This window comes from Irregularibacter muris, assembly GCF_024622505.1.
GTDB classification, from domain to species: Bacteria; Bacillota; Clostridia; order Eubacteriales; family Garciellaceae; genus Irregularibacter; species Irregularibacter muris.
The window spans coordinates 1-57,671 of record NZ_JANKAS010000014.1; the positions used below are offsets into that span (position 1 = coordinate 1).

Sequence of the window (57,671 nt, forward strand, 5' to 3'; positions counted from 1 at the left end):
GAATTAAAGAGAAACTTGGATGGCTAAGTCCAGTGCAATACAGACTTAGTCTTCAGGCTGCATAAAAATAGCGAGGCAGCCGAAACTGTCTCGCTAATAAAGTCTAACTTTAAGGGGTCACCTCATTATTTGTTGGTGCTCTTATAGCTATTGGTTATATAATGGTCCAATACCCCTAGAGGTGTTGGACCATCTTTTTATGGGATAGGAAAGCTTGTCTTGCTAGCCCAGGAATGAATTTTAATAGGGATAAAGCCACTTCACTTCCGAATAAAAAAGACTAAGGAATGGCCTTTGCAATAGATGGTTAATCTTTCTCACTTATCTATATAGAGAGTTCCATAATTTTATAGGTTAAAAATAATTTAAATCTATTGTTTCCATTGTTTAGGTCCATACCAGATATTTCAGATATCTTAGTTATTCGATGGACCATGGTATTTCTATGGATAAAAAGTTTCTTGGCCGTTAAGGTCACATTTCCACTATTTAAAAGATATTCATATAAAGTATGATAATAATCAGTACCATTTAATTTATCGTGCTCTACTATTTTATTTATGCTTGGATGGCAGAAATCCTTTAGGTTTAAATCCTTGGCCATAAGTGTTAAAAGATCATAAATATAAAGGTCGTCATACTCAAATAGATAATTTTTTCTTTTAAGAAATTTCCCGAGTCTCAATGCATTTTCAGACTGGATATAGTATTTTTTTATCTCCATTATATTATGAAATATAAGGCTTAAACCCGCAATAAGATTATTTTCCTTTAAAATATTTATAAGTTTTATCTTTATATTCTGCAATTGTTGATGGTTCTCAGTATTTAATAGGATGATTATCTGCTCATTATGATAAACAGATTTGCATGAAGGAAGAAGACTCTCAAAGGACCATCGCAAGTGTTCTACAAGATGAGCGTTGATATTATTTTCAGGCATGCTCACTACAGCGACTAAAAAATTCCTATAAGGTTCACTGAAGAGGGACTCTGACCTTTCCTCTGCCATCTTGTAATTTCCGATCCTTTCATCAAGCAGATCTACGATTAAGTATTCATGCATTACCCCTGTACGATTCTCATATAATTTGTTCTTTTTCATTTCTGAAGATATAACATCACAAAGCAGGCCTGCAATGTTAATATCCTCCTCTTTAAATTTCTGATTATTTTCTAGAATACAAATATATCCAATAATTTTATCTTTGATTAATATTTTACCCACTATCCTTCGAAGATTTTTAATAAAAACAGAATCGATAATAATAGGCAGCGGATTTGCCGTAATCTTTTCCACAAAACCCTCACTAATATAGGGGGAAAAATATTTATGTGAACCATATCCAAGGCTGATCAGCTCATCCCAAATAGAGTCATGTACATTTGTATTGGTTGAAGAAGCAAGAAGTTTAGAGGAAGCATCTATTAAAAATACTGGGTTCCCTAATATTTCTGAACCAACCTGTACGATGTACTTTAGTCCTTTCCCTTTTATTAGGGAGTTTAACAGTACAGCAGAGCTATCTATAAGCTTTCGATTTAAACTAAATATATTTTGGACATCATCAAAAAGTTTGAATACATTAGTTTCAGCAGGAAGCACTGCTATATTCACATGAAATAGTGAAGCATCAAAAGTATCATCTTTTATAAGGATCAGTCCAATATCTTTATAGGTATACATTTTATCCGGTAGCATAGATACCTTTCCGATATATATAATATTTTTATCTAGATTCATTTCATGACTGTATATGAATTTTACTTCTTTATAGGATATATCTGAATGCTGGTTGAGAAATATGTCTATTTTATACGCAGACAGTTTTGATAGGATATTATCAAATCTAAGCTCCATGATGATCACCTCAACAATAGTATAGTACAAAAAGCACAATATTGCATAGTCAGAATCGTTATTTTTAACAATGATTCCTGTTCTATATTCGTGATACAATATTGCTAGTTTATTAATTAACATATAATATAAAGTATACTTTATCTATTTAAAAACAACTTGGCCCCTGGCAAAAGGAAAAATAATAATGAAGGAGTGGTATTTATGAAAATTCTGCAACCTGGAAAGATTTCCAATTTAGAACTTAGAAACAGGGTAATATTTGCACCTATGGGTTATAATGAGGGGTTTAGTATAGAAGGTCATGATTATTTTGTTGAACGTGCAAAGGGTGGGGCTGGATTAATTATCATCCCTATTTTTGCTTCAGAGGCAGTGGAGTTAAGTGGAGAAAGTGCCTTTTTAAATGAAGAATCCTTTGACGATTTTGTAAAGATTGTAGAGGATATTCATTCCAATGGGGCAAAAGTATGTACACAGATAGTGCCTGGCTATGGGGCAATATCCACAGATTCAAAAAACTATGATGTTCCTGTATCTGCTTCAGCTGTACCTTCTATCTATAATCCCAGTATTATATGTCATGAACTTACAGTAGAGGAGATAAGGGCAATACAGGATGGTTTCCGTGAAACAGTAAAACTTACTAAAAAATCTGGCGTTGATGCTATTGAAATACACGCCTATGGCGGATATCTTACTGACCAGTTCTTAAGCGCTGTTTGGAACAAGCGTACAGATGGATATGGCGGAGATGTAAAGGCTAGAGCTCGCTTCCTATTGGAGCTTATAGAGATTGTTAAAGATGAATGTGGAGAGGACTATCCACTAATTGTAAAATACTGCCCAGATCACTACATGGACAGTGAAGGTTACCGTACGATAGAAGAGGGGATTGAATTATCCAAGCTTCTTGAAGATGCAGGGGTACATCTTTTGCATGTGGATGCAGGAAGTCATGGCATGCGTTGGTATATAGCTATGCCTCCAATATATCAGCAAGAACAGATATATCAACTAAAGGCTTCTGAAGCCATTAAAAGAGCTGTTTCTATCCCAGTTGCAGCCAACGGAAAACTCGGTGATGTAGAAAAAGCTGAAACAGCTCTCGAACAGGATAAGCTGGACTTTCTGGTAATTGGTCGTGGATTGCTTGCAGACCCCTATCTTCCAATGAAGTTAGCTGAAGGTCGTCCTGAAGATATCGCTCCCTGTATTGGCTGTAATGAAAATTGTATAGGGCGGGTATCTGCTGGTGATCATATTTCCTGTACTGTAAACCCAACTGTAGGACGGGAAGCAGAATTGGAGCTGAAAGCTTCAAAGTCACCAAAGAAAATATTGGTCATAGGTGGAGGTCCTGGCGGTATGTCAGCTGCCATCGATGCGGTAAAGATGGGTCATCATGTTGAGCTATGGGAGAAATCTACTCGACTAGGAGGCATGCTTACATCGGCAGGTCGTCCAAGTTTTAAGCTGGAGATAAACTACCTTATTGATTATTATCGCACACAGCTTTTGAAGCTAGGCGTAAAAGTGAAATACAGTACCACAGCAACCGCTGAATCAGTAATGAAATCAGGTGCAGATGCAGTGATTGTTGCTACGGGAAGCAAACCCCTGGTACCCAAGAACATTCCAGGTATAGAGGGAAGCAATGTGGTAACGGGTATAGATGCGATGTTGGATAGGTGTACTTTAGGTACTAACCTTGCAGTAATAGGAGGTGGCCTTGTGGGCTGCGAGACATCCTTACACCTAACTCCAAGGGGCAAGAAGATTAATCTTATTGAAATGCAGCCAAAGCTTCTCCCAGAGCCTATTTTTGCCATGAATGAAATGATGCTTGCAGGTATGATATACAGTGACAACAATATAACAGTCCATACTGGTACAAAGCTTCTGGCCATCAATGAAGAAAGCATAGAAGTAGAAAAGGATGGACAAAACCTCACTATACCTTGTGATACTGTGGTATTGACCATGGGACTTAAATCTGAAAACCATCTTGTAAAAGAGTTAAAAGGCAAAATCTCTGTATATGCTATAGGAGACTGCCAAGAACCAAGGAAAATAGCTGATGCAGTACTGGAAGCTCGTCGGACAGTCCTCTCTCTTTAATAGAGAAAAGGATAGTAATGCATAGCCGGCAGAGAAGATTATGATTATATGTGGTAGCTGTGGATTTTAGGTCTATGCATTAGGATAAAGTAAAGCAATATCATGAAGAAAAGAGTATTTCTTATTATGGTATTGGAGATACTCCAAAAATGAGAAAAGCCATTAAGGCTATTGCAGAAGCTATAGAAATATCTAGAGAAATCTAATACAAGTAAGGGGAGGGGGAAGCAATAACCCCCTCCCCTTACTTTTTATAAAATATCTAGATGGGGAAGGCCTGAATTATTTACTGTAAGGAAGGGATTATCCCATCCATTGCTTTTGTAAGTTCATCTACGGTGACAAATTTTTTCTTAGATATAATAATCCTCCTTTATTGGAGGAATCCACTAACCAATTTCAGAATACCACTTTTTGTGCAAGAGTAAAATCATCAAACACGAATTTACCCTTGCAATCATGAATTTAACTTTACATTTTACATTAAAATAGAAAGAAAGAGTTGAACCTCACGTTACGTCATGATATACGATGTTTTCAAGGAGGGAATTCATATGAAGAATAATTTATTAAAACTGCTAACGAAGGATAAGGAAGTTAGATTATATATTGTTGATACAACAGATATATTAGAGCATAGCAGTCTAAAAGAAATGGAAACAGATTTTGCAAAGGAGCTTTATACCAAAATATTTACCTGTTGTTGCTTATTGCGTGGTTTTTTAACAGAAAGAGATCAACGACTAGATGTAAGTATACGATTTAAACCAGAAGGACATTCTGTTTATTGTAATATAGATGGAGAGGGCAATATTCATTGTACATTTTCTTCTAAACTCAGAATATTTAATGGAGAATTTAAGGACTTGGTAGGAAAAGGGACCACCTTTTCCATTAGTAGGGGAAGCTGGATGGGAGGAATGTTTACTGGAACTATAGAGCTAGATTCTGATTCAGTAGAACTTTGCTTTTCAGATTTTTACTCTAGGAGTGAGCAGGTAGAAACAATATTTAGAATTTGGGTATCCAATAAAAGAGTAAGAGGTTGCATGATACAGCCTCTACCTTTTGCTCAAAGCAATAACTTAAAATATGTAATAGATAGCATTGATAGCAATCAGGTCTTTTTAAGTGCTGAAGAGCTCAAAGAGTTACCCAATAAGGTCTTTTCCTATGCCCGGGTAATAGAAGAATATAAAATAAAAATAGAATGTAATTGCTCAAAGGAAATGTTTTTTGGTCTTCTAATGTCCGTTGAGATGGAAGAATTAAAACAAGCTATTCAAAGGAATAAAAAGGAAGAAGTAGAATGTGGAATATGTGGCAGTAAGTATTTGTTTAATAAAGACGATTTAAAAGCAATCGTTAAAATGAAAGAGGGGGTGTAAATTGAGTAAGTATATAAAGATTGGTGATTTAGCCAGTATGACAGGAATAACAGTCAGAACCCTACATTATTATGATGAAATAGGTTTGCTAAAGCCCGCCCAAATTACTGAAAAAGGTCATAGACTATATAATATGCAAAGTATTACAGAAATATATCGGATCATGGCAATGAAGGATATGGGTTTTAATCTTGATGAAATAAAGGATTTGATGAAATCAAAGGACATTAACGTGCTTAATCTAGTTGAAATACAAATTTCCAATGTACAGGAGGAAATTGCACAAAAACAGTTACTTTTTAGCAAGTTACTCACATTAAAGCAAAAACTTAAAGATAGTCACAACCTATCCTTGGAGGATTTTCAAGCAATGCTTCCATTTATTAATTCATCAGCGGATAAATATTTCACCAAGGAACAATTTGATAAACTAAAGGATTGCTTAGAGGACTATAATTCGGGAAAAGACACTTCTTCAGAATGGTTTAATTTCATTTCTAAATTGACCTATTGTTATAAAAATAAATTGTCTAAGTCAGATAAAAGGACAAAAGAGTGTGTGGATTATTGGAATGATTTCACAAACAATCTAATAGGAAAAGATGAACAAATAAAAAATTCAGTTTTTGCTTTTCATGCTTCCCAAAGCAATAGACAGTTAAGGTATGGACTAACTGATGAATTGTATATGTATTTAATGGGTTTGATGGAAGAATGAATAGCAAAACTAAATCAAGTCTATAATGCCCTTGATAGAGGGTTAGAAAATTAATTCCGTCCCAAGATAAATTTATAATGTATTGAAATTAGGAGCCCTGGAATGCATTATTTTTTGACCTTAGTAATAATTATAGTTTAACGGTCAATAAAAATTTAACTTGGTGAGGGGATTAAGTATGAAAAAAAAGTTATATGCTATTTTAGCAGTAGCCATTGTGCTCATATCACTTCTTATACTCATACCAAATGATGTGGAGGTAAATAAAAACATAGAAATCGATATACCTGACGTTTCGGGTACTGTTAACAATTTGCCCTGGGCGGATAATGATAAATTCTTAAAAGCACAAAAAGAAAATGGTACGCACGTTTTAATGGCAGCCTATTGTACTGTTTTTAACGATGCATCACCTAGTGAAGAATTTAATGTTCATTTGGCTGCAAACTCCATTGCAGGAATTGTAATTGAACCAAATGAAGTATTTTCACAAAACAGTGCAATTGGACCATACGATGAAGAAAAAGGATATAAGGCTGGCCAATCCTATATTGGTTCTGAGACAACAGACACTGTTGGAGGTGGTGTTTGTAAGGTTGCAACCACATTATATAATGCTTCAGTATATAGCAATTTAGAAATAGTAGAAAGATATAATCACTTCATGCCTGTATCCTATGTTCCCTATGGACAGGATGCAACGGTATCCTATGGTTCAAAAGATTTTAAATTCAAGAACAACACTGAATTTCCGATATTTATTTGGGCAGAGGGTATAGGAAATAGACTTTATATATCGTTATATGGGAAAGAAAAACCTCCGAGTGTGGAATGGAATCATAAAATTTTAAACAGAATTCAGGCTTCTAAAGTTTATAAAACAAACCCCAATTTGGCAAAAGGGGAAGAACGAGTTCGGGTTGAAGGTATGGAAGGCGCCTCTGTGGAATCATGGGTTACAATAACCAATTCTGATGGAAAAACAAAAGCTAAACATATGGGGATTAGTCAATACTGGCCAATGTCCCATGTAGTAGAAAGAAATAAATAAATCTCCCAATAAAGCCCCTAGATTCTATTATATGATATGGGGGATTTTTTTTGAGAAATATCCCCTTACCATTTATCCACCATAAATTTTTAAAACCCCATTTTAAAATGTTATACTACAGCCCACCCACTAATAGTAATAGATATCAGGGGGGATATGATGAACAGGGATTGGTTAAAGATTTCATTCATATATGTGGGTACGGTAATAGGGGCAGGTTTTGCTTCAGGGAGGGAAATAGTTGAATTCTTTGGAGTATATGGATTAAAAGGAGTTATAGGAATAACAGTATCGGGGATATTATTTTCTTTATTAGGGAGTTTACTTCTTTTAAAAATATATAACAATAAAATAGAAGGATTTGACGGTTTGGTCTACGGAATATTTGGTGAAAAGTTGGGAAAAGTTTTGGATGCTATAATGATAGTTTCTCTATATACTGGATTTAGTATAATGATTTCTGGAAGTGGTGCTATATTTAAGGAAGAATTAGGAATGTCCTTTGATTTTGGAATAGTTTTAACGGTAATCCTATCTTTTTTGGTATTTTTATTTCAGCTAGAGGGCTTTTCTCTCGTTAATTCTGTATTAGTACCGCTACTTGTCCTAGGTATTGTGTTTACGTCTTTTTATTTAACCATGAGGGGAGGATATAATTTCCATAGCATTAATGGAATTAATCTAACTCATAAGGGGAATTTTTTTACCTCCTCGCTCTTATACGTGGGTTCAAATTCCCTGATTATTATCACAGTATTCTCATCACTATTTCCCTTAATGAATAGTAAGAAGACCGCTATACTTGGAGGTATGGTAGGAGGAGTGATATTATATATCTTGAGTTTATCTATATTATCACCTATGCTAATATATTATCGTGAAGTTGCATCAATGGACATTCCAATGCTTAAAATATCTAATTATATTGGTAACAGTTATAGAAAGTTTTATGCCATCATTCTTTGGATTGCCGTATTTACTACGGCAATAGCCAATGGTTCTAGTTTTATAAATAGGTTCTCCAATAGTAGATACAAAATGATTATGGCGATAACCTTCTGTATATCTTCCATCCCACTAGCCAAATTAGGTTTTTCTAAACTGATAGGCGTGATATACCCTATATTTGGATTAATAGGGTTTTTTATATTAATCTTTATATTGGTGGTATTATAGTAGGAAATGTTTAGAAGTTAATGAAATTGGACATAAAAGTGGGAAAATATGTATAATAAAAGAAATACATCTAAGGAGTGTGGATATTAGCTCTAAGATTAGAATGTATCAAAATTAGAAACTACCTATCAAAAATATATTTAAAGGGGGAGAACTTACAAGAGATTCAGTTGGTGCAAATTTTGCAACAATTGCTACCGACAGTAATACAAATTATTTCTATATGAGGAGGAAAAAATATGGAATTTTCGCCTGTGGGTGGCTTCGATGACATTATGTTCACCATCGTACCTATAATAATTGCTATAGGATTTGTCCTTGTATTTGGCACTATCATTGTACGATCTATACAAGGAGCCAAGCAATGGAAAAGAAATAATGAATCACCTGTTCTTACGGTTGATGCGACAGTGGTAACAAAACGAACAGATGTGCATCACCATCCTCACAATACAGGAACGGACAATATGCACCACATGTCATCTTCCACTACATATTATGCTACCTTTGAAGTGAACAGTGGAGATCGTTTAGAATTTCAAATCCGTGATACTGAATATGGAATGTTGGTGGAAAATGATAGAGGGAAACTAGCCTTTCAAGGTACACGCTATTTGGGATTTGAACGTACTAGAAGGTAGATGGTCAGGAGTACCACAGACTATGTACAAGCCCAGAAGTTAATGTGAACTACTCATTATGTTTATAATATACAGATGGTATACTATAAGAGAAGAATAAAATGTATTCATAAAAGCAAAAGGATGATAGGATGAAAAATCAAGTGAGTTTTAAAGTAAAATCAAAATTTATCAATAAATACAAAAATGGATACCCTCTTATAGATAAATCTGCAATTTTAAATATAGACACAAAGATGCGGGAAGGTTCCATAATAAATCTTGTGGACGAGAAGGGTCAATTCATTGCCAGAGGATATTACGGCAAGCAAAACAAGGGCATTGGTTGGGTGCTCACCAGGAAGAAACAAGAGGATATCAATTTAGAATTCTTTAAAAAGAAACTCATCATAGCCCTTAACAAAAGAACAAAATTTTTTCAAGACCCCTCTACCACTGCATTTAGAGTCTTTAATGGAGAAGGAGATGGAATAGGGGGCCTTATTATTGAATACTTTGATGGATACTATGTGATTCACTGGTATAGCAAAGGAGTATATAAGTTTAGAGATGAGGTTATAAACTCTCTAAAAAAGATTGTAGAATTTAAAGGAATTTACCAAAAGAAAAGATTTAGTGAAGATGGAAAATACATAGAGCAAGATGACTTTATCATGGGAGAAAGGGCAGCGACACCCCTTATCGTAAAGGAAAACGGTGTAAATCTGGCCATTTATTTAAATGAAGGTGCCATGGTAGGTGTATTTTTAGATCAAAGGGAAGTAAGAAAAAGAGTAAGAGATCAATATTCAAAAAATAAAAGCGTATTAAACACATTTTCCTATACAGGTGTGTTTTCAATATTTGCAGCTCTAGGGGGTGCAAAAACTACCACTAGCGTAGATCTTGCCAATAGAAGTCTCCCAAAGACCATAGAACAATTTAATATCAATTATATCGATGCTAAAACACAAGAAATTATTGTGGAAGATGTATTTAAATATTTTAAATATGCCCTAAGAAAAGAGTTGAAATTTGATTTTGTAATCCTGGATCCTCCTAGCTTTGCTACATCTAAAAATTTTAAATTTAGTGCAGAGAAAGACTATAAAAATCTTTTGAAACAGGCCATTTTAATTACAGAAGACAATGGAACTATATTAGCATCTACAAATTGTAGCAGTTTTAATATGGACAAATTTAAAGAGTTTATCCATGAAGCTTTTAAGGAGTCCTGTGTAGAATATAAAATTCTTGAAGAGCATACTCTCCCCCCAGATTTTAAAACCATGGAGGAGTTTAAAGAAGGGAATTATTTAAAGGTAGTATTTGTTAGAAAAATGCCCTGAAATATTTATCTCTGGAATGCTATTAATTCATATGCGTAGTGGACATGTTCCTGTCTACCGGACAAGTTGAGTGCGTGGTATTGATGTCTAAAACTAAGAAGTAATGTGTCTGGAAATCCTTATTTCAAGGGATTTGTTGTGCTTTTGAATTTTGAGAGACAAGTGAAAATGTCAAAATAATCCCTCCGTAGAAATATACCGGAAATATGGAACTTCGGATGGTTTAGGCTATGATTTAGTTGTCAAGGCAAGCGAGAGCCAAGTGAGTGTTTGGTTTGAATGTTAGGGGTATAGTTTAGGCTGTGGATTTGATAACGGGGAAATTGAGTGTAGGATTAGATATTAAGAAATTGGAGGGAGGAATCAATGGCACTTGAAAATTTGAAATCTTTAAAAGATGATATGGTCAGCAAGAATTGGACAATATGTAGCTTTATATTTAGTTACAAAGCAACCGAATATATTGTACTCGTAAAAAGGTTTGTTGGCGCAGAAAAAAGGGTAGATACATATGCTTTAGTAAAATTGCATTTTATGAAAGCGGATGACTTAGAGGACGATTTGCAAGTAGAGGCAAATTGTCGTGGTCTACTAATTGATTCAAAAGGTTTGCGCAAATATTTTGGAATAGAATATAAGGAAAATTTAGGAGACATTCTTCGTCAATTTACAGAGCGTTTGGGAAAAGTAATTCCGCTATCTGTTCCTGATAATATTTCACCATCCGAAAAAACCGCAATGGCTCGGTCGCTTAGTAAAAGTGATTCGAAAGACCCAAATATGATTTACTGTACAAAGGTAAAAAGAAACTCAAACGGTGGAAAACGAAGCGAATTTAATGCAGATAAAACAAAATTGTTACGCGCATCGTTATTTGAATATTTCCGTAATGATATAGGAATTAGCTTCTGTTATTCTAATGATAGGAGTAAAGAAAATGATGATGCTACAGTTCTAAAGAATTTTGGGAATAATAATTCCAAATAGAGACTCAGTAGGAATTTTAAATCGTGGTTAGATTGAATTTAATAGGAGGTTTAGATATGCAAAAAGTGATTGTGATTGGTAGCCCTGGCGCGGGAAAGAGCGAATTTGCACGCAAACTTAGAGACGCTATGAAGATTCCACTTTACTATTTGGATATGCTGTGGCATAAAACGGATAAAACAAATATCAGTAGAGATGAATTTGACCTAGAGTTAAATAAGATATTAAATCTGGACAAGTGGATTATTGATGGGAACTATCTTCGCACACTGGAAATTAGGTTAAAGGAATGTGACACTGTATTTCTCTTAGATTATCCACTCAATGTCTGCCTTGCAGGTGCTAAATCTCGTATTGGAAAAAAACGAGAGGATATGCCATGGATAGAAACAGAATTTGATGAAGAGTTCAAGCAATGGATTGAAGATTTTCCAGAAGATCAATTACCGCAAATATATGATTTGCTAAAAGAAAACAAGCAAAAGAATATTGTTATTTTCAAGTCAAGAGAAGAAGCGGATAAGTACTTGGAGTCTATATGAAGCTGCTAAGGGAATAAAACTATGATACCCATGCGTAGAGTTCTTTCAAATCCAACCATGTTGAGAGTACAATTCTGATGACGTATTGTAGTTGTGAGAGCAAAAGTTAGGGTTTGACTATAAGAGGTTGTGGTTTGAGGGCGAAAAAGGGGGCTAAAATCTGAGTGGAAATGCACAATTTTAGTCTCTTTTTCAGTGAAAAATACTGACGTAGAATCTGATTTTTTAGATACAGCCCCCAGAATGTCGTCGAAATCACTTTTTAGCAAAAACATCATGAAATAAAAGCATAACATAAAAACAGATAAAGTCCATGAAGTATCAGGATTATGGTGCCCCCAATTAGTAAATTCAGCTAAAGAAGGAACTCAAGTTCAAACCAAAATAATTTTTAATACCTTGGTGAAATTAAATATTCCAACACTTATATTTCTGAATAAAATAGACAGAAAGGGAGTATGTTTAGATGAGATTAATAACTGCAATCTCTATCCTATTTTTCATGGTTCTGCTCTAAAAAATATTGGAATTGATGAGCTGTTATTTGCCATTACAAACTATCTTCCCATAAATAATGATAATACTGCAGATAATTTGTCTGCATATGTTTATAAGATTGATAGGAATGAAGAATCTCGTAAGATTACCTTCTTAAGAGTATTTAGTGGAAATATAAAGACACGTCAAGAGGTGCATATAAATAGTACGGATGAAATACTTAAAATAAAAAGTCTGGAATCAATTATGAATGGAGAAATTGTTAAGGTGGATCAGGTTAATAGTGGGGATATTGCTCTTATTTCTAATGTTAATTCTCTTAAGATAGGTGACTTTATTGGTGAAAAATATGATGGTGCCTTAGATATAAAGATATCCCAACCAGCATTGAGGGCATCAATTCAACCTTATGATTTAAGCAAAAGAAGTAAACTGATAGAAGCATTACTTGAATTAACTGAAGAAGATCCATTCAGACTTTAGGAATTTAACACCCTATGTATTTTGGGAAGCCCTTCGAAAATCAGGAATTGAAATATTAGAACCTTATTTAAAATATACAGTTCAAGTTCCAAATGATTTTTGTGGAAGAATTATGAGTGATCTTAGGAAGATGAGGGCTTCTATTGTAGAGATAATAGCAAAAGGCGAAGATACAACTTTAACTGGAAAGATACCTGTTGATACATCAAAATCTTACCAAGCAGAATTACTTTCCTACTCAAATGGAAAGGGTATTTTTATTACTGAGCCTTGCGGTTATGATCTATATAATAATGAGCTGATAATTAATGATATTAGAAATAATGATAGTAACAAGGAAGGCTTAAGATATTTATTTCAGAAACAAGATGAAAGTTGAAACCTAGTCATTAAAATAAAAATGAGATGATTATCAGATCAAATTTTGTGATAAAAGTGTAAAGAAATAAGAGATATCAATTATACCCTGCCACCAAGAGAGGAATATCAACCGATGACATCTTTAGTATCACCTTAAGTCTGTTCGAATGATAATCACAATAATTACGTACAATTCATTTTTTAAAGGACATAGACCTCCATCGGCTATAATAAATTTTACTTTGGAGTATAAAGAGCATAATATAAAGATTGTGCAGGCGGATGATAATGTTGAAATGTATATTGAGAATAGCTTGAAAATGTGATAGATAACTATAGGGAAAGAAAAGCAAGTCCTTCGAAGACATTCTTGCCTCAGAGGGATTTGCTTTTCTTTTCTAAATTTTTAAAACACTAAACTATTTCTGGATTGGAAATGTAAATCATTAATCTGTATATTCTTAATTTAAACTTCAACACCAGCTAAAAAACCTTCTCTTGTTGCTTCAAGTGCATTTCTTGATTCTATTGCATCACCTATAATCTTGAGAGGTGCTTTACCTTCTAATTCTTGAGCAAGGGAATTGTTCGATTTCATACCTAAAGCTAAGACAATAGTATCCGCAGGAATATTTATTGTTTCTTGGCTTTTTTCAATCTGTACAGCATTGGAGTTGATGCTAGTAATTTTCGCATCTGTGATGACTTCTATATGATTTTCTTCTATATTTTTTAGGAGTAATACACGTCTAGTAAATTCTTCATCATTAGCAATGGTAGGCAACATTTCAACAATAGTCACTTCTTTACCTAATGAAGCAAGATAAAGAGCGGTTTCACATCCGATCATCCCTCCGCCTGCAATGACTACCTTTTGATTAGTCGATACTTTACTTAACAGTACATCTTCAGCATTAAGAACATTTTCACCATCTATACCAGAAATAGGTGGCTTATTAGGAGTAGCTCCTGTGGCAATAATGACTACATCTGGTTTTTCCTCATCGCATATGGCGGGTGTATACTTTGTATTTAATTGAATATCGACACCCAGTTTTTTTATTTGATTGCCCAGCCAAGATACAAAAGATGACATATCCCCTTTGGATGGAGGGATAGCCCCTGTAGCAAATTGCCCACCAAAATGGTCTGTTTGTTCATAAAGGGTCACTTTGTGACCAGCTAATGCAGCTGTCCTTGCTGCCTCTAGTCCAGCTGGTCCTGCGCCAACCACTGTTATATTTTTGGGTTGCTCTGTTTTCTTAAGTTCCTCTAAGTATTCATAACCTAAAGTTGGATTCACTAAACATCGTATGGGCTCATTTCTAAATAGAGTTTCTAGACAACCCTGTTGACATCCAATACAATGCCGAATATCATCATGCTGGCCTTTAGCAAATTTATTTGGTAGATCAGGATCAGCAAGAGAGGGCCTGCCCATGGCAATAAGATCAGCTTTTCCTGACAAAAGTATACTTTCGGCTAAGAAGGGGTCGTTGATTCGTCCCACAGTCATAACGGGAATGTTTACAACCTTTTTGACTTCTTCAGCGTAGTTCACAATCCACCCGGGTGTTATATTCATAGGAGGGATAATTGCCCATGTTGACTCATAGGTTCCTGCAGAAACATGTAGGGCATCAATACCTTGTTTTTCTAACTTTATGGCAATGGTTTTGGTTTCTTCAATAGTACGTCCACCAGGAACTTTCTCGTCTGCTGAAATTCGAAAACCGATCATGAAATCTGGACCACATTTTTCTCTGATATCTTTTATTATTTCTAGAGGAAAGCGTAAACGGTTTTCTAAGGAACCACCATATTCGTCGCAACGTTTATTTGAGTACTTTGACATAAATTGTGCAATTAAATAGCCGTGGGCACCATGGACTTCAACACCGTCAAAACCCGCTTTTTTTGCCCGTAGAGCTGTGTCGCCAAATTGTGAAACAATCTTTTTAATTTCTGGAATAGTTAATTCCCGTGGAATAGCTCCTAAAACAGGACAGGGTAAGGGGGAAGCTGAAACAGGTTGTTCTCCAATCACTGCTGGAGTAGTTTGCCTTCCACAATGATATATTTGGGCGATAATCTTAGATCCCTCCCTATGTACTCTCTCGGTCAACTCTGCATGGGATTGGATTTGCTCATCTTTCCATAATCCTGGAGTCCAAAATCCTCTTCCTAATGGATCTACCGCATAGTCTTCTACAATTATCGCGCCCCATCCGCCTTTAGCCTTTGTTTCATGATAAACAATAAAGCGCTCAGTGGCCATTCCATCAGGATCACAGTATACAGTTACCATAGGGGAGACAACTAACCTATTTTTGAGTTTAACATTTCCAATGGAAATAGGAGTAAAAATAGGACTTGCATTTAATGTTTTCATCATCATAACCTCCTTTGTTGATTTATATTGTAAAAACACTCAATATCCAAGGTTTTTGGAGAGGGCATTTTTACAAAAGGATGAAATTTTAATAATCAATATTACAACTATGGGTAACCGGCCGGTTACTTTAAGGGTATTATATCAAAGGGTGACTGGTGGGTCAATGATAAATTTTAAACAAATTTTCTGGCTAAAAGCCCTAGGGAAATCACTTAGTAAACAGAAAAATAATTTGAACTTATCCAAATTACTGTAGTGTAGTATAGAATCTTTTTGCAAAAGGATAGGGTGAAAGTTCTTCATGGAAATATAAATATTTGATATAATCGTACTGCATTGCCTTAATTATTTAGGTTGTAGCATGCATTGAAAATCGCTTATGATATCATAGAGGAATCAATAGTATTGGTTTTGCTAGTTGAATAAAAAATTTGCTTTGTATATAAGCTCTTTGCCTTGGAAAAATTGTGATTCAATGAGTACAATAGGTTAATATGACGTTTTAAAATAATAGAAATTAGGTGAATATATTATGGGGATATCAAAGGAAAGAAATAAAATGATAAGGGAGGAGCGTCGCAAACAGATACTTGATGCAGCTTTAATTTTATTTGATGAAAAAGGATATCGTAAGACCCGTGTTAGTGATATTGCAGATAGAATTGGTGTAAGTAAGGCTCTTGTGTTTAAATATTTTCCTAAAAAAATAGATATTTTTATAGCAATTACTGAATATATTGAGTCCTGTTTAGTAGAAGTCTTAAATGGTGCTACTCCCACAGATTCATTAAAAAATTTTGGTCTTAAACTTACTTCTACCACAAAAGATTATATACCACCCATGAGAATTTATATAGCTACTTTTATTAGAGGGGAACTTCCTGCTGAAATGAAAGAAAATTTTCTCCGAAATAATTTTTCTAGAAAATGGATAACTCCAATTGTTAAAAAAGGGCAAGAAATGGGAGAGTTTCGCCAAGGTGACCCACAAGAACTGGCAGATGCATTTTGGCTATATATGTTTGGTGTAGTTGCTAATTATATTCATAATAGAAATAGCGAAGACCATATGCCAGACATTGAAATCTCTCTTAGGATGTTAAAAGAGTAAATATATTTCTGAAAAGTATATGAGGATTTTTAGATGGTTTAGGATAGTTATCATATTACCCTTAAGATGATAACAGATGGGCAATGATGATCATTGATATTGGCGTTGTAGTAAACCACTATGACGAAGTGGTAAGGCTTGTTTTGGGTTTGAACAATTTGCATGTATACATTGACAACTCAGTATGGACGGGGATATGCTTTTTATATATAAGGATGAGAAGAATAGAAAGCCAAGTATGGGGAAGTAGGAGGAAAAAAGTATGAAAGAAAACAAATATGATAGCATTCAATTTTTTAATCAATACAAACAGATGCCACGTTCCATGGTTGGCCTTCAGGCTGCAGGTGAATGGCATGAACTTAAGAAAATGTTGCCGGATTTTAAAGGTAAGCGTGTTTTGGATCTGGGCTGTGGTTTTGGCTGGCACAGTCGCTATGCCCTTGAACAGGGGGCAAAATCCATAGTCGGTATAGATATTTCAGAAAGGATGCTGCAGGAGGCGAGAGAAAAAACCACCTCTCCATTGATTGAATATATTCATATGCCTGTTGAAGATATGGATTATCCCGAGAACTCTTTTGATGTTGTTGTCAGTTCACTGGTATTTCACTATATTGAGTCCTTTGAAAATATTTGCAAGAAGATAAGTCAATGTCTGGTGCAGGGTGGAGATTTTGTATTTTCAGTTGAACATCCGGTTTTTACCGCCCAAGGCAATCAGCAGTGGTATTGTGATGCAAAGGGGAATCTGTTGCATTGGCCTGTAGACCATTATTTTGAGGAAGGAGTACGACAGGCAGTCTTTCTAGGGGAGAAGGTTACTAAATATCATAGGACTCTCACTACTTATATAAATGCACTTATCCAGTGCGGTTTTGAGATCATCAAGCTGGTAGAACCTCAGCCAGCAGATCACCTTATGAATGAGCCTGGAATGAAAGAGGAATTGCGTCGCCCAATGATGCTATTGATATCAGCACGAAAAAAATAGAAGAATATATATTGACATTTAGGCTATGTAAAAGTTTATGAATATGTATTTGTAGGATTCTGGGTTAAGGGAGTTGGTAGAAAAGAAATTATGAACAAATCAGGTTATTTTAAATAAATAATAATAAAGATTTCAGACCAGTAAGTGTAATAGGGTTTTTCCAACTGGTTTTCATTAAAATATAGAATGGAAGGAGTGGTGCTTTATGTTGAATAATAGAATTGTGGATATTGTGGTAAATCGGGAGGTGTATACAGAATAATTGAGTATAAACCTCCCAAAGGGCATAATATAATATGAAACTTTAGGAGGAAGAAAATTGAGTAAAATAAATATGGAAAATATCGGACTTAGCCAAAGATTTATAAATGAGTCTACTTTATATGAGGGACTTTATATTGGGAGAGTAATTTCTCAATACAAAAGCTTATACAAGGTTATAACAGAAAATGGGGAATTAAATGCAGAGATTTCAGGGAAGTTTCGCTTTGATGTCAAAACAGTATCGGATTATCCTGGAGTAGGTGATTTCGTCATGATTGACCGAAATGACGATAGAGGGGGAAATGCGATTATTCATCATGTTCTTACAAGAAAAAGTGTTTTTGTCAGAAAAGCGGCGGGGACATCTAATGATGAACAAGTTGTCGCCTCCAATATTGATACGGTTTTTATCTGTATGTCCCTTAACCATGATTTTAATATCCGTAGAATGGAGCGTTACCTAGGGATTGCGTGGAACAGCGGGGCAAATCCTGTTATAGTACTTACTAAATCTGATTTATGTAATAATCTCTCTGAGAAATTGATAGAGTTGGATACCATTGCTATGGGAGTAGAGGTTATTGTCACCTCAAGTATGAATGAGGAGGATTATTCTCCTATTAAAAGCTATATTGGCAGAGGGAAAACCATTGCATTTATAGGTTCCTCAGGTGTTGGAAAATCTACCTTGATCAATAGGCTCATGGGAGAACATATTATTGAAACAAATGAAATAAGAAAGGATGACAAGGGCAAGCATACTACCACTAGACGGGAGATGTTTATTCTTCCAGATAACGGCGTCGTTATTGATACGCCTGGAATGAGAGAGGTTGCAATTGAAAATGCGGATTTATCAAAAGCCTTTGCTGATATTGATGAATTATCAAGGAAATGCAAATTTAGCGATTGTAGCCATACTAATGAGCCAAACTGTGCAGTACAAGAGGCTATGAGTTCTGGTTTGTTGTCAAAGGACAGATTTGAAAGCTATTTAAAACTAAAAAAAGAAATGAAGTATGAGGGCCTGAATTCCAGACAAATTGAAAATCAAAAACTAAATGAAATGTTCAAAGATGTAGGCGGGATGAAGAGTGGGCGTAAGGTCATAAAAGAAAAAGCCAAATTGAAGCATAAAACCTTTGACCGGAAGAGGACTTTTTAGTAAAAGTAAAAGAATTTGTTCAATCCAGGAAAATAAGGGTTAAAATGCATCCTGAGTTTAAATTCAATATAGTAGAAATAGAGGAGGTAATTCATGTTCAAAGAGAAAATTATTGAGGAAATGAAAGAGGTTTTTAAAGAAATTCCCTTTGGCATAGAGCATACTCTCAAGGTTTTGCAAAATGCAGAAGATATAATGAAAGAGGAAAATATCCCAGAGGAAGAAAAAGAATTAATTCGTATTGTTGCTATACTCCATGATATTGGTGCGGTTGAAGCACAAAAAAAGTATGGCTCAATTGATGGTGTTTATCAGGAGAAAGCAGGCCCTAAAGTGGCACGGGAGATACTTCATAAGGTGGGGTATCATAAAAACATAGATCGAATATGTTATATTATTGGCAACCATCATACTCCTTCTAAAATTGATGGTCTTGATTTTCAAATACAATGGGAAGCAGATTTGCTTGAAAACTTGACGGCTATGGATAAACAAAAGGATCAGCAGAAAATAAAAAAATGTATAGAAGATAATTTTAAAACAGTTGCAGGAAAAAGGATTGCTTACGATGGTTTTATTTTGGATTAGAAAGGATGATATATCAGGAGAAAAATATGTCGTGGACTGCCCTTCTTTTTATGATAGGAACAGCTGGATTAGTTAAATTCCGACTTGCTACGTTTGGGGTAAGAGTTTGTAAAATTTGCTTTCAGCAGCGTCAAAAACTCGCTTTGCTCAAACACTTGACTTAAAACGCTTCCAGCTACATTAACAAACTCTAAACCCTTACACTACGTCAAGTCTCCATTTAACTAATCCAGCTGACCTGCAAACAGTGCGTTATAAAAAGGCTTGTCATCCTGAACGTTAACGAAGGATCTTAGACCCAAAAGACAAACATAAGATGCTTTGTTTCCTTCAGCATGACAGTCACTTTTTACGACGCACTATTTATGTGTCAGCTGGGGGAGTTAAATGGAGATTTTGCTTTGTGAAGAGACTTAGAGTTTGTTAATGAAGCTATATAGGGGCTTTAAGTCAAGTGTCTGAGCGTAGCGAGTTTTTGACGCTACCTATATAGCGAATTTACAAACTCTTGGGCTCAAACATGAGCAAATCGGAATTTAACTCCCCCAGCGGCTGAGATTAATGGATAGGGGCATGCTTACGACGTATTTTTCTTATTATATGCAGGAAAGATTGATAACACAAAGTAGAGGATGATCATGAAAGTACGTATCAAAAAAGAAAAGGATAAAAGAATTGTCAGTTGGAGAATAGGAACTAATTTTATAGGGAAAGGAGTCATTATTGATTAATGGCTCCTTTCCCTATGTGTACCATAGAGAAGAACTTGGTGGTAAAGAATCATAATGAATTAGTGGCTATGTTTTAATGATTTTATTTTGGCTATGGCGATGGCCATTGAAGTCAGTATTGTTATAAATAATAAAACAACAATTTGTAGATTTATTTTTTCCGTAACTAAGAGTTCATATCCCCATGAGGCAGGAAAAATCATACCAATGTATTGCATTGCCTTAGGAAGCATATCGCTAGGGAACATAATTCCCGACAGCATAACCGATGGTAAGAATACCAATTGAGAAAACATAGTAAGCTTTGATGCATTTTTTATAAAAAGTCCCAGTAATGTGCCGATACAAAGACTTGCGGAGATAAACAGGGATAAAAAGCCGAAATATAATAAAGTATTTTGGGGCAATTCAGCTTGAAATACGAGGGGTGCTGTAAGATATATAACCATGCTCATCATCATTAGGTGAATAAAAGCGGAGATATAATTGCTTACTGTAGCGACCCAAAGAGGAATACCGCCCACCCTATAGGATTTTTTAATATCGCTGGCATAAATCTCAACAAGGGGATGGGGGGTGCCAATCATTGCCCCCATTGTTACTCCAAATACAGTCATGGATTGTATTAGGGTTTTATGGGCATCTGGTATGATTGATGTAAAAATATTTCCCATGAAAAAGAAGAATAATAGGGGGACAAGATAGTATGTGACTACAATGTCTTTGTTCCTGAAATCCAGCTTCCACTGAAGCATTGCATGATATAAAAAAGCATTCATTCTTTAACCCTCCTTGCAATATCCATAAACCGTTTTTCTAGATTATCCTGTTGTGTTTTAATATCTAAAATGGATACCGATTGAGCGATGGCAAGCTGTGAAATCTCCACTAAACAATCGGCAAGATTTTCTGTTTTAAATAAGGAGTAATTTTCTTGTGTCCCCATATAAGTACAACTATTGAGTTTTTCAATCACAATATCTGATGAAAAACTAACCTGTAGTAGATTTATTCTGTGTTTGCTTAAAATCAACTCCTGGGTTGTGCCAATAAAGGCAATTTCGCCATCCTTGAGTATGGCAATACCATCACAGAGTTGCTCTACTTCCGTCATATCATGACTTGCCAGTAAAATGGTTTTGCCCTGGTCTTTTAGACAGTTTATTTCTTCATGGAGTTGGACTCTAGCCTCTACATCAAGTCCCGCTGTTGGCTCATCAAGGAAAAGAATATCAGGATTTCCAATCATAGAAAGGGCTAGGTGCAATCGACGTTTTTGTCCCGTTGACAACTCTTTGTATTGTTTGTTTTTTAGTTGGTCAATACCCAGTCTGTTTAAATATTCGGCATCCACCTTACAGCCATTCCACTTTGAAAAAAGTCGAATAGCTTCTATAACCTTGATATTTCCTTGTAATGAGGAGGATTGAAGCTGAACACCTATCTTTCCCTTTATTTGTATTTCTCCTTCATCGTAGCACCGTATGCCTTCCAATATTTCAAGTGTTGTTGTTTTTCCTGCCCCGTTTACGCCAAGTAAAGCAAAGCTCTCTCCTTGATTGACTGAAAAAGATATGCCCTTGAGTACGGTATTTGTACCATAGCTTTTTTGAAGATTTTTTACAGTGATCGCTTTCATTTTACTCCTCCATTTCTGGTGTGGAAATATCTTGTTGAGCGAAGTAGTAAGACAATGCCTGTTCAATATAATCATCTATCTCTTGCTGTTTTGCTGCCATTTCCTTATCCCAATGGGTCTTGTCGTTATTGAACTCCATGAGTTTTGGGATAAGGCTCATATCCCCACCGGTAAACTTCATAATCATATCCCACCATTCACTGGCAAGTGCAATACTTTTTGCACTGTTGGGTGGCTCATTTTCTCTTTTGAGCTTCACCCCTTTATCTAAAATATGTTGATAAGAGTCTGCAATTTCCAAACCTAATTCTGGTTGAGTGGTGAAGTGCTCCTTGATATGGTTTGAAATGGTGTCGTCAAATAGTTTCCACACCCAGTATTTCTTATTCCCTGATTTTAACAGCATTACAATATCAGCATATTTATCAAAATCAACCTGCTCAATTTTTAAAACCTCATTATGCAAAGCTTTGATTGATTTTAATGCAGACTCCAATGAATGAATTTGCTGTTGCACCAATTCCCCTTGTCTTTCTAAGATATTTGCCACCTCTTCGGGGCTATCCAATTTAAAAAGCATATTTTTAATCTCCTTCAAAGAAAAACCAAGATATTTAAAGGAAAGAATCTGGTGTAGCTTTACAATATCTTTTTTAGAATAGAGCCTTCGACCACCTTCACTGGTAGAAGAAGGCTTTAACAATCCTTCTTTATCATAATATTGCAGGGTACGCACTGTAATATCCATTGCTTTTGCAAGTTCACCTACGGTAAACAAATCTTTTTTCTTTGAGGAAATCATTTCCACCACCTCCAACTATAGTATAGTATATTACGTAACGTCATAAACAAGTATTTTTTAAAAAAATATAAAATTTCGGTAATTCTACAACAACTACTTAAATATTCATAAAAAATTAAGTCTCAATTAAGAGCAGATAGGTAACAATGCTTAGATGGATATGCAAATAGAAGGCATCAGGTCTCTAAATAAAATTTAATTATAGTATTTAAGTACCTAATATAGATTTGTATTGTAGGAGGATTGAGAAGATGACAGTACCTAAAATAAAGGGATAATTGTAAGTCTTTTGATTGGGATAGGGCTTGAGCACATAACAAAATTGTGAAGAGTATAAAATAAGGGGGGAATAATAAAATCTTTTATTATTCCCCCCTTATTTTATACTCTTGCAGGATCTCTATGATAGACAAATTCTCCATCTATCATAGTTTTCTCAACTTTAATGTTTTTTATCTTAGACGCTTCCACAGTAAATATGTCTGTATCCAATACAATTAAGTCAGCCACATAGCCTGGTTTTAATCTTCCTTTAAACTCCTCTTTAAACTCATTAAAGGCGCTACCCATTGTATAAATATCGATAACATCTTCAAGCTCCATTTTCTCATTGGGAAGGAAGCCATCTGTAGGGGTTCCATCTATTCTTTGTCTTGTTACCGCACAATAAATATTAGGGAAGGGGTTACAATCCTCTACGGGAGAATCTGTTCCAAAACTTAGTGGTGCTCCTAATTTATGCAAAGTATTACAGGCATAAGAAGTACGAGCTAAATCTTTTCCAACCCGATCTTCAACAATTTGAATATCATAGTCTAAGAAAATAGGTTGGAACATAATAGGAATATTTAATTTAGCAATTCTCTGTAATTGATCCCTTCTAGTAATTTGACAGTGGACAATTCCGTGGCGAAGGGGATTAAGGCCATTGTTCATGGTCTTCTCATAGGCATTTATAACGCTTTCTATAGCGCCATCTCCAATAGCGTGTGTGACTACTCTTATTCCATTTTCTGTTGCTAGATCACATAACTCCTGTAATTGCTCATCACTTAGGGCTGCCACACCTTTAACGCCAGAGGCATCTTTGTAGTCATCTAGCATTAGAGCAGTTCTAGCTCCTAAAGAACCGTCTTTAAATAACTTTAATGCACCTTTAGACAAGAATTTCTCATCATATTGTCCTGTTTTGTGTTCTGTTTGTAAGTAAGCTTTGAAATCATTTATATCTTGAAAATTAAATTGGTGACTGTATCTTAATTTGGTTTTTTTGTTATCATAAATATTATGAATGATTCTAAACATAGTTTCAAAGTGGCTATTCATTATGTCACATGATTGTACAGAGGTTATTCCAACACTTAAAGCATAGTGAGCAGCTTTTAAAAACTCTTCCTCCCTATCATTATCATTTTTTTCAGAAAGAAGGGATTGGATTAGGCCAATAGCATTTTCGTTAAATATACCATTTGGCTTTCCATCACTTCCAAGTTCAATAGTACCACCGTCTACAGTCGTCTTTTCGTCTACGCCTACGATTTCTAAGGCCTTACTATTTCCAACTGAAACGTGACCACATACTCGATTAAATACAATGGGAATTTCTGTAGATATTTTATCTAAATCAAATTTATTTAATAGACGTTTTTCACCAGAAGTGAAATAGTCTTGATTCCATCCCCTTCCATTTAAAACTGTTATTTCTGGGTTTTGGGCTATGAAATTTTTACCCAGCTGGATAATTCCATCTATTGATCGAGCAGATGTTAGATTACAGGAAGTCATAGCGTCGCCCACCGTGGTAATGTGTAAATGACTATCATTAAAGCCCGGCAAGACTGTTTTACCTTGAAGGTCTATAATATGATCCGCTTTATTTTGCAAGATTTCTTCATTACTACCCACTTGTTTAATAATACCATCTTCAATAAAAATTGCCTCTTGGAAGTTATTTTTCTCAATATAAATTTTAGCATTTTGTAAAATAGTTTTCATAAAATCATCTCCTATAAGATTTGTCTAGCTTTATTTCTTTTCCCAAAATAAATATAAAACAATGAACCAATGGCAGGAACAGATAATCCAATAAGTGAAGTTTGTGGGTCTTCCATAAAGGTATTCATCATTAATCCTATAAATATTAGGGTTGTTAAAATAACAGTAATAGGATATCCAATTACTTTATAAGGTCTTTCTGCCCCTGGGAATTTTTTTCTATAAATCATAACAGCATATACTCCCAAAGTATTAAATAACATGCCGGAAAATACAACTAAAGAAGTTAACTGATCTAAATTTCTTAATAGAACCAAGGCGATAGAGAGTATGCATTGAACAATTAATGGAGCATAAGGCACTTTATGTACAGGATGTAATTTTTTAAAGCTGTCAAAGAAATGACCTTCTTGGCTCATTGCATAATACATTCTTGGGAAAGCTAGGATGCAGCCATTTAAAGATCCAAACATAGCAATCACCATTCCTATTATCACTAGTGTACTACCGGATCTACCTAATAATCTTTCCGCTGCATAAGTTCCTAAGTAGTATTCATTGTTTGCGATTAAGCTTTCAATTTCAGCAAAGGGGAGAACTCTATATATAGAATAGTTAAATAATGTATATAATGCGGTTATAGAAACTATAGAAATAATAATAGCGAGGGGTAGATTTCTCTTGGGATTTTTTACTTCCTCAGCTACAGTGTTTAAATTAGTCCATCCTTCGTAAGCCCATAAACTTGCAACTACTGCAAAGGCGATCATACTTATAATGCCGCCAAAGCTTGTAGAACCAGTCTTTGGAGTAAAGCTTAAATCGGGAGATACCCTACCCAACAAAAGTCCTAAAACCATGATGATGCCTATAGGTATAAGCTTTGCGATCATAGATAGGTTTTGTAGTTTAGAACCAAATTTAACGCCATAATAATTGACAATAGTCAATCCTATAATCAAACCTATAGCAATAATTTTAATAGTCCACTCTCCCATAGGGATAAGGCCAGTTAAGGCACTAGGAAGAGCAATGGCTAAAGCGGCAATAGAACCAGGACCACCTATTAGCCAGCTGTTAAATCCACCTAGAAAGCCAATTATAGGTGAATATGCTTTGCTTAAATATACGGTAAGTCCACCGGCACTAGGATCGGAGGCCCCTAGTTCTGCATAGCAAATGCCTCCTAATAAAGAAACTATTCCTCCAATAATCCAGCTTAGTAATGCTAATCCTAAGCTCATACGGGTTCTTACTAATACATAGGAACCTAAGTAGAATATTCCTGATCCTACCATTATTCCACCTAGAATACTAACTCCGCCAAATAGACTAATTTCTTTTTTAAAACTAGAATCTCTAGAATGTGATGCTTTAGCGGATTGATTTGTGTTGGTGAATGGATCTACTCTGTTCGCGATACTCATTTGGTCTATCCCCTTTCATAAAATTCTAAATTTAAGTAATAAAAAAACACCTAACAAGGATGTCAGGTGCGATTTTGCATAGAGCAAGGCAAAGACATTCCTCTCCTTTCCGACCCAGTGTGAGATAGCACAACATCAAAGTATCGGGCAAATACAATGATGACAGTCCTGCATCTATTGAATGCAGACCCAGCATCAGATTTTGGGATCTAATGCTTCGGCGGCGACTCCTTTCTCTATATGTCATAGGTTTCCGACCTCGATATAGATACTATTAGCAACCGCGCCTCTACCCCACCCACAAAAAGGATGAGGATTTTTATGGAATTTTTATTAAGAGCTATGATAACATAGCCAGAATATTTTGTCAAATAAAATATTGTATTGAGTATATTCATATGGATGGTGGTCTACATACTGATTTTGTAGCATGTTATTATTTATTTTTGCTCCGAATAATAAATAATGATAAAATAAATAAACATATAGAAATAAAAGACGGAGTTGAAAGTATTTTTGTAGTGGAGAGGAGAGAATTATGAACATAGGAATAATAGGTCCTCCAGATTCTGGACAAAAAATAGCTGAAATTATGGAGAAAAATTTTCCCCAATTAACTCCTAGAATATATGATGTAAGTAAAATAGAAGAAGCTTATTTAAAGGTTCGATATGCTGAGGGAGAATGTCAAGGATTAATATTTACAGGGGTAGGGGTATACTCTAAGATAATAGCAAAACTCGATCCTTCCCTTCCTTATGTATATATTCCATTTTTGGCCTCTAGTATTATGAAATCTCTTTGGGCTCTAAAGGAAAAATTTCCAGATTGTAAATCCTTTTCCATAGATACTGTAGAGGCCTCAGAGGTGGAGGATGCTCTTGAAGAGTTACACTTAAAGGATATGGAAATCCATTCGATGGAATATCATCCTCTCTATCCTGAACAAAAGTATGTAGACTTTCATATCAATATGCAGGAAAGTAAAAAAGTAGATGTCTCTATTATAGGCTTGGGATGGGTATATGAGGAAATGCACAAGAGAGGCTATCCTATAGTAAGATTATACTCTACAAAAAGTTCTATAAAAAATACCATTAGTGACTTATGCTATAAAATAAAGGCCGTTGAAGTGAAAGAATCCACTATAGCTGTACAACTTTTAAATATAAGAAGCCAACAAGATATGTCCCAATATAAGATATTAGAAACCAATTCTATATTGCAAAATAGTCTAGTGGGATATCTCAAGGAAGTCCAGGGAAGTATTTTCAGCCAACAATGGAATCAATATATCATATTCTCCAATAGAGGAGCTATTGAAAACATTCAAAATCTAGACATCCTCAAGAAAACCCTAGATTATTTAGAGAAGAAAAATATCATCGTACATGTAGGGATAGGACTAGGTAGAACGGCACACGAAAGTGAGATAAATGCTAGAAAAGCCCTAGAAATTGCCCTAAAGGAAGAAGAAAGTTGTATTTTTAAAATAGATGGCAAGAAAGTGGAAGGGCCATTATTACTAGAAAGGGAACTGAGCTATGATTTTGTAATGGATCCTTCAGAGATAGAAGAGATGGCAAAGTTAATAGATTTAAATCCCTTATATATAAAAAAAATTCAAGCCCTAAAGAAAAAACATGCTAAAGATACATTTACTAGCGAAGAATTAGGGAAGCATCTCAATGTAAGCACGAGGACCGCCAATAGAATTATCAAAAAAATAATCGATAATGATTGTGGAGAAGTAGTGGGCCTAGAAACAAATAATCCTGTAGGTAGGCCTAAGCAAATTATTAAAATAGATTTTGGATTACATTAACATATGTATTTTCATTAAGATTCCTTTTTAAGGAATCTTTTTTGTTTTTTATTAAACAAGTTATCGTTGACAGATTTTAATCCTTTTCATATAATAAGACTGCAGCTAATTAAAGACAACCAAAAGACATGTCTATAATATGAAATAGGTTGAAAGAAAGGGGTGAACCTATCTAAGAGAAAGGGGAGAATCAATATATCGTTGGCAATAAGCATTATTTTCTGTTATTTTAATGATTTTTAATTATAGAACGAACGGGTTTAATTTATTTACAAATAGAAAAGTTGGTTTTATTAGCAAGGGATCAAGCTTTTCTATTTCACTGAAGGGACCATAGCCGCCTTTCTGTGAAAACCAATTTTACTTAGGAGGAGAAGATTTTGGAGAAAAAGTTAAGTGTTTTAAAAGATTACAAATTGCATTTAGTTGCCCTAGTTGTAAGTATAATAGCTGAATTGATCGGACCCAAAAATATCCTTGTAGGGGATATAACAATCGTCTTATCCCCATTGATTTGGTCAATGCTTATTGTTTTTGCTATATATATGATAAAACCTCTTAAATTAGTTACGGAAAAAAATGCCTCAACCGCTAACTATATGATGGGTGTAGGGTTAGCATTATTAATAGCAAAATTAGGAGTTACCAGTGGTTCTTCTATGGAAGAAATCAAGCAGGCAGGACTGGCTTTAGTCCTACAAAACTTTGGGAACTTAGGGACAATACTATTGGCCTTACCCTTAGCTCTTCTTATAGGAATGAAACGTGAAGCTGTAGGCATGAGTCATTCCCTAAGTAGAGAAGCTAATGTGGGGTTAATACAGGATACCTATGGTGGAGAGTCAGCGGAATTTAGAGGGGTTATGGCCGTATATATCGTTGGTACATTACTTGGACCAATTGTAATGAGTGTCTTGGCATCCATATCTATTGCTACTGGAATTGTTAGCCCACTAGGTGCATCTATGGGGGTAGGAGCTGGAAGTGCATCAATGATGACGGCAGGTTTAGGTTCACTTATAGAGATGTATCCAGAACTAGAAGCTCAGATGACTGCATTTGCTGGACTGAGCAACTTAATTTCAAGTGTCATTGCACTTCCTTTAGGAGTATTCTTAGGATTGCCTTTAACTGAATTCCTATATGATAAACTATCAAGAATAATGAAAAGAAGAGGTGAATAGAAATGGAGAAACTTAGAGAAGATTTCAGCAATATAGTCGGTGCATTACTGCTGAGCATGCTATTTTCTATTGTATGTAATCGAGTAGGTTATGATACAGGGATCATTAAATCATTGCCAGGATTGTTGATTTTAGTAGCGATATCCCTAGCGGGTTATGTATTGTCCTATATTGTTCCTATAAAGAAGATTACAGCAGTATTGTGGGTATCATTGATTGCTATATTCCTTTCATCACCAATTTCACCTGTTTCTGAGCAAGTTATATTTCATGTGGGAAATGTTTCTTTGATGTCAGTGGTAACCCCCATTTTAGCCTATGCAGGGGTCTTAGTAGGTAAAGATTGGGGGAAATTCAGACAACTTGGATTGAAAGCTATAATTATATCCATAGTTGTAATGGCAGGTACATTCTTAGTTTCGAGTTTATTGGGAGATTTCTTCATGAAGATTTTTGGCTAGATGATCAAAGGTTTACTACACTATTTTTAAAAGAGGAGGAGTTTTTGTGAATAGTAAGGAATTAAAAGAAAAGATTATTAAAGCAATAGAGGAGAATAAAGATCTTATCATAAAGACAAGTAGAGAGATTTACTCTACACCAGAGTATGGTTATAAAGAATTTCAATCAACCAAGGCAACGGTTAAATTCCTAAAGGATCTTGGGTTAGAAGTAGAAGAAAATATAGCGGTTACAGGATGCAAGACAGTGATGAAGGGGGGGAAACCAGGGCCAAATATAGCGATATTGGGAGAGCTAGATGCAATTTCATGTGCTACACACAAGGATGCAGTGGAAACAGGAGCAGTACATGCATGTGGACATAATCATCAAGTAGCTGGAATGTTGGGAGCCGCTTTAGGCCTAGCGAAAAGCGGAATACTACAGGAATTAGCAGGAAATGTTTCGATAATCGCAACTCCTTCAGAGGAGTTTGTTGAATTAGAATATAGGGCGAAGTTAAGAGAAGAAGGTAAGATTACCTATTTTGGTGGGAAGCAAGAGCTAATCAAAAAGGGTTATTTCGATGATGTAGACATGGCAATGATGTTTCACTCTTCAGATATGGGAGAGAAAGATGCATTAGTAGGACCGGTAAGTAATGGTTTTATAGGTAAAAAAGTTAGATTCATAGGCAAAGAATCCCATGCAGGATCTGCACCAGAAGAGGGAATCAATGCTTTAAACGCAGCAATGCTGGCTATGAATAATATTCACGCCCAAAGGGAGACCTTTAAGGATTCGGATAGAGTAAGGGTTCATCCGATCATTACCAAGGGTGGAAATATAGTAAACTCCGTTCCTGATGATGTACAAATGGAATCCTATGTTAGGGCAAGGACAATAGAAGGAATGATTGATTCAAATAATAAGGTAGACAGAGCTTTAAAAGCAGGTGCTATGGCAGTAGGAGCTAAGGTTGAAATTACAAACATTCCAGGATATCTTCCAGTCTTAAATTATCCAGAGTTTAATGAATTGTTCAAAAATAACTTACTTTTCATGGGGATGCCTGAAGAGAAAATAATAAAGGGTGGAGATTTTACAGGATCCTTTGATCTAGGAGATGTATCTCATTTAATGCCAACTATTCACCCTATGATAGGGGGAGTAAAGGGAAATCTTCATACAAGAGATTTCCAAGTTATCGATGAAGATTTAGCCTATGTACTACCCGCTAAGGCCATGGCCTTAACGATTGTAGATTTATTATACAAGGATGCATCTACTGCAAAGAATATATTGGATAACTTTAAACCTGCAATGACCAAAAAAGAGTATTTAGATTTTATGGAAAGTGTAGATAAAGTAGAATCCTTCGAGGGATAAACGAGTGACATACTCCCACCGCTTAAAGAAGTGAGGGACATTTTGCAATTTGATAAAAATAAACTCGATGAAGCAGTATTGACACTTCTCTAAAACTATATTATGATTATATTTGTTTTATAAAACAGCCGAATCTTTGCTACCGAGTAAAGATCTTAAGGTGTTCTGGAACATTCCGTTAGGTCTTAGAAGGAATGTTGCGGGGCGCTTTTTGTTTTAAAGGAGGTATTTTATCATGGAAAAATCTATTTTGAAAAATTTTACAAAATATGTAAGTTTGAATGTTCTTGGAATGATAGGACTTTCTTGTTATATTCTAGCGGATACCTTTTTTATATCAAAGGCATTGGGAGCAACAGGTATTGCAGCGCTTAATTTTTCTATTCCCGTTTACAGTGTAATGCATGGTATAGGACTAATGATTGGAATTGGGGGAGCTACAAGATATAGCATAGTAAAGTCTCAACATCAAGACCAAAGAGCCAATAGCATCTTTAGCCATTGTATGGGATTAGGTCTTCTTATAGGAATGCTATTTGTCCTCATTGGTATCATTGGCCCAAAATTTTTAGCGGTAGTTTTAGGGGCAGATGCAACTACCTTACCTCTGACAAAAACCTATTTAACCACCATGTTATGCTTTGCACCATTTTTTATTATCAATAATGTCGTACTTGCTTTTGTACGCAATGACCATAATCCCAATCTACCTATGATTGCCATGTTAGTGGGGAGCTTTTCCAATATTATCTTGGACTATATCTTTATGTTTCCTCTTAAAATGGGCATGTTTGGTGCTGCCTTTGCAACGGGACTTGCACCCATTATTAGCATAAGTGTATTGAGTATTCATTTTATAAAGGGTGAGAATAACTTTAAATTTGTCCGAAGTAAAGTATATTGGTCTTCCATTTGGGACATTTTCAGCCTAGGATTATCTTCCTTTATTACTGAGGTTTCCTCTGCTGTTGTTCTTATCACCTTTAACCTAGTTATTTTAAATTTAGAGGGCAATTTAGGGGTTGCCTCCTATGGCATTATTGCCAATATAGCCCTTGTAGGAATTTCAATATTTACGGGAATTGCCCAGGGTATTCAGCCCCTAATTAGCAAAGCTTATGGAATGAGCAATAATACCGTATTGGAAAAAATAATTAAGTTTGCCCTAGTTACCTCATTGGTAATAGCCGTAGCCATATATTTCGGTGTCTTTTTTACTTCTGATGGTATTATCAGAATTTTTAATAGTGAACAAAACTTAAAGATTGCACAACTTACAAAAACAGGACTTAGGATTTACTTTATAGGCTTCTTCTTTGCAGGGATTAATATTATTATAAGTACCTATTTAAGTGCTATAGAGCAGGCAAGAAATGCATTTATTATTTCTATTTTAAGGGGATGTGTGGTTATTGTTCCCTCAGTTCTTTTGTTAAGTAGATTATGGGAAATGACTGGCATATGGTTGGCATTTGTTTTTACAGAATTAATTGTGACCATGATTGCCATTCCTATAGCAAATTCAAATAAAGAGGTAGAAATAGGAGACAAGAGGGCAGGTACCTTAGCCCATATCACTATAAAAAGTTGATCACCTGATATTCAGGTGATCAATTTTTTACTTGGGCAACAAAAGCATCTGCTGTGAGGATAATTCTGATGAAGTTATCAAAACATAAAAGGGTGGAATTGCTTAGTAAAAAGATATTTGAATGCCCAACTGGTAGGAGGATGCTACTTTAATGATTTTTGTGGTACACTATTAATAATGTAACCAGTACAACCAATTAATGTAATTAGACTATATAGATATTGAGGGATAGAAATGAAGAAAAATAAGCGCGTTATAGTGGTAGGGGGAGGAGCAGCGGGCATGATGGCTGCTATTTCTGCAAAAAGACTAGGTGCTGACGTCACAATATTAGAGAAAAATCCACGGGTAGGTAAAAAAATACTAGCTACAGGAAATGGCCGATGTAATTTCACCAATATAAATACCAATATCACTTGTTATAATGGCAATAATCCAAAATTCTCCTATAGTGCATTATCAAACTTTACAATAGATGACACCATTCATTTTTTTGAAAAATTAGGAATTTCCCATAAAGTAGAGGGACTGGGCAAGGTTTTTCCTAGGTCTGATCAGGCTTCTAGTATCCTTGATGTTCTTTTATATGAATTAAACGGGCTGGGAGTTAGTATTATTTGTGATGCTAATGTAGAAGATATCACTAAGAAAAAAGATAAATTTATCATTAGATTGGAAAATGGCATAAAACATTCCGGCGATAGGGTGATCATAACTACAGGGGGCAAAGCCATGCCCTCTAGTGGTTCTGACGGTAAGGGGTATGATTTAGCAAGGAAGTTTGGACATACTATTAGGGATGTTTTTCCTGCCCTTGTGCAATTAATGTTGGAGGGTTCATTTTTCAAGCGAATTACTGGGGTTAAATTTATAGGGACAGCAGAGCTCATTCACAAAAATAAATCCCTTATGAAAGATAGGGGAGATATCCTCTTTACCAATTATGGAATATCCGGTCCACCTATATTGCAGTTAAGTAGAAAAGCAGGAGAGCTATTAAATAAAGGCAAAGAAGCCTATTTGAAGGTAGTCATCATGGATACCATGTCAAAAGATGAGCTAAGGAAGCTTATGACCAAGCGATTTCAAGTAGGAGCCAAAAAGTCCATTGACTTTAGCCTTGTGGGGCTAATAAATAAAAAACTAATACCCATAGTATTACAGGAAGCTAATATTGAAGACATAAAGCGCCCCGTAGCCAATTTGTCCAATAAAGAAAAAGAAAGAATCATCGACATTCTAAGTGATTGGCGATTTAAGATTACAGGAACAAAAAGTTGGACCAGTGCACAGGTAACCGCAGGCGGTGTGGATACCAAAGAAATTAATCAAAATACCATGGAATCCAAGTTGGTGCAAGGAATCTTTTTTGCTGGTGAGATCATGGATATCGATGGTATGTGTGGGGGTTTTAATCTCCAGTGGGCTTGGTCATCGGGATTTACAGCCGGACAAGGGGCTGCACTATAGTTTTCAATGAATAATAGGAGATGATTTGATGATTCGGATTTCAAACGTGAAGATGGGATTGGATAAAGTTGTAAATTCTGATACAGAAAAGCAAGCCTTAGAAAGCATAATCCTCTCGAAATTAAAAATTAGTAAAAAAGAATTAGGTAGTTTTAAAATATTTAAGAAATCTATTGATGCTCGAAAAAAAAATAAAATTATTTTCGTATACACAGTTGATGTTAATCTTCATTATGAAGAATCTATACTTAGGAAATACGGCTCTAAAGAAATCACACAAACTCCAGATTTGTCCTATAAATGGGGGGGATTAGGAACAGAGGATATGACCCACAGGCCTGTAGTAATAGGTTTGGGCCCAGCGGGTCTTTTTGCTGGATTAATCCTGGCGAAGAAGGGTTATAACCCCATCATTCTTGAAAGAGGAGAAGATGTGGACAACAGAACCTCTAAGATCAATAAATTCTGGAAGCAACATCAATTGGACATTGAAAGCAATGTACAATTTGGTGAAGGGGGTGCAGGGACATTTTCCGACGGAAAGCTCACGACACAAATCAACGATAAAAGATGTCGTATGATATTAGAGGAATTTATAGAGATGGGGGCCCCAGAAAAAATATTATATGAGAGTAAACCTCATATAGGAACCGATATACTTAAAAGTGTAGTTAAAAACATAAGGGAAGAAATTATTGCCCATGGTGGAGAGGTGAGATTTACAGCTAAAGTAACCGATCTTATTATAAAAGATGGGAATATAGATGCCCTCATCATTAATGATAATGAAAAGCTCTCCTGTCAGGTGGTTTTGCTAGCAATTGGTCATAGTGCGCGGGACACTTTTGAGATGCTGCATAATAAAGGTATGGTTATGACCCAGAAACCTTTTTCCATAGGTGTTCGCATTGAGCACCCTCAAGATATGCTGGATAAAGCACAATACGGTGAATTTGCCAAGCATCCGGGATTGGGAGCTGCTGATTATAAACTTTCCTATCATTCCAAAAAAAATGGAAGGTCAGCCTATACATTTTGTATGTGTCCGGGAGGATATGTAGTGGCTGCTGCCTCAGAGGAAAGAGGCATTGTAACTAATGGTATGAGTGAATATAAAAGGGATGGGGCAAATGCCAATTCAGCGCTGCTAGTAGGGGTTAAACCATCAGATTTTCAAAGTGATCATCCTTTGGCAGGTATTGATTTTCAGAGGAAGTGGGAAGGCCTAGCTTTTAAGATTGGTGGAGAAAATTATCGAGCTCCAGCTCAGTTGACGGGGGATTTTCTTGCCAATCGACCTAGCAATAAATGGGGGAGTGTGCAGCCTACCTATAAACCAGGGGTTACTTTTGCCCAGCTAAAAGATTGCTTACCTGATTATGTGATAGAAACACTTAAAGAAGCCATCATGCATTTTAATACAAAAATCAAAGGCTTTGCCATGCCAGATAGTATTTTAACAGGGGTTGAAACGAGAAGTTCTTCGCCCATTAGAATAAATCGAGATGAAGATTATCTATCCAATATAGGGGGTATCTACCCTGTGGGAGAAGGAGCAGGATATGCTGGTGGAATAATGTCCTCTGCAGTTGATGGATTTAAAATAGCAGAAAAAATTATGGAAAAATATGCGCCTCTAAAGCAGAAGTAAAACCCATGACCTATTTCACCATAGGAGAGCATCCTATGACTTCGGTACCTCCTGTTCTATGAACTACTTAAGACACTAGGCTATAGAGAAGGATTGTCATAGGTGTGTGGATCTTTGGAGGAAAACTATGATATCATTAAAGGTAAATCATCAGAATAGAGGGGTGCTTGCATGCAAAATATCCTTTTGATTTTATTGTTACAATTGGTCTATGTGCCTATCTTGACCTTGCGAACAATATTTCTTGTAAAAAACATGACCTTGATTGCCGCTGCTTTTGGCTTCATAGAGTCATTAATCTATGTATTTGGCTTATCCCTTGTGTTTAATGGGGAACAAGAAACAGTGGCACTAATTGTCTATGCTCTAGGGTTTGGTATAGGGATGATGATCGGAGGAGCCATTGAAAATAAGCTTGCCATTGGATATAACAATCTTATGGTAAATTTAATGGAAAAAAATATGGAATTGATTAACTATCTAAGAAATGAAGGTTTTGGTGTGACGGTATATGAGGGAGAAGGGCGAGATAGTAAACGGTATCGACTAGATATTCTTACCAAAAGGAGCAGAGAAGAGGAGCTTATACAGATTATAGAAGAATATGAACCCAAAGCCTTTATTATTTCCTATGAGGCACGAAGATTTAAGGGTGGGTTTTTAGTGAATTCCATGAAAAAAATGAAAAGCAAAAATGAATAAAAGTGAGGATTGCTATTGTCCCTATCCTATAAGATCTCCCTATGTAGAAATAGGGAGATCTTATAGGATAGGGAATTTTCTTTTAGTAGGCTCTTATTAAATAAATGAATGCTTAAAATGAAAAACAAGGGATTTTTAGAAGAGTAGTTGAATTATTAAATCATTAAGGATAATCTATAATCATGAATACTCAAATAGAGGAGGTACAAATGAAACTTTCTGAAATTATGAAGGAGAAGACAAGTAAAAGTTTTGATTTGACCTTGAATTCAGGCATGTATATACAAGAAATAAGCAAAGAGGAGATAAACCTTTGTTCCCAGGAAAGTATTGGCATAGTAAAGGATAGCGGGGAAATCATTGGAGAGATAAACACAGAACAGCTAAAGTTCATCAAATCAAATTATGATAAATGGAATACTTCTATGATTCTGAATAATATTGAAGAGGCTGTAATTGCTCTTGATAAGACAGGAAGAATTTTTTATGCCAATAAGATGTATTCAGTAATACTGGGAGTGCCAAGAGCAAAGGTGTTGGGAAAATTTATACAGGAGATTGAAGCCGATGCAAGTATAATAAATGTTCTCAAAACGGGGAAGCCCCTATTCAGGAACAATCAGAGAATAAAATCTGTAGATAAGTATGTTTCTGTAAAGATTTATCCCTTTTATGAGGAGGGGGAAATAAGCGGAGCTTACTCTATATTTAATGACATAACGGAAATACAAAACTTGAATCGTGAAGTAACAAGAATAAATAACGTGGCGGATGAATATTCAAGACAAAATAGAGCCCATCAAGAATTAAGAAAACTAAATGTTATTGGAGAAGACAGACACTATTTAGATCTCATTTCAAAAGCAATGGTGGCGGCACCCACAGATGTATCTGTACTGATTAGGGGAGAGAATGGAGTAGGAAAAGAAATCTTTGCTAAGCTAATACATAAGAATAGTCTAAGAAAAGATAAGCCTTTAATCAGTGTAAACTGTGCTGCAATACCTGAAAATCTCATAGAAAGTGAACTCTTCGGGTACGAAGAGGGAGCATTTACTGGAGCATCTAAAAAGGGAAAAGTAGGCAAGTTCAAACTGGCAGATGGAGGGACACTTTTTCTTGATGAAATAGGAGATATGCCCCTGATATTGCAGTCAAAACTATTAAGAGTTCTTCAGGAAGGGGAAATTGAACCAATAGGCGGAAAGAAATCTATAAAAGTGGATGTAAGAATAATCGCTGCCACAAATCAGCCCTTAGAGAAGATGATAGAGAAAAGACAATTTAGACAGGATCTTTACTACCGATTGAATGCCATCACCTTTTTTGTGCCTGCACTTCACGATAGAGGAAATGATGTAATCCTTCTTGCAAATTTCTTTCTTAATAAATTCAACGAAGAATATGCAAAAGACCTGGTTTTATCCAGGGAAGTATATGAACTTTTCCTAGACTATCAATGGCCAGGAAACGTTCGAGAACTCATCAATTGCTTGAAGTTTTCAGTTATTCTATGTAGTAGAAATAGGATTACTATGGAAGACCTTCCACCAAATATCCGAAACTATAAGCAAATAGATAATCCTAATATGCATGGGAAAACTTCATCCCAAGAAATCTCAGAGATGAACCTAAAGGAAAGACTGAAGCAGTATGAGAAACAAATTATTCTGGATACTCTAAAAATATGTGATGGAAATAAGCAGAAAACCACTGAAAGATTAGGAATAAGTAAAAGAACTCTATATCGTAAACTGGAAGAGTGAAAACCATCATAATGTCAAAAGTGGCACTGGGTGTCAAAAATGACTCGAAAAATTCACAAACTGTGTCAATTATGGCACAGTTTTAATTTTTGGTATGAAGTCATAATCCAGCTAAAGTAAACGATATCAATGGCTTTTTCACTTTGTAATAAGTTGGCACATATTTTGCTCAATATATTGGTGAAAGAAACTTTTATGGAGGTGCAAAATGGAAAAGACAGTAAAAATTGGAGGAGGTCAAGGATTTTGGGGAGATAGTCCCGATGCTGCCATTGAAATGGTTCATTCACAAGAGCTTGATTATTTGGCTTTTGATTTCCTTGCTGAACTAACAATGTCCATAATGCAGAGGCAAAAGTTAAAAAACCCCAAGGTCGGTTATGCAAGAGATTTTATTAATATCATGGAACAAATTGTAGAAACAGCCTATAAGAAAAAGACGAGAGTTGTTACCAATGCCGGAGGGACCAATATCAAAGCAGCAGTAGAAGCTTTAGAAAAAGTGGTGAAGAAAAAGGAAATAAAGGGATATAAGATAGGATATGTCTTGGGGGACGATATTATGGATCAGCTCCCAAAACTCATGGAACAGGGAATACCCTTTATCAACACGGATAATGGAAGAAAGCTTGAAGAGATAAAGGATAAGATTCTTAATGTTAATGTATACCACGGACATGAACCTATAGAAGAATGTCTTGAAAAGGGGGCAGATGTAGTCATAACAGGAAGATCCTCGGATTCAGCGCTGTTTATGGCACCACTGAAATATGCATTTGGATGGGAAAAAGATGATTATGATAATCTTGCCAGAGGAATCATGGTGGGACATCTACTAGAATGCGGAGGGCAGGCCTCTGGAGGTAACTTTGATTATGATTGGAGAAGTGTCCCCCAAATGGACATACTCGGATTTCCCATTGCTGAAGTGACAAAAGACTCCATTGTCATAACCAAATCCCAGGCAACAGGAGGATTAATTACAGAACAGACACTTAAAGAGCAAATTCTATATGAAGTACATGATCCTGCCAACTATATTGTACCAGATGTCAATGTAGATATAAGCGAAGTTACACTTAAAGAAGTCGGAAAGAATAGGGTACGGGTTGACCATATTAAAGGAAAAGAAAGACCAGATCAGTTGAAGCTATGTGTTGGATATCATGATGGGTACAAGGTGGAAACATTTCTTTCCTTTGCCTGGCCGGATGCCTATGAAAAAGCAAAATATGCAGCGGATATCTTAATGAAGAAGATGAAGAGAAAGAATCTTGTATATAAGGATATGAGGATTGACTATATAGGTTTAAATGCACTTCATCTTGATGTAGCTAATATGAGGGAAGAACATGTCAAGAATGTCAACGAGGTAATTCTTAGAATAGCTATTCATACAGAAAGCAAAGAAGAGGCCCAGAAGATAGTGCCAGAAGTGGCGCCATTGCAGCTAAACGGTCCTCCAGGTTCAAGCTTCTTTGGAGGAAGAGCTAAGGTTCGTGAAGTCATAGGACTATGGCCAACCTTTATACCAAGGGATGCAGTTAAACTTGAATCACATATTCTGGAGGTGGAATGAGATGAAAAAGGTTTATCTGAATGAATTGGTCCATGGTAGATCAGGGGATAAAGGAAATATAAGCAATGTATGTATCTTTGCAAGAAATCCCGAAGACTACCAACTTCTTAAAGAAAAGGTTACCGTGGAAAAGGTCAAAGAACATTTTGGAGATATGGTAAAAGGAGATGTCATTAGATACGAGGTGGACTCACTAAAGGGAATGAATTTTGTCATGTATGAAGCCTTAGGAGGTGGAGCAACCTTATCTCTGAGGTTAGACAGTCTTGGAAAGTCAATGGCATCTGCACTGATGAGAATGAAAATAGAATGGGAGGGGAAATAGGGAATGAAAACGAGCAGTTATTCAGGGTTCTATAAATTATCCACGGAAAAAAGACTAGATGAAGTAGGAGAATTTTCAAATCTGACGGATGAAGAAAAGAATTTGTTAAGAGATCCCGCATCTGTCAATGAGGAGATCGCAGATCACATGGTAGAAAATGTTATCGGTAGATTCACATTACCCTTGGGAGTAGGGATTAACTTTGTTATCAATGGAAAAGACTATGTTGTCCCAATGGTTACAGAAGAGCCATCCGTAATAGCTGCAACTAGTAATGCAGCAAAGATGGCAAGGGAAAACAATGGATTCTTTGCAAGCTATACAGGATCGATAATGATTTCTCAGATTCAGATAACAAATCTTACAAATCCCAGTTATGCAGCTATTGTGATACAGGAACATAGGGATGAAATTATTAGGAGATGTAATGAGCAGGATCCTGTTCTTGTAAAATTTGGTGGTGGAGTTGAAGATGTAGAAACAAGAATAATTGACACATTAGCAGGAAAGATGCTTATCGTACATCTAAAAGTCAATACTTTGGACGCTATGGGTGCCAATGCTGTCAATACCATGGCAGAATACATTGCACCATATCTTGAAGAAATTACTGAAGGAACTGTTTATCTTAGAATACTTTCAAATCTAGCAATGCATAGACTTGCAAGATCAAGAGTTATTATTAAGAAAGATATCCTTGGAGAAAAGGCGGTAGATTCCATATTACAAGCCTATGCCTTTGCTGAGGCGGATCCTTTTCGAGCGGCAACACATAATAAGGGAATAATGAATGGAATAGTTCCCGTGGTGCTGGCCACTGGTAATGATACACGAGCTATAGAATCAGGAGCTCATGCCTATGCATCCATAACAGGAAGATACCTTCCTCTTACTACTTGGGAAAAGAATGCGAATGGTGACCTTGTAGGAACCATTGAAATTCCAATGGCCGTTGGGCTGGTTGGAGGGGCAACCAAGGTCCATCCCCAGGCAAAGGTAGCTGTAAAAATGCTTGGTGTTGAAAAAGCTTCTGATCTAGCTATGATTATCGCATCAGTTGGCTTAGCCCAGAACTTGGCAGCACTAAAAGCTCTTGCCACCGAAGGAATTCAGCGGGGTCATATGTCACTACATGCAAGAAATCTTGCTACAACAGTAGGGGCTAAAGGGGAACTTCTCGACAAGATAGTCTCTAAGATGATCAAGGAAAAGAAGGTTAGAATGGAATACGCCCAAGAACTTTTTAATCAATATTCAAAATAAAAAAGTGGAGGTTAAAAAATGAACCAGGAAAAGAACAAGCCAGTATTTACCGAAGTATGGGGTGACACAGTAATTATAAAAGAATTATTTATAGCTGTTATCATTGGTATTGTTCTCACTATGGCTTTTTATATTTTAGGGAACAAGATATTTGTTGGAAATCCCAATATTGAGGAAAGTCTGGCCAAAGGGTATTCATTGCTTATCGGTATAACAGGCTGTATACTTTCAGGTGCAATATCAGCAAAGATGTTTAAGCCCAAAAGAAATGTGGAAGAAAGACTTGAAAAAGGGGATGTTGAAGAGATTCTTAAATCTGCCGGTATGACTGTAGAAGAGGAAGCAGAAGCACTGTCCAAAGTAAGCCCAGAAATCATAGCAGAGATGGAAGAACTGGAGCTTTGGGGATTCCTAGCACTTATACCGGAAGATTCACCAAACTATAAGAAGGAATATAGAGAAAAGAATGGAGGGTTTGCCCTATGACCATAACACCAATTCTATTAATCCAAGCTTTTTTAGCAGCCTTTGTAGGGGGAATACTGTTTAGTATAATTGGAATCATTCCTGGAACAGATGAAACGGCAACTATGGCACCGCTGACACTCATATTGGTACTGCTGGGACTTCATCCTGTTGTTCTTTTCTCATGGTTCATAGGTATAATTGTTGCCATGCAAATATCCCATACCATACCGACAGCCATGGCGGCGCTACCTGGATCAACTATGGCGGTTCCAATGGTACTTAACTCTTCCATAGCAAAACGTATGGGTATTCCTCATATTGCAATGAAAAAAATGGCAGCAGGATCTTTAATAGGATCAATTATTGCAGTTCCTATATCCATTATTGCGGCAATGGTGCTAGCCCCCTTAGGAGATGTTATTGAACCCTATATAGGACTTATATTTACATTGGGAGCAGCGTTTATAGCCTATATGTCCAGTGCAAAATGGGGTGCAGTCATCGCATTGTTTCCCTTTGCATTTTTAATACAGGGATTTCAAAGATTATCAGTAGAAGCAACAGGGACTACCTTATTTATATCTATATTTATGGGCATTACAATAGGGCCAATGATTTCAGAGGTATTCAATGTTTTCGTGCCTAGCCTTAGAAATAAGCAGATGAGAGATAAGGAAAATGATATATTTCTTGCACCAGAAGGAAAGGGAAATCGTTCAATAATCCCTAATCCTTTTAAGATATTTACAAAGAAACAGAAGCGTGACATTGCTGCTTCCTCAGCCATATCGGCTACAACCTTTACTTTTTCACCGGTAGGAATGACAGTCTTACTTGGGGAATTATTTGGAGGAAAGAGAAAAGAACTTTATGACCGAGTGACAGGTACTTTAGGAATACAGGATGCGGTAAGTAATGCTACCTATATTGGGGAACTTATCATACCCTTGCTTGCATTCGGTATTCCCCTATCCCCAGTTGCCCTTGGACCGGCCGCAGCACTGTTTAATGCGCCTCCAGTATTTACAATAGATCCTGTAAATAACCTACATTCATATTTAGGTATGGGGGATTATCTACTCTATGGATTTATAGGAGTTGTTGGTGGAGCTTTGATAGCCTACCCTATGGCCATAAGAAAAGCTAGAGCATGGACAGAAATGATGTTCAGAAAGATAAGCCATGAAGCGCTTATTGGGGCATTTATGGGGCTAATATTTATGCTTGCATATTATGAAGCAGGAGTATTTGGTGTATTTGTAGCATTGTTTATTGGTTTCTTTGGAGGCATACTTCATAATATATTTGGTATTCATACCGGAGTACAGTTTATGGCATATTACGCATCAGGCTGGATAGTAACAAATCTTATTGCATTGTCAGGATTATTTTAAAATGTAGAGAACTTTTACTAATCAGTTGCATAGAAATGCAGCTGATTAGTTTATTAAAGAGAAGAGAGTATTCCCATCTGCAGCAAGAGCCCTTATTTCCTCTCGTCATTAAGTTGTTTTTCATGCATGAATTTGTAAATTTATCAAACAATATAAGAGATTATGAAAAATATTACATGAAAAAGAGGGTGAGAGATGAATGGCAAGGAAAATGAAAACTATGGATGGGAATCAAGCGGCTGCCTATATATCGTATGCGTTTACAGATATAGCCGCTATTTATCCCATCACGCCATCTACGCCTATGGCAGAGGGTGTAGATGAGTGGGCGGCCCATGGAAAGAAAAATATATTTGGGCAATCCGTGAGAGTAGTCGAAATGCAATCAGAGGCCGGGGCAGCAGGAGCTGTACATGGATCCTTACAGGCAGGAGCACTGACCACTACTTATACAGCATCTCAGGGTCTTTTATTAATGATTCCCAATATGTACAAGATGGCAGGAGAGTTGTTGCCCGGGGTATTTCATGTGAGTGCCCGAGCGATAGCCACCCATGCTCTATCTATTTTTGGAGACCATCAGGATGTGATGGCCACAAGACAGACAGGTTTTGCCTTACTAGCTTCTAGTAGTGTACAAGAGGCTATGGATTTAGCCGGAGTTGCCCATTTGGCGGCTATTAAAACTAGGGTCCCCTTCCTACATTTCTTTGATGGCTTTAGAACTTCCCACGAATATCAAAAAGTAGAGGTAATGGAGTATGAAGAATTAGAAAAGTTGCTGGATTATGATGCACTGCAGGCCTTTCGAGAGCGATCTCTAAACCCAGAACATCCAGTAGTCAGAGGAACGGCACAAAACCCTGATATTTATTTCCAAGGAAGAGAAGCAGCTAATCCTTTCTACGACAGTGTTCCCGATAGGGTAGCGGGGTATATGAAGGATATTAGTCAATTAACAGGTAGAGAGTATAAACCTTTTACCTACTATGGTCCAGAGGATGCAAAAGATGTGATTATTGCCATGGGTTCTGTTTGCGACACTATAGAAGAAACCATTGACTATCTACAGAAAAAAGGAGAAAAGGTTGGAATGATTAAGGTTCACCTTTATCGTCCCTTCTCTCCAAAATATTTTTTCGACGTGCTCCCTTCAAGTGTGAAGAGGATAGCTGTTTTGGATCGAACGAAAGAGCCAGGAGCAACGGGGGAACCCCTTTATTTAGATGTAAAAAGTCTTTTCTACCATAGGGAAGAACGACCTCTTATTGTAGGAGGAAGATATGGATTGGGATCTAAAGACACAAGACCATCCCAAATCATTGCTGTTTACAAAAATTTAAAACAAGCTGAGCCTAAAAATGGGTTTACCATTGGTATTGTAGATGATATAGGAGAAACCTCTCTGCCAGAGGAGGATATTGTAGATACCACTCCTGCGGGCACTATTCAGTGCAAATTCTGGGGATTGGGATCAGATGGGACAGTAGGTGCTAATAAAACAGCTGTAAAAATTATAGGAGATCATACTGACCTCTATGCCCAGGCTTATTTTTCTTATGACAGCAAAAAGTCTGGGGGATCCACTATTTCCCATCTTCGTTTTGGCAAAGAGCCTATTCGTTCCCCCTATTTGATTTATAGTGCAGATTATATTGCCTGCCACAACAAATCCTATGTGAATCATTTTGATTTGTTAAAGGGCATTAAGAAAAAAGGTACTTTTGTATTAAACTGCCCATGGACTCCTGAGGAATTGGAGGAAAAATTGCCGGCTTCATTGAAAAAAAGTATAGCTGAAAACCAAGTAAATTTCTACATTATTGATGCCATGGATATTGCAAAGAAAATTGGTTTGGGAAATAGAATCAATATGATTATGCAATCAGCATTTTTCAAATTGGCAGAGGTCATTCCCATAGAAGATGCCGTAAAATATCTAAAACAGAGTATTGTAGATATGTATGGGAAAAAAGGAGAAAAAATTGTAGAAATGAACAAGGAAGCTGTGGACCGAGGAGTAGATGGCTTAGTGAAAGTAGATATCCCCTCCCATTGGGCAAAAGCCCAGGATGAAGATATGTCTACTAAGGAAGAACCGGATTTTGTGAAAAATATTCAAAGACCCATGGCTAGACAAGAGGGAGATGAACTACCTGTCAGTGCCTTTAAGGGAAGGGAAGATGGAACCTATCCCCTGGGAACAACGGCTTATGAAAAACGAGGGATTGCCCCTATGGTTCCCCAATGGCAGACTGATAAATGTATTCAGTGTAATCAATGCTCCTATATCTGTCCCCACGCAGTGATCAGGCCTTTCCTATTGGATGAAGAAGAAATGAAAAAAGCACCTCATACTTTTGAAACCAAAGAATCCAGGGGAAAAGAGCTTAAAGATTTTGGCTATCGTATTCAAATCAGTCCTCTAGATTGTACAGGCTGTGGCAACTGTGCTGATGTATGTCCTGCCCCTGGAAAGGCATTGGTTATGGTAGATGCGGAAAAAGAGATTGGCAGACAAGAAGAAAATTGGGAATTTGCCATGACCATTAAAGACAAAAGTCATTTAGTAGACAAAGGGATTTTTAAAAACAGTCAATTTGCTAAGCCTTTACTGGAATTCTCTGGAGCCTGTGCAGGCTGTGGAGAAACCGCCTATGTAAAATTAGTGACTCAGCTCTATGGAGAGAGAATGTTGATTGCCAATGCCACAGGCTGTTCTTCCATCTGGGGAGCCAGTGCGCCATCGATTAGTTACACCACCACTGCCCAAGGGAAAGGACCCTCTTGGGGGAATTCCCTCTTTGAGGATAACGCAGAGTATGGATTTGGAATGGCTATAGCAGTAAGGCAGATGCGGGAAAGATTGGAAGAATTAATGAGAGAAGGATTGAAATCTGACTTAAATCAAGACTGTAAAAAAGCTTTTCAAAATTGGCTAGATCATATGGAGGATGGAGAAGAATCCCAAGAGGCTTCTCAAAAAGTTCTAGAAATTCTCGAAAATTCCAAAGATAAAGATCATTCTATTGTAAAGGAAATACTGGAGAAAAAGGATTATCTCATCAAAAAGTCCACATGGATTATTGGTGGGGATGGATGGGCCTATGATATTGGTTATGGAGGGCTAGATCATGTACTGGCCATGGGAGAAGATGTGAATCTATTGGTTATGGATACGGAGATTTATTCCAATACTGGAGGACAGTCTTCCAAATCCACCCCTACAGCAGCAGTAGCAAAATTTGCCGCAGCAGGAAAGAGAATTCGCAAAAAAGACCTGGGCATGATGGCCATGAGCTATGGCTATGTTTATGTAGCTCAAATTGCCCTAGGTGCTAATATGAGCCAAGCCCTTAAAGCCATCCGGGAAGCCGAAAGCTATAATGGTCCATCCCTTGTCATATGTTATGCTCCTTGTATCAGTCATGGGATTAAGACAGGTATGGGAACCAGTGTAGCCGAAGAAAAGAAAGCCGTGGAAGCAGGCTACTGGCATCTTTATCGATACAATCCTCTCCTAAGAGAAGAAGGGAAAAATCCTTTTATCTTAGAATCTAAGGAACCCAAAGCTTCCTTTAGAGAGTTTATAGAAGGGGAGATCAGATATTCTCAAATTATGAATGTATTCCCCGATGTGGCGGATGAATTATTTACCCAAGCAGAAAAACATGCCAGAGAAAGATATGAAACCTATAGAAGATTAGCAGAAATGAAGTATTAAAGGCAAAAAAGAAGATTGAATAAGGCAATTCAATCTTCTTTTTGTTTATTTTTGATTGGTATCTACCCACTCTTTAGCATTGTGGGTCTGATCATCATCTGGTATAGGAACTTTAGAAACAGGCTGTAATCTTTCAATATTAGCCCAGGCGGCAGTATTTTGTTCTTCAATAGGCATTTTCATAGGTCTTTGCTTTTTTTTATTTTTTGCCATAAATATCACCTCTTTTATATTATTTTCAAAAAACACAAAAGTATAAGAGGAAGATATATGTTTTATATTTTTATAATTGTTCTCAAGTTACCATCTTTTAAGTTTAGCCTTGTTGTGTGTTTATTTTATCCAAGGAAGTGTAGTATAAGAATATCCCCACTTTAAAAGTAAATAGGGAAAAGAGTTATGAAAAGGCATAATAAATAAACCGAAGCAGACACTAAAAGAAAGGCTATATATTCCTATGGAGGATAGCTTAAAAGATTATGAAATGATGATAACTTCTGTTTTATCCAAAAATATAGTAGAAGACAAAAAAGAAAAGGTGGTATCATGATCAATAAAGAGATAATGACAAAAACAGGATGGAACTTTGATAATGGTTATGCCCGTTTACCAGAATCATTTTTTACCCTCTGCAATCCAATCGCTGTACCCTCCCCTAAATTAGTTATTTTTAATGATTCATTAGCAAAATCCTTGGGGTTAGATAGTCAAGAGCTAAAAAGCAAGGATGGAGTAGATATCCTCTCTGGCAATCAGCTTCCCCCAGGGGCCTTACCCCTTGCTCAAGCCTACGCTGGACATCAATTTGGACATTTTACAATGTTAGGAGATGGTCGAGCCCTGCTGCTCGGGGAACAGATTACTCCGAAAAGTGACCGATTTGATGTTCAGCTTAAGGGTCCCGGTAGAACCCCCTATTCCCGTGGGGGAGATGGGCGAGCGGCACTGGGACCCATGCTACGGGAATATATCATTAGCGAAGCAATGCACGCTCTAGGGATTCCTACTACCCGCAGTTTAGCAGTGGTGACAACTGGGCAATGGATAATTCGTGAAACTCAATTGCCTGGTGCAATTTTAACCCGGGTAGCTGCCAGTCATATACGGGTGGGAACCTTTCAATATGTTGCCCACTGGTGTACCCCTGAAGAACTTCGGATTTTGGCTGATTATACAATAAAAAGACATTTTCCAGAGATTGAGGGAGATAAAAATCCTTATCTTGCTTTACTAAAGGAAGTGATTAAGAGGCAAGCCACACTGATTGCCAAATGGCAGCTGGTTGGTTTTATTCATGGAGTGATGAACACCGACAATATGGCCATTAGCGGAGAGACTATTGACTATGGTCCCTGTGCTTTCATGGATACCTATGATCCAGCGACAGTGTTTAGCTCCATTGATGTTGGTGGACGCTATGCCTATAGAAATCAGCCCAAAATAGCCCCGTGGAATCTCTCAAGATTTGCCGAAACCCTATTGCCTTTATTACATGACAATGAGCAACAGGCTATTAAACTGGCTCAAGATGCCATTGAAGATTTCGACGGTTTATATCACTGTAATTGGCTGGGAGGAGTAAGAGCAAAATTAGGAATATTTAATGAGGAGCTAGGGGATGAAACTCTTATGGAAGACCTTTTTCATATGATGGAGAAACACCGTGCAGACTATACCAATACCTTTCGAGACTTAACGCTTAACAAGCTAGAGGAAATAGGGTTTTCCCATACTTCAGAATTTATCCAGTGGCACGAGTTGTGGCAAAGGAGACTAGAAAGGCAACAGCAATCAAAAAATTCATCCTACCAGCTAATGAAAGACAACAATCCTGGGATAATTCCCCGTAATCATAGGGTAGAAGAAGCACTGGAAGCTGCGGTAGATAAAGGGGATTATAGCATAATGCATAGGCTGCTCAATGTTCTTTCAGATCCCTATGCTTATTCCCCTCAACAGGAGGATTACTCCACCCTACCTCCACCATCAAATCGTCCTTATCGAACTTTTTGTGGGACCTAATAAAGTAGATATTCAGTACCTCCACAGAGCTGGGCAAGAAATATCGGGTAGAGGAATCTAACTTCTATAAAATAATTAAAAAAAAATAACTTGACATAAAACAATAAAAGAATTAGAATGTAAAACAAACAATCGCATAGAAAAACTTCTTATCAAGAGAGGTGGAGGGACTGGCCCTTTGAAACCTCGGCAGCGGATTTTCATTTTTATGAAAATACTGTGTCAATTCCAGCAAGTGACAAACTTGAAAGATAAGAAGAGAGCAGATATTTATTTGAATATAGATATTTTACCTCTTCTTATTTTATATAAGAAGAGGTTTTTTATTTTAAGATACATCGGGCCCTTTGTATCTCTAGTATTTAATCAGTTAATATCATTATTATAAGGAGTGTAAACCTATGGTCTTCAATCAAGAAAATGTAAAACATATACAAGAGCAAATTCTTTCAATCATTGAAGAGAATAAATCCAATTACATTAAAATGAGTCGTGAAATTCATGGCAACCCGGAAATTGGAAATGAAGAAGTTTTCGCCAGTCAATTATTATCAGAAAGACTAGCAGACGAAGGATTTATCCTGGAGAAAAATATTGCAGGTCATCCTACAGGATTTATTGCTCGAAAAAAATCCAAGGCTAAACCAGGTCCAGCCATTGGATACTTGGCAGAATATGATGCTCTACCAGGTTTAGGTCATGCCTGCGGTCATAATATTATTGGTGTAGCTAGCACAGCAGCAGCTATAGCATTGGGGCGGGTACTAGATGAGATAGGAGGAGAAGTCGTTGTCTTTGGGACACCAGCCGAAGAAGGCGGACCCAATGGAAGTGCTAAGGGAAGCTTTGTAAAGGCTAATCTACTTGAAGGAATTGACGCATGTATGATGATCCATCCTTCTAATGAAACCAGAACGACAAGCAATTCCTTGGCAGTTGATCCATTAGACTTTGAATTTGTGGGGAGACCTGCCCATGCGGCTGCCTCTCCCGAGAATGGAATTAATGCTTTAGATGCAGTGATATTATTCTTTAATGGCATCAATGCCCTACGACAGCATGTTACAGATGATGTAAGAATCCATGGAATTATTACCCATGGAGGGGATGCTCCTAATATCATACCTGAGTATGCAAAGGCTAGATTTTATATTCGAGCGGCCACTAGGACGAAACTGGATGAAGTGACCAATAAGGTAAAGGCTGTTGCAGAAGGTGCAGCCACTGCCACAGGAACAAGCTTAAAGGTCATTGCTTTTCAAAATCCAGTAGATAACCTTGTATTAAACAAAAGATTTGATGAGGTATTTAGGAGAAACTTAGAAAGGCTTGGAGAAAGCTTTGCAGAATCTGATAAACAGGGTACGGGTTCAACAGATACGGGAAACATCAGTCAAGTGGTTGCTACCATACATCCCACGGTAAAAATAGGTTCCAGGGATTTAGTAGGTCATACCGTAGCCTTTAGAGAGGCAGCATGCTCATCTGAGGGAGATAAGGGATTAGTTTTAGGAGCCAAGGCCCTTGCCCTAACAGGTCTTGACCTAATTGTAAATCAGAAATTGTTACAGGAGATTAAAGAAGAATTTAAAAGTCAAAAATAAAAGAGTAGAAATAAAATATAAAAATTACCTATCAAGAGAGATGGAGGGATTGGCCCAGTGAAGTCTCAGCAACCAGCCTATGTAAAATACATAGGCCAGGTGCTCATTCCAACAGGACTTTATCCTGGAAGATGGGGAAGGTGTAACGAATCAGTATGCCCTTTCCTATAGGGTTATTTTTATGTCCAAATACTCGAGTTTTCAAGAATTTTAGCTATTGAAATTAAGGAGAGTGAGTGTATTGATTTTTCTTCAACAGGTCAGTAAGACCTATGTTAGTAAGAACCAGTCAGTAAAAGCTCTGAAAGAAGTCAACTTACATGTTTCTCAGGGAGAAATATTTGGCATTGTTGGCTATAGTGGAGCAGGAAAAAGTACATTGATTCGATGTATAAATCTATTGGAAAGACCAACAACAGGGAAAATAATTGTAGATCAAAAAGAATTAACTGGGCTTTCTGAAAAAGAATTAAGACAAAGTAGAAAAAAAATTGGGATGATCTTTCAGCACTTTAATTTAATGAAGGCTAGAAATGTATTTCAAAATATCGCTTACCCCTTAAAGGGAAGTGGTCTTAGTAAAACGGAAACCGAAACTAAAGTTTTAGAGCTTTTGGATTTGGTTGGATTAAAGGATAAGGTATCTGCCTATCCCTCCCAACTAAGTGGTGGACAAAAACAGAGGGTGGCTATTGCTAGGGCATTAGCCAATGATCCTAAGGTATTGTTATGTGATGAAGCTACCTCTGCTTTAGATCCTCAAACGACAAAATCCATCTTGAGTTTATTAAAACAAATTAATGAGAAGTTAGGCTTGACCATTGTCATCATTACCCATGAAATGCAGGTGATTAAAGAAATATGTCATAGTGTTGCCCTTATGGAAGATGGAAATATTGTAGAATGTGGAAATGTGTTAGAAATATTCTCCTATCCCAAGGCTCAAATTACTAAGGAGTTTATATCCTCAGTATTTCAACAGGGAGATATTTACAAGTTTATTGGTAAAGAGTCATTCATCAATGGCATTGAGGAAGAAGAGATGTTAGCTAAGATTTCCTTTGTTGGGCAGAGAGCAGGTCAGCCCTTTATCTCTAAGATTTCTCGTCTATTTAAAGTAGATGCAAGTATCTTATTTGGAAATATTGAAAGCATTCAAGATGTTGCAATAGGCAGTCTGGTTGTGAAATTCAGTGGGGGTAAAGGCAATATCTTAAAATCTATAGATTATTTGCAGGAACATACTGTACAGGTGGAGGTGATAAAAGATGTTAGAGTTCATACAGACATGGCTACCCAACCTCATGGAATTATATCCTGATTTACTTAAGGCCCTTTATGAGACCCTTATTATGGTATTTATGGCCGGAATTGTTTCCACTCTATTAGGTATTCCCATTGGTATCGCCTTAGTGGTGACAAGACCAGGTCATATTTTAGAGAACCAAATAGTTTATCAAATTGTAGGGAAAATTATTAATGTTTTTCGATCCATTCCCTTTATTATTTTGTTAGCGGCAATTATTCCCATAACTAGATTTATAGTGGGTACCACCATTGGCATAAAGGGAGCCTTAGTGCCACTGGTATTTGGCGCAACCCCCTTTGTAGCTAGACAGATAGAATCTGTACTGCTAGATATTGACAGCGGTGTTATCGAAGCCGCAGAGGCAATGGGGTCTAGCCCATTTGAAATCATATATCGTGTTTTACTTGTAGAAGGGCGGGCAGGCATCATCTATGCCTTAACCATTTCAATGGTGAGTTTAATTGGTTTTTCTGCAATGGCAGGTACTGTAGGTGGCGGGGGGCTAGGTGACTTTGCTATACGGTATGGCTACCAATATTTTAAGACCGATATTATGATTGTCACCATAATTATTCTTTTAGTTTTAGTAAATTTTGTGCAGGGCTTAGGAGAGTTTATCGTTAAAAGAATTAATCATTAAGAGAAAATACAGGAGGAATGAAAAATGAAAAAATTATTGATATTGGCTATCGTTGCAATACTTATTATCGCACCTTTAGCAGGATGCAGTGCTACAACTGGAAATAGGGAAAAGATCAACATCAAATTGGGAGTAAATGGTGCAGAACACCAGGTATGGGACTATGTTCAAAAGAAATTGGCTGAAGAGAATATTGAATTAGAGATTATTTCTTTTTCGGATTATGTTCGTCCTAATTTGGCCTTAGCTGAAGGGGAAATAGATGCCAATGCCTTTCAAACCATCGCATATTTTGATCAATTTAAGGCAGATCATAATCTAGACCTTGTTTCCATAGGAAATACCATATTAGCACCTATGGCTATATATTCGGAAAAACTAAAATCCCTTGATGAAGTAAAGGAAGGGGATAAGGTCGCCCTACCCAATGATGCGACGAATGGAGGGAGGGGGCTAATCCTGTTACAGAGTGCCGGACTCATTACATTAAAAGAGGGAGTGGGCTTAATACCAACAATCAAGGACGTGGTGGAGAATCCTAAAAATCTAGAATTAATAGAATTGGCAGCAACACAAATACCAAGATCCTTGGCGGATGTTGACATTGCCATAATAAACAATGGGGTTGCCATAGAAGCAGATTTTAGTCCCACAGAGGATTCTATTTTTATTGAAGATGCAAGCAGTGAAGATGCCAAGCCCTATATCAATATCATTGCCGTTAAGTCAAAAGACAAGGATAAAGAAGCACTAAAAAGATTAGTCGAAATATACCAAGAGGAAGCTACAAAAGAAGTCATTGATGAAGTATATAAAGGAAATGTAGTTCCTGCGTTTTAAATAAGTATTGAAAGATTCCATCGCTTAAATAAAAGGAACGTGTACTTCTTATTAAGATTTCGCTTTGTTTCCCCATAGCGCAAGATTAGAAATACATTCTATTGACAAAGTTTTGTTGCCATGATACTCTATGACTATATTAGTAAATATAGTCATAGAGTATGGAGGTAAAGTATGGCAACTGCATTTAGTGATCGTGAAAAAGAGTTAATAAGAAAAAAATTAAACAAGGTAGCCCAGGAATGTCTATGCAAATATGGTGTCAGGAAAACAACAATTGATCAAATTGTTCAAAGGGCAGGGATATCCAAGGGATCTTTTTACAGTTTTTATCCTGCAAAGGAAATTTTATTTTTTGAGGTACTGGAAGAATATCAGAAGTCTATTATGAATGAACTATCCAACAAGTTAATGCAAGAGAACAATATAGGAATTGATCAATTTACAGAATTGATTTACGGACTATATCAAAAGGTAAGAAAATCTTTTATTATGAACATAATCCAAAATCAAGAATTTGAATTTCTTATGAGGAAATTACCTAAGGAACTGATTATGCATCACCATTCATTGGATGATATACTCACAAAGAAGATTTTTTCTTATATAAAGCTTAAAGACAATATAAATATAGACGTTGTCACGGCTTCTTTAAGGGCAATTTTCATGAGTATGATCTATATTGAAGAAATTGGAGAAGAAGATTTTGATGAAGTGCTTAAACTTTTGATAAAAGGTCTTGCTCAACAAATCGTTGAGGAGGATGATCATCATGAGTGAAATGATTAGTACGACGAACTTAACAAAGGTTTATGGAGAAACCTGTGTGGTTGACAAAGTGAACTTATCGGTTAAACAGGGAGATATATTTGGATTTTTAGGGCTAAATGGGGCAGGCAAGACTACTACAATACGAATGCTTTTAGGTATGATAACGCCTACATCAGGACAATGCTATCTTCAAGGACAAAGGGTAGGTGCTGGGAATACAGATACTTGGCGTGATGTAGGATATATTGTAGAAACGCCCTATTCATATCCGGATTTAACAGTAAAAGAGAATCTAGAAATTGTTCGTCAATTAAGGGGGATTCAGGAGAAAAGTTGTGTCCATTGGATCATAAAGAAGCTAAAATTGGAAGATTATGCATCAAAGAAGGCTAAGCATCTTTCTTTAGGAAATGCACAAAGGCTCGGCATAGCAAAGGCAATGATGCATAAACCTAAAATTTTAATCCTTGATGAACCTACAAATGGATTGGATCCCGCGGGTATTGTTGAAGTTCGTCAACTGCTAATGGATTTAGCAAAAAATTCAGGGGTAACCGTACTGGTCTCTAGTCATAAATTAGATGAAATCTCAAGAATTACTACAAATATAGGCATAATACATGAGGGAAAATTAATTAAGGAGATAGATGGAAAACAACTAGAAAGTCAGTTGAAGAAATCCTTAATAATAGATGGCAGAGATAGGCTTGCTATAAAATCTATTCTTTCTAAGACAGGATACAAGGTATATACCCAGGATAAAAGCACAACTGGGGAACTTTTTCCCCTACAAATTCAAAATGAAGATGCTGTAAATAACCCCGAAAAAATTGCTACATTACTTGTAAATGCAGGTCACCCTCCAACATTATTGAAAATTGAGAAGGAAGATTTAGAAATGTATTTCTTAAGAACCATTAAAGAGAGGGGGGGAGATGTAAAGTGAATAAAATAATAACCTGTGTTTCAATAGAAGGAAAAAAGTTTTTTCGTTCTAAAGTCCCTTTACTCACTATGCTTGCACTTACAATAGTACCCTTTGTCGGGGGATTTTTTATGTTTGTTTTAAAAGATCCTAGCTTAGCACAAAACTTGGGTTTTATTTCTGCAAAAGCAAATATTATGGGAACTGCTGATTGGCCTTCTTACTTTGGTCTCCTTGCCCAGGCGGTTGCAATCGGTGGATTAGTAGTATTCGGATTTATTACATCTTGGATTTTTGGTAGGGAATATTCAGATAGAACCATAAAAGACTTACTAGCACTGCCAATATCACGAAATATAATTGTATTTTCTAAATTCATTGTGGCCGTTTTATGGTGTTTAATGCTTTCTATAATTGTACTGGTTTTAGGTTTAATTGTTGGAAAAGTGGTTGATATACCTGGGTGGTCATTTGACATAATGATACAAGGTACTTTTATTTTTATGGTTTGCTCCATACTAACCATATTGCTATCAACACCAGTAGCTTTTTTCGCAAGTGTTGGCCGTGGATATCTATCTCCCCTTGGATTTATGGTATTTACTATTGTATTAGCACAATTTATTGCGGTAACAGGGTACGGACAGTTTTTTCCATGGTCTATACCTGCCCTTCTAAGTGGTGCTGCTGGAGGTGACAGTGCTATGATTGAGGGGATCAGTATTATTATTGTACTTTTAACAAGTGCTTTTGGGCTAGTGGGCACTATATTTTGGTGGAGATATGCCGATCAAAGTTAGCATGATATAACAAGTAATATAGAGAAAAATCTATCTTTTTTATTTATTACAAAGTAGAAGCTAGCGGGATAAAAAGGGATAAACTTACCCCTTCATTATCCCATGGATTAATGATAAATAAACAAGCCTGTAATCCCCGATAGTAGGATAATAAATATTGGATTAGTTTTATATTTTCTTAATAGAAATAGGGAAATCATGAATATGATTACAGCAAAAATGTTTATGTCCATGAATTTAATATTAAGAGAGGAAGAGCCCCAAAAAGCAATCAAAATAATGGTAGATGCAGAGGCGGCAATAAGGCCGATGGAAGCGGAACGCAGACCCCTCAATATATTAGAAACACTATCAATATCCCTATGCTTTTTAAAAAAGTTATATAAAAAAATAGAAATCAAAAATCCTGATAAAACACATCCTAAAGTGGCGACCACAGCTCCTGGTATACCTGCAATACGTATGCCGACAAAAGTGGATGTATTGACAGCTAAAGGGCCAGGAGTCATTTGGGATATGGTAATAATATCTGTAAACTCTTGTAAGGAAAGCCAGCCATTGGAGTCAACTACTTGTTCCTGAATGAGAGGGATGACAGCGTATCCACCACCAATACTAAACAATCCAATTTGTAAAAAACTGATCAATAAAGTAAGAATGCTTTTAATCATATTTATGCCTCCCTTCCCATTTTAATATAAGATTGAACAAAGCATAAGACAGAGCAAAAGATAATAATCACTAATACATTGATATTAAATAAAAAACTGGCAAAAAAAGAAGCGGGAACCATTAGGGATAATAGCCAGTTTTTCTCTTTTACAATTCCTTGAGTCATATCGATGACTAAATCTACGATGGTAGCGGCAACTCCTGCCTCCATACCTTTTAATATTGCAGAGATAATCTTATTACTGCGGAAGGCTTTATAAAAAATTGATATAACAGATAAGATCAATAAAGGTGGCAGAACAGTTCCAATACAACTAATGACGGCACCTATAGTGCCAGCAATACGATACCCTACTAATACAGCAAGATTAACAGCAATAGCCCCTGGTGTGGACTGTGCAATTGCAGCCATATCTAAAAGTTCTTGTTCACTAATTAACTTTAAATCCTCTACGAAATACTTTCGCATCATAGGAATAACAATATATCCCCCTCCAAAAGTAAATGCGCTAATAGAAAATGTGATTTTAAACAGTATAAAATATAGTTTGAAATTTTTGCGTTTCATTATAGTATTACCTCCATAAAACTAAGCTTCAATCTTTAATTATATAGGAATCAACCCAAAATGGACAGGCATAAATGTATTTCAACTAAAATTATTGAATAAAATTTAGATTCTCATAGGAATATTATTATTTGATTTTAAAGTGAATAGATCCTATTAAATACTTCCAATAAAGTGATTAAGGTGCTTTATTCTGGGGGGAAATCTATGACTGCAAAACAGAAAAAGAACTACCCATAGCGGTAGTTCTTTTTCTTGATTTGAACTGAGGAGGACAGATAACCTACCTCTATTCACCAGCAAAACCTTTTCTTCGCCAATTTCCTTTTCTATAGAAAAATATATTAATAACCGCTCCCATAACCCAAGAAACCAATAGGGAAATAAAGACTGATTCAGGCCTACCAGTGGGATAAGCTGCACTTCGGGTAAAATAGGCAATGCCATAGGCTATAGGTACGCGAAGGACAACAGTGGTAATGA

At 36.4% G+C, this 57,671-nt stretch carries 47 protein-coding genes, 1 pseudogene and 3 riboswitches (1 of these 51 running past the window's edge); of the genes and pseudogenes, 37 read left to right on the top strand and 11 right to left on the bottom strand.

Annotation, left to right across the window (positions count from 1 at the left end):
- Positions 1–325 precede the first annotated feature (325 nt).
- Positions 326–1,984, bottom strand: a complete 1,659-nt coding sequence (locus NSA47_RS12585) for a PucR family transcriptional regulator (protein WP_257532533.1) — start codon at positions 1,982–1,984, stop codon at positions 326–328.
- An 81-nt stretch (positions 1,985–2,065) separates the two neighbouring features.
- Here NSA47_RS12585 and NSA47_RS12590 point away from each other — a divergent pair, with 81 nt between their 5' ends.
- The 10 genes and pseudogenes from NSA47_RS12590 to NSA47_RS12635 form a co-directional block, all read left to right on the top strand.
- Entirely contained in the window at positions 2,066–3,982 is a 1,917-nt protein-coding gene (locus NSA47_RS12590) for an NAD(P)/FAD-dependent oxidoreductase (RefSeq protein ID WP_257532534.1), read from the top strand.
- A gap of 554 nt (positions 3,983–4,536) precedes the next feature.
- Positions 4,537–5,370, top strand: a complete 834-nt coding sequence (locus tag NSA47_RS12595) for an Hsp33 family molecular chaperone HslO (RefSeq protein ID WP_257532535.1) — start codon at positions 4,537–4,539, stop codon at positions 5,368–5,370.
- Between the two features lies 1 nt (position 5,371).
- On the top strand, positions 5,372–6,088 hold the full coding sequence (locus tag NSA47_RS12600; RefSeq protein ID WP_257532536.1) for a MerR family transcriptional regulator: 717 nt from the start codon (positions 5,372–5,374) through the stop codon (positions 6,086–6,088).
- 178 nt (positions 6,089–6,266) lie between these two features.
- Entirely contained in the window at positions 6,267–7,139 is an 873-nt protein-coding gene (locus NSA47_RS12605) for a VanW family protein (protein ID WP_257532537.1), read from the top strand.
- Positions 7,140–7,298: 159 nt separating this feature from the next.
- A complete protein-coding gene (locus tag NSA47_RS12610; protein WP_257532538.1) occupies positions 7,299–8,315 on the top strand; it encodes a YkvI family membrane protein in 1,017 nt (338 codons plus the stop codon).
- Positions 8,316–8,554: 239 nt separating this feature from the next.
- The gene (locus NSA47_RS12615; protein ID WP_257532539.1) at positions 8,555–8,956 is read left to right on the top strand and encodes a DUF2500 domain-containing protein; all 402 of its coding nucleotides are present in this window, start codon (positions 8,555–8,557) and stop codon (positions 8,954–8,956) included.
- A gap of 131 nt (positions 8,957–9,087) precedes the next feature.
- Complete coding sequence (locus NSA47_RS12620) at positions 9,088–10,284, top strand: class I SAM-dependent rRNA methyltransferase (protein WP_257532540.1); 1,197 nt, start codon at positions 9,088–9,090, stop codon at positions 10,282–10,284.
- A 366-nt stretch (positions 10,285–10,650) separates the two neighbouring features.
- A complete protein-coding gene (locus tag NSA47_RS12625) occupies positions 10,651–11,271 on the top strand; it encodes a DUF6037 family protein (protein ID WP_257532541.1) in 621 nt (206 codons plus the stop codon).
- A 56-nt stretch (positions 11,272–11,327) separates the two neighbouring features.
- A complete protein-coding gene (locus tag NSA47_RS12630) occupies positions 11,328–11,813 on the top strand; it encodes a P-loop NTPase family protein (RefSeq protein WP_257532542.1) in 486 nt (161 codons plus the stop codon).
- Between the two features lie 342 nt (positions 11,814–12,155).
- A pseudogene (locus tag NSA47_RS12635) lies at positions 12,156–13,173 on the top strand (EF-Tu/IF-2/RF-3 family GTPase); the annotation flags it as partial.
- A 447-nt stretch (positions 13,174–13,620) separates the two neighbouring features.
- Here the strand turns inward: NSA47_RS12635 and NSA47_RS12640 are convergent.
- Positions 13,621–15,546 carry an oxidoreductase gene (locus tag NSA47_RS12640; RefSeq protein ID WP_257532543.1) on the bottom strand — a complete coding sequence of 642 codons (1,926 nt, stop codon included), beginning with the start codon at positions 15,544–15,546 and terminating at the stop codon, positions 13,621–13,623.
- Positions 15,547–16,081: 535 nt separating this feature from the next.
- On the opposite strand from NSA47_RS12640, the gene NSA47_RS12645 reads away from it, so the two are divergent.
- The 4 genes from NSA47_RS12645 (at position 16,082) to NSA47_RS12660 (ending at position 19,671) form a co-directional block, all read left to right on the top strand.
- Complete coding sequence (locus tag NSA47_RS12645; RefSeq protein WP_257532544.1) at positions 16,082–16,660, top strand: TetR/AcrR family transcriptional regulator; 579 nt, start codon at positions 16,082–16,084, stop codon at positions 16,658–16,660.
- Positions 16,661–16,922: 262 nt separating this feature from the next.
- Positions 16,923–17,654: a class I SAM-dependent methyltransferase gene (locus NSA47_RS12650; RefSeq protein ID WP_257532545.1), complete on the top strand. Its 732-nt coding sequence runs from the start codon at positions 16,923–16,925 to the stop codon at positions 17,652–17,654.
- A gap of 319 nt (positions 17,655–17,973) precedes the next feature.
- Positions 17,974–19,083: a ribosome small subunit-dependent GTPase A gene (gene rsgA, locus NSA47_RS12655; RefSeq protein WP_257532546.1), complete on the top strand. Its 1,110-nt coding sequence runs from the start codon at positions 17,974–17,976 to the stop codon at positions 19,081–19,083.
- Positions 19,084–19,176: 93 nt separating this feature from the next.
- Entirely contained in the window at positions 19,177–19,671 is a 495-nt protein-coding gene (locus NSA47_RS12660; protein ID WP_257532547.1) for an HD domain-containing protein, read from the top strand.
- A gap of 790 nt (positions 19,672–20,461) precedes the next feature.
- On the opposite strand, the gene NSA47_RS12665 is transcribed toward NSA47_RS12660, so the two are convergent.
- The 5 genes from NSA47_RS12665 to NSA47_RS12685 all read right to left on the bottom strand — a co-directional run bounded on the left by NSA47_RS12665 (position 20,462) and on the right by NSA47_RS12685 (position 26,265).
- Positions 20,462–21,181 (bottom strand): ABC transporter permease, encoded by a 720-nt coding sequence (locus NSA47_RS12665; RefSeq protein ID WP_257532548.1) that lies wholly within the window; start codon positions 21,179–21,181, stop codon positions 20,462–20,464.
- On the bottom strand, positions 21,178–22,041 hold the full coding sequence (locus NSA47_RS12670; RefSeq protein WP_257532549.1) for an ABC transporter ATP-binding protein: 864 nt from the start codon (positions 22,039–22,041) through the stop codon (positions 21,178–21,180). Before NSA47_RS12670 ends, NSA47_RS12665 begins: the two co-directional genes overlap by 4 nt.
- Before the next feature lies 1 nt (position 22,042).
- Positions 22,043–22,843, bottom strand: coding sequence for a MerR family transcriptional regulator (locus NSA47_RS12675; RefSeq protein ID WP_257532550.1), 801 nt, complete (start codon positions 22,841–22,843; stop codon positions 22,043–22,045).
- Between the two features lie 381 nt (positions 22,844–23,224).
- Complete coding sequence (locus NSA47_RS12680) at positions 23,225–24,838, bottom strand: amidohydrolase (RefSeq protein ID WP_257532551.1); 1,614 nt, start codon at positions 24,836–24,838, stop codon at positions 23,225–23,227.
- 11 nt (positions 24,839–24,849) lie between these two features.
- Positions 24,850–26,265: an APC family permease gene (locus NSA47_RS12685; RefSeq protein WP_257532552.1), complete on the bottom strand. Its 1,416-nt coding sequence runs from the start codon at positions 26,263–26,265 to the stop codon at positions 24,850–24,852.
- Positions 26,266–26,382: 117 nt separating this feature from the next.
- Positions 26,383–26,565: riboswitch (Lysine riboswitch) on the bottom strand.
- A 238-nt stretch (positions 26,566–26,803) separates the two neighbouring features.
- Between NSA47_RS12685 and NSA47_RS12690 the strand changes: the two genes are divergently transcribed.
- From NSA47_RS12690 to nifJ, 15 genes are all read left to right on the top strand, one after another.
- Positions 26,804–28,090, top strand: a complete 1,287-nt coding sequence (locus NSA47_RS12690) for an HTH domain-containing protein (RefSeq protein WP_257532553.1) — start codon at positions 26,804–26,806, stop codon at positions 28,088–28,090.
- Between the two features lie 380 nt (positions 28,091–28,470).
- On the top strand, positions 28,471–29,274 hold the full coding sequence (locus tag NSA47_RS12695) for a DUF3100 domain-containing protein (protein ID WP_257532554.1): 804 nt from the start codon (positions 28,471–28,473) through the stop codon (positions 29,272–29,274).
- Between the two features lie 2 nt (positions 29,275–29,276).
- On the top strand, positions 29,277–29,735 hold the full coding sequence (locus NSA47_RS12700) for a hypothetical protein (protein WP_257532555.1): 459 nt from the start codon (positions 29,277–29,279) through the stop codon (positions 29,733–29,735).
- 46 nt (positions 29,736–29,781) lie between these two features.
- Positions 29,782–31,104: an amidohydrolase gene (locus tag NSA47_RS12705; protein WP_257532556.1), complete on the top strand. Its 1,323-nt coding sequence runs from the start codon at positions 29,782–29,784 to the stop codon at positions 31,102–31,104.
- Positions 31,105–31,339: 235 nt separating this feature from the next.
- On the top strand, positions 31,340–32,695 hold the full coding sequence (locus NSA47_RS12710; protein WP_257532557.1) for an MATE family efflux transporter: 1,356 nt from the start codon (positions 31,340–31,342) through the stop codon (positions 32,693–32,695).
- 234 nt (positions 32,696–32,929) lie between these two features.
- On the top strand, positions 32,930–34,165 hold the full coding sequence (locus NSA47_RS12715; protein WP_257532558.1) for a BaiN/RdsA family NAD(P)/FAD-dependent oxidoreductase: 1,236 nt from the start codon (positions 32,930–32,932) through the stop codon (positions 34,163–34,165).
- A gap of 28 nt (positions 34,166–34,193) precedes the next feature.
- Entirely contained in the window at positions 34,194–35,816 is a 1,623-nt protein-coding gene (locus tag NSA47_RS12720; RefSeq protein WP_257532559.1) for an NAD(P)/FAD-dependent oxidoreductase, read from the top strand.
- Positions 35,817–35,987: 171 nt separating this feature from the next.
- Complete coding sequence (locus NSA47_RS12725) at positions 35,988–36,518, top strand: DUF5698 domain-containing protein (RefSeq protein ID WP_257532560.1); 531 nt, start codon at positions 35,988–35,990, stop codon at positions 36,516–36,518.
- Positions 36,519–36,727: 209 nt separating this feature from the next.
- Entirely contained in the window at positions 36,728–38,284 is a 1,557-nt protein-coding gene (locus NSA47_RS12730) for a sigma-54 interaction domain-containing protein (protein WP_257532561.1), read from the top strand.
- Between the two features lie 208 nt (positions 38,285–38,492).
- Complete coding sequence (locus tag NSA47_RS12735; RefSeq protein ID WP_257532562.1) at positions 38,493–39,863, top strand: acyclic terpene utilization AtuA family protein; 1,371 nt, start codon at positions 38,493–38,495, stop codon at positions 39,861–39,863.
- A 1-nt stretch (position 39,864) separates the two neighbouring features.
- A complete protein-coding gene (locus NSA47_RS12740) occupies positions 39,865–40,188 on the top strand; it encodes an AtuA-related protein (protein ID WP_257532564.1) in 324 nt (107 codons plus the stop codon).
- 3 nt (positions 40,189–40,191) lie between these two features.
- Entirely contained in the window at positions 40,192–41,451 is a 1,260-nt protein-coding gene (locus tag NSA47_RS12745) for a hydroxymethylglutaryl-CoA reductase, degradative (RefSeq protein ID WP_257532566.1), read from the top strand.
- Positions 41,452–41,469: 18 nt separating this feature from the next.
- Entirely contained in the window at positions 41,470–41,937 is a 468-nt protein-coding gene (locus NSA47_RS12750; protein WP_257532568.1) for a hypothetical protein, read from the top strand.
- Positions 41,934–43,313: a tripartite tricarboxylate transporter permease gene (locus tag NSA47_RS12755; RefSeq protein ID WP_257532570.1), complete on the top strand. Its 1,380-nt coding sequence runs from the start codon at positions 41,934–41,936 to the stop codon at positions 43,311–43,313. Before NSA47_RS12750 ends, NSA47_RS12755 begins: the two co-directional genes overlap by 4 nt.
- A 199-nt stretch (positions 43,314–43,512) precedes the next feature.
- Complete coding sequence (gene nifJ, locus NSA47_RS12760; protein WP_257532571.1) at positions 43,513–47,037, top strand: pyruvate:ferredoxin (flavodoxin) oxidoreductase; 3,525 nt, start codon at positions 43,513–43,515, stop codon at positions 47,035–47,037.
- A gap of 45 nt (positions 47,038–47,082) precedes the next feature.
- Here the strand turns inward: nifJ and NSA47_RS12765 are convergent, their stop codons facing one another.
- A complete protein-coding gene (locus tag NSA47_RS12765; RefSeq protein WP_257532573.1) occupies positions 47,083–47,250 on the bottom strand; it encodes a CDIF630_02480 family spore surface protein in 168 nt (55 codons plus the stop codon).
- 333 nt (positions 47,251–47,583) lie between these two features.
- Between NSA47_RS12765 and NSA47_RS12770 the strand changes: the two genes are divergently transcribed.
- From NSA47_RS12770 to NSA47_RS12805, 8 genes are all read left to right on the top strand, one after another.
- Positions 47,584–49,059, top strand: coding sequence for a protein adenylyltransferase SelO (locus tag NSA47_RS12770; RefSeq protein WP_257532575.1), 1,476 nt, complete (start codon positions 47,584–47,586; stop codon positions 49,057–49,059).
- 146 nt (positions 49,060–49,205) lie between these two features.
- Positions 49,206–49,317, top strand: a riboswitch (SAM riboswitch).
- A 143-nt stretch (positions 49,318–49,460) separates the two neighbouring features.
- The gene (locus NSA47_RS12775) at positions 49,461–50,663 is read left to right on the top strand and encodes a M20 family metallopeptidase (protein WP_257532577.1); all 1,203 of its coding nucleotides are present in this window, start codon (positions 49,461–49,463) and stop codon (positions 50,661–50,663) included.
- Positions 50,664–50,688: 25 nt separating this feature from the next.
- A riboswitch (SAM riboswitch) is annotated at positions 50,689–50,801 on the top strand.
- A gap of 103 nt (positions 50,802–50,904) precedes the next feature.
- Complete coding sequence (locus tag NSA47_RS12780; protein WP_257532579.1) at positions 50,905–51,984, top strand: methionine ABC transporter ATP-binding protein; 1,080 nt, start codon at positions 50,905–50,907, stop codon at positions 51,982–51,984.
- On the top strand, positions 51,932–52,612 hold the full coding sequence (locus tag NSA47_RS12785; protein WP_257532581.1) for a methionine ABC transporter permease: 681 nt from the start codon (positions 51,932–51,934) through the stop codon (positions 52,610–52,612). The genes NSA47_RS12780 and NSA47_RS12785 overlap by 53 nt, the downstream gene beginning before the upstream one ends.
- A 24-nt stretch (positions 52,613–52,636) precedes the next feature.
- Positions 52,637–53,452: a MetQ/NlpA family ABC transporter substrate-binding protein gene (locus tag NSA47_RS12790; RefSeq protein WP_257532583.1), complete on the top strand. Its 816-nt coding sequence runs from the start codon at positions 52,637–52,639 to the stop codon at positions 53,450–53,452.
- Positions 53,453–53,626: 174 nt separating this feature from the next.
- The gene (locus tag NSA47_RS12795; RefSeq protein ID WP_257532585.1) at positions 53,627–54,232 is read left to right on the top strand and encodes a TetR/AcrR family transcriptional regulator; all 606 of its coding nucleotides are present in this window, start codon (positions 53,627–53,629) and stop codon (positions 54,230–54,232) included.
- Positions 54,225–55,169, top strand: a complete 945-nt coding sequence (locus NSA47_RS12800) for an ABC transporter ATP-binding protein (protein WP_257532587.1) — start codon at positions 54,225–54,227, stop codon at positions 55,167–55,169. The genes NSA47_RS12795 and NSA47_RS12800 overlap by 8 nt, the downstream gene beginning before the upstream one ends.
- Positions 55,166–55,948 (top strand): ABC transporter permease, encoded by a 783-nt coding sequence (locus tag NSA47_RS12805; RefSeq protein WP_257532589.1) that lies wholly within the window; start codon positions 55,166–55,168, stop codon positions 55,946–55,948. Before NSA47_RS12800 ends, NSA47_RS12805 begins: the two co-directional genes overlap by 4 nt.
- Before the next feature lie 107 nt (positions 55,949–56,055).
- Here the strand turns inward: NSA47_RS12805 and NSA47_RS12810 are convergent, their stop codons facing one another.
- The 3 genes from NSA47_RS12810 to NSA47_RS12820 all read right to left on the bottom strand — a co-directional run.
- On the bottom strand, positions 56,056–56,619 hold the full coding sequence (locus NSA47_RS12810) for a chromate transporter (protein WP_257532591.1): 564 nt from the start codon (positions 56,617–56,619) through the stop codon (positions 56,056–56,058).
- Positions 56,620–56,621: 2 nt separating this feature from the next.
- Complete coding sequence (locus NSA47_RS12815) at positions 56,622–57,188, bottom strand: chromate transporter (protein ID WP_257532592.1); 567 nt, start codon at positions 57,186–57,188, stop codon at positions 56,622–56,624.
- Positions 57,189–57,477: 289 nt separating this feature from the next.
- Positions 57,478–57,671, bottom strand: partial view of an MATE family efflux transporter gene (locus NSA47_RS12820; RefSeq protein WP_257532594.1) — the end only. The gene runs 1,192 nt beyond the window's last position; the window shows 194 of its 1,386 coding nt (coding positions 1,193–1,386); the start codon falls outside the window, past its right edge — the gene reads right to left on this strand; its stop codon occupies positions 57,478–57,480.

Bases quoted from the DNA above. Each gene is read 5' to 3' on its own strand.
- NSA47_RS12585 (WP_257532533.1), bottom strand. From the start codon at position 1,984: ATGTTAATTAATAAACTAGCAATATTGTATCACGAATATAGAACAGGA.
- NSA47_RS12590 (WP_257532534.1), top strand. From the start codon at position 2,066: ATGAAAATTCTGCAACCTGGAAAGATTTCCAATTTAGAACTTAGAAAC.
- NSA47_RS12595 (WP_257532535.1), top strand. From the start codon at position 4,537: ATGAAGAATAATTTATTAAAACTGCTAACGAAGGATAAGGAAGTTAGA.
- NSA47_RS12605 (WP_257532537.1), top strand. From the start codon at position 6,267: ATGAAAAAAAAGTTATATGCTATTTTAGCAGTAGCCATTGTGCTCATA.
- NSA47_RS12610 (WP_257532538.1), top strand. From the start codon at position 7,299: ATGAACAGGGATTGGTTAAAGATTTCATTCATATATGTGGGTACGGTA.
- NSA47_RS12615 (WP_257532539.1), top strand. From the start codon at position 8,555: ATGGAATTTTCGCCTGTGGGTGGCTTCGATGACATTATGTTCACCATC.
- NSA47_RS12620 (WP_257532540.1), top strand. From the start codon at position 9,088: ATGAAAAATCAAGTGAGTTTTAAAGTAAAATCAAAATTTATCAATAAA.
- NSA47_RS12625 (WP_257532541.1), top strand. From the start codon at position 10,651: ATGGCACTTGAAAATTTGAAATCTTTAAAAGATGATATGGTCAGCAAG.
- NSA47_RS12630 (WP_257532542.1), top strand. From the start codon at position 11,328: ATGCAAAAAGTGATTGTGATTGGTAGCCCTGGCGCGGGAAAGAGCGAA.
- NSA47_RS12640 (WP_257532543.1), bottom strand. From the start codon at position 15,546: ATGAAAACATTAAATGCAAGTCCTATTTTTACTCCTATTTCCATTGGA.
- NSA47_RS12645 (WP_257532544.1), top strand. From the start codon at position 16,082: ATGGGGATATCAAAGGAAAGAAATAAAATGATAAGGGAGGAGCGTCGC.
- NSA47_RS12650 (WP_257532545.1), top strand. From the start codon at position 16,923: ATGAAAGAAAACAAATATGATAGCATTCAATTTTTTAATCAATACAAA.
- NSA47_RS12660 (WP_257532547.1), top strand. From the start codon at position 19,177: ATGTTCAAAGAGAAAATTATTGAGGAAATGAAAGAGGTTTTTAAAGAA.
- NSA47_RS12665 (WP_257532548.1), bottom strand. From the start codon at position 21,181: ATGAATGCTTTTTTATATCATGCAATGCTTCAGTGGAAGCTGGATTTC.
- NSA47_RS12670 (WP_257532549.1), bottom strand. From the start codon at position 22,041: ATGAAAGCGATCACTGTAAAAAATCTTCAAAAAAGCTATGGTACAAAT.
- NSA47_RS12675 (WP_257532550.1), bottom strand. From the start codon at position 22,843: ATGATTTCCTCAAAGAAAAAAGATTTGTTTACCGTAGGTGAACTTGCA.
- NSA47_RS12680 (WP_257532551.1), bottom strand. From the start codon at position 24,838: ATGAAAACTATTTTACAAAATGCTAAAATTTATATTGAGAAAAATAAC.
- NSA47_RS12685 (WP_257532552.1), bottom strand. From the start codon at position 26,265: ATGAGTATCGCGAACAGAGTAGATCCATTCACCAACACAAATCAATCC.
- NSA47_RS12690 (WP_257532553.1), top strand. From the start codon at position 26,804: ATGAACATAGGAATAATAGGTCCTCCAGATTCTGGACAAAAAATAGCT.
- NSA47_RS12700 (WP_257532555.1), top strand. From the start codon at position 29,277: ATGGAGAAACTTAGAGAAGATTTCAGCAATATAGTCGGTGCATTACTG.
- NSA47_RS12710 (WP_257532557.1), top strand. From the start codon at position 31,340: ATGGAAAAATCTATTTTGAAAAATTTTACAAAATATGTAAGTTTGAAT.
- NSA47_RS12715 (WP_257532558.1), top strand. From the start codon at position 32,930: ATGAAGAAAAATAAGCGCGTTATAGTGGTAGGGGGAGGAGCAGCGGGC.
- NSA47_RS12720 (WP_257532559.1), top strand. From the start codon at position 34,194: ATGATTCGGATTTCAAACGTGAAGATGGGATTGGATAAAGTTGTAAAT.
- NSA47_RS12725 (WP_257532560.1), top strand. From the start codon at position 35,988: ATGCAAAATATCCTTTTGATTTTATTGTTACAATTGGTCTATGTGCCT.
- NSA47_RS12730 (WP_257532561.1), top strand. From the start codon at position 36,728: ATGAAACTTTCTGAAATTATGAAGGAGAAGACAAGTAAAAGTTTTGAT.
- NSA47_RS12735 (WP_257532562.1), top strand. From the start codon at position 38,493: ATGGAAAAGACAGTAAAAATTGGAGGAGGTCAAGGATTTTGGGGAGAT.
- NSA47_RS12740 (WP_257532564.1), top strand. From the start codon at position 39,865: ATGAAAAAGGTTTATCTGAATGAATTGGTCCATGGTAGATCAGGGGAT.
- NSA47_RS12745 (WP_257532566.1), top strand. From the start codon at position 40,192: ATGAAAACGAGCAGTTATTCAGGGTTCTATAAATTATCCACGGAAAAA.
- NSA47_RS12750 (WP_257532568.1), top strand. From the start codon at position 41,470: ATGAACCAGGAAAAGAACAAGCCAGTATTTACCGAAGTATGGGGTGAC.
- NSA47_RS12755 (WP_257532570.1), top strand. From the start codon at position 41,934: ATGACCATAACACCAATTCTATTAATCCAAGCTTTTTTAGCAGCCTTT.
- nifJ (WP_257532571.1), top strand. From the start codon at position 43,513: ATGGCAAGGAAAATGAAAACTATGGATGGGAATCAAGCGGCTGCCTAT.
- NSA47_RS12765 (WP_257532573.1), bottom strand. From the start codon at position 47,250: ATGGCAAAAAATAAAAAAAAGCAAAGACCTATGAAAATGCCTATTGAA.
- NSA47_RS12770 (WP_257532575.1), top strand. From the start codon at position 47,584: ATGATCAATAAAGAGATAATGACAAAAACAGGATGGAACTTTGATAAT.
- NSA47_RS12775 (WP_257532577.1), top strand. From the start codon at position 49,461: ATGGTCTTCAATCAAGAAAATGTAAAACATATACAAGAGCAAATTCTT.
- NSA47_RS12785 (WP_257532581.1), top strand. From the start codon at position 51,932: ATGTTAGAGTTCATACAGACATGGCTACCCAACCTCATGGAATTATAT.
- NSA47_RS12790 (WP_257532583.1), top strand. From the start codon at position 52,637: ATGAAAAAATTATTGATATTGGCTATCGTTGCAATACTTATTATCGCA.
- NSA47_RS12795 (WP_257532585.1), top strand. From the start codon at position 53,627: ATGGCAACTGCATTTAGTGATCGTGAAAAAGAGTTAATAAGAAAAAAA.
- NSA47_RS12800 (WP_257532587.1), top strand. From the start codon at position 54,225: ATGAGTGAAATGATTAGTACGACGAACTTAACAAAGGTTTATGGAGAA.
- NSA47_RS12810 (WP_257532591.1), bottom strand. From the start codon at position 56,619: ATGATTAAAAGCATTCTTACTTTATTGATCAGTTTTTTACAAATTGGA.
- NSA47_RS12815 (WP_257532592.1), bottom strand. From the start codon at position 57,188: ATGAAACGCAAAAATTTCAAACTATATTTTATACTGTTTAAAATCACA.